At 69.7% G+C, this 54,225-nt stretch carries 56 protein-coding genes and 1 riboswitch (2 of these 57 only partly in view); of the genes, 25 read left to right on the top strand and 31 right to left on the bottom strand.

Going from position 1 to position 54,225, the window contains the following annotated elements:
- From E2F48_RS09850 to E2F48_RS09840, 3 genes are all read left to right on the top strand, one after another.
- On the top strand, window positions 1-538 hold the 3' portion of the coding sequence (locus E2F48_RS09850; RefSeq protein ID WP_133403806.1) for a transporter substrate-binding domain-containing protein. Its footprint begins 257 nt before the window's first position; 538 of the gene's 795 nt are visible here — the last part of the coding sequence; its start codon lies off the left edge, out of view; its stop codon occupies window positions 536-538.
- Between the two features lie 79 nt (window positions 539-617).
- On the top strand, window positions 618-1,403 hold the full coding sequence (locus tag E2F48_RS09845; RefSeq protein ID WP_133403805.1) for an amino acid ABC transporter permease: 786 nt from the start codon (window positions 618-620) through the stop codon (window positions 1,401-1,403).
- Between the two features lie 5 nt (window positions 1,404-1,408).
- Window positions 1,409-2,179, top strand: a complete 771-nt coding sequence (locus tag E2F48_RS09840; RefSeq protein WP_133403804.1) for an amino acid ABC transporter ATP-binding protein — start codon at window positions 1,409-1,411, stop codon at window positions 2,177-2,179.
- Between the two features lie 31 nt (window positions 2,180-2,210).
- Here E2F48_RS09840 and menD read toward each other — a convergent pair whose 3' ends face one another.
- Together menD and E2F48_RS09830 are read right to left on the bottom strand one after the other, a co-directional pair.
- Complete coding sequence (gene menD / locus E2F48_RS09835; protein ID WP_133403803.1) at window positions 2,211-3,926, bottom strand: 2-succinyl-5-enolpyruvyl-6-hydroxy-3-cyclohexene-1-carboxylic-acid synthase; 1,716 nt, start codon at window positions 3,924-3,926, stop codon at window positions 2,211-2,213.
- 96 nt (window positions 3,927-4,022) lie between these two features.
- Window positions 4,023-4,562, bottom strand: coding sequence for a DinB family protein (locus tag E2F48_RS09830; RefSeq protein WP_133403802.1), 540 nt, complete (start codon window positions 4,560-4,562; stop codon window positions 4,023-4,025).
- A 192-nt stretch (window positions 4,563-4,754) separates the two neighbouring features.
- Here E2F48_RS09830 and E2F48_RS09825 point away from each other — a divergent pair, with 192 nt between their 5' ends.
- Entirely contained in the window at window positions 4,755-5,012 is a 258-nt protein-coding gene (locus E2F48_RS09825) for a hypothetical protein (protein ID WP_133403801.1), read from the top strand.
- A 62-nt stretch (window positions 5,013-5,074) separates the two neighbouring features.
- On the opposite strand, the gene E2F48_RS09820 is transcribed toward E2F48_RS09825, so the two are convergent.
- The 3 genes from E2F48_RS09820 to E2F48_RS09810 all read right to left on the bottom strand — a co-directional run bounded on the left by E2F48_RS09820 (window position 5,075) and on the right by E2F48_RS09810 (window position 10,180).
- Complete coding sequence (locus E2F48_RS09820) at window positions 5,075-5,479, bottom strand: immune inhibitor A domain-containing protein (RefSeq protein ID WP_133403800.1); 405 nt, start codon at window positions 5,477-5,479, stop codon at window positions 5,075-5,077.
- Window positions 5,480-5,954: 475 nt separating this feature from the next.
- Entirely contained in the window at window positions 5,955-7,007 is a 1,053-nt protein-coding gene (locus E2F48_RS09815; RefSeq protein ID WP_133403799.1) for a class I SAM-dependent methyltransferase, read from the bottom strand.
- Window positions 7,008-7,165: 158 nt separating this feature from the next.
- Window positions 7,166-10,180, bottom strand: coding sequence for an AfsR/SARP family transcriptional regulator (locus tag E2F48_RS09810; protein ID WP_165968738.1), 3,015 nt, complete (start codon window positions 10,178-10,180; stop codon window positions 7,166-7,168).
- Window positions 10,181-10,444: 264 nt separating this feature from the next.
- Between E2F48_RS09810 and E2F48_RS09805 the strand changes: the two genes are divergently transcribed.
- The 4 genes from E2F48_RS09805 to E2F48_RS09790 all read left to right on the top strand — a co-directional run bounded on the left by E2F48_RS09805 (window position 10,445) and on the right by E2F48_RS09790 (window position 13,435).
- A complete protein-coding gene (locus E2F48_RS09805; RefSeq protein WP_133403797.1) occupies window positions 10,445-11,587 on the top strand; it encodes an S-(hydroxymethyl)mycothiol dehydrogenase in 1,143 nt (380 codons plus the stop codon).
- Complete coding sequence (locus E2F48_RS09800) at window positions 11,584-12,261, top strand: MBL fold metallo-hydrolase (RefSeq protein WP_133403796.1); 678 nt, start codon at window positions 11,584-11,586, stop codon at window positions 12,259-12,261. Before E2F48_RS09805 ends, E2F48_RS09800 begins: the two co-directional genes overlap by 4 nt.
- Before the next feature lie 203 nt (window positions 12,262-12,464).
- Window positions 12,465-12,863, top strand: coding sequence for a RidA family protein (locus E2F48_RS09795; RefSeq protein WP_221411663.1), 399 nt, complete (start codon window positions 12,465-12,467; stop codon window positions 12,861-12,863).
- 180 nt (window positions 12,864-13,043) lie between these two features.
- Window positions 13,044-13,110, top strand: a riboswitch (guanidine-III (ykkC-III) riboswitch).
- A 10-nt stretch (window positions 13,111-13,120) separates the two neighbouring features.
- Window positions 13,121-13,435, top strand: a complete 315-nt coding sequence (locus E2F48_RS09790) for a DMT family transporter (RefSeq protein WP_133403794.1) — start codon at window positions 13,121-13,123, stop codon at window positions 13,433-13,435.
- Window positions 13,436-13,500: 65 nt separating this feature from the next.
- Here E2F48_RS09790 and E2F48_RS09785 read toward each other — a convergent pair whose 3' ends face one another.
- Both E2F48_RS09785 and E2F48_RS09780 read right to left on the bottom strand, forming a co-directional pair.
- Window positions 13,501-13,914 (bottom strand): arsenate reductase ArsC, encoded by a 414-nt coding sequence (locus tag E2F48_RS09785; RefSeq protein ID WP_133403793.1) that lies wholly within the window; start codon window positions 13,912-13,914, stop codon window positions 13,501-13,503.
- 40 nt (window positions 13,915-13,954) lie between these two features.
- Window positions 13,955-14,872, bottom strand: coding sequence for a metalloregulator ArsR/SmtB family transcription factor (locus E2F48_RS09780; RefSeq protein WP_133403792.1), 918 nt, complete (start codon window positions 14,870-14,872; stop codon window positions 13,955-13,957).
- Between the two features lie 29 nt (window positions 14,873-14,901).
- On the opposite strand from E2F48_RS09780, the gene E2F48_RS09775 reads away from it, so the two are divergent.
- Both E2F48_RS09775 and E2F48_RS09770 read left to right on the top strand, forming a co-directional pair.
- Window positions 14,902-15,651 (top strand): aquaporin, encoded by a 750-nt coding sequence (locus E2F48_RS09775; protein ID WP_133403791.1) that lies wholly within the window; start codon window positions 14,902-14,904, stop codon window positions 15,649-15,651.
- Window positions 15,652-15,709: 58 nt separating this feature from the next.
- Window positions 15,710-16,048, top strand: a complete 339-nt coding sequence (locus E2F48_RS09770; RefSeq protein ID WP_133403790.1) for a YnfA family protein — start codon at window positions 15,710-15,712, stop codon at window positions 16,046-16,048.
- A gap of 105 nt (window positions 16,049-16,153) precedes the next feature.
- Here E2F48_RS09770 and E2F48_RS09765 read toward each other — a convergent pair whose 3' ends face one another.
- On the bottom strand, window positions 16,154-16,438 hold the full coding sequence (locus tag E2F48_RS09765) for a hypothetical protein (protein WP_133403789.1): 285 nt from the start codon (window positions 16,436-16,438) through the stop codon (window positions 16,154-16,156).
- A gap of 226 nt (window positions 16,439-16,664) precedes the next feature.
- On the opposite strand from E2F48_RS09765, the gene E2F48_RS09760 reads away from it, so the two are divergent.
- Together E2F48_RS09760 and E2F48_RS09755 are read left to right on the top strand one after the other, a co-directional pair.
- The gene (locus E2F48_RS09760; protein ID WP_133403788.1) at window positions 16,665-17,435 is read left to right on the top strand and encodes a hypothetical protein; all 771 of its coding nucleotides are present in this window, start codon (window positions 16,665-16,667) and stop codon (window positions 17,433-17,435) included.
- Between the two features lie 155 nt (window positions 17,436-17,590).
- On the top strand, window positions 17,591-18,199 hold the full coding sequence (locus tag E2F48_RS09755; RefSeq protein WP_133403787.1) for a flavodoxin family protein: 609 nt from the start codon (window positions 17,591-17,593) through the stop codon (window positions 18,197-18,199).
- 12 nt (window positions 18,200-18,211) lie between these two features.
- Here the strand turns inward: E2F48_RS09755 and E2F48_RS09750 are convergent, their stop codons facing one another.
- Window positions 18,212-20,269, bottom strand: a complete 2,058-nt coding sequence (locus E2F48_RS09750) for a PhoX family protein (protein WP_133403786.1) — start codon at window positions 20,267-20,269, stop codon at window positions 18,212-18,214.
- 206 nt (window positions 20,270-20,475) lie between these two features.
- Between E2F48_RS09750 and E2F48_RS09745 the strand changes: the two genes are divergently transcribed.
- Complete coding sequence (locus E2F48_RS09745; RefSeq protein WP_133403785.1) at window positions 20,476-21,168, top strand: aspartate/glutamate racemase family protein; 693 nt, start codon at window positions 20,476-20,478, stop codon at window positions 21,166-21,168.
- A gap of 12 nt (window positions 21,169-21,180) precedes the next feature.
- Here E2F48_RS09745 and E2F48_RS09740 read toward each other — a convergent pair whose 3' ends face one another.
- Window positions 21,181-22,200 carry an o-succinylbenzoate synthase gene (locus E2F48_RS09740; protein ID WP_133403784.1) on the bottom strand — a complete coding sequence of 340 codons (1,020 nt, stop codon included), beginning with the start codon at window positions 22,198-22,200 and terminating at the stop codon, window positions 21,181-21,183.
- 160 nt (window positions 22,201-22,360) lie between these two features.
- On the opposite strand from E2F48_RS09740, the gene E2F48_RS09735 reads away from it, so the two are divergent.
- Window positions 22,361-23,314 carry a phosphatase PAP2 family protein gene (locus E2F48_RS09735; protein WP_133403783.1) on the top strand — a complete coding sequence of 318 codons (954 nt, stop codon included), beginning with the start codon at window positions 22,361-22,363 and terminating at the stop codon, window positions 23,312-23,314.
- On the opposite strand, the gene E2F48_RS09730 is transcribed toward E2F48_RS09735, so the two are convergent.
- Entirely contained in the window at window positions 23,311-24,174 is an 864-nt protein-coding gene (locus E2F48_RS09730; RefSeq protein ID WP_246018758.1) for an MBL fold metallo-hydrolase, read from the bottom strand. The genes E2F48_RS09735 and E2F48_RS09730 overlap by 4 nt on opposite strands.
- 60 nt (window positions 24,175-24,234) lie before the next feature.
- Complete coding sequence (locus E2F48_RS09725; protein ID WP_133403782.1) at window positions 24,235-25,731, bottom strand: AAA family ATPase; 1,497 nt, start codon at window positions 25,729-25,731, stop codon at window positions 24,235-24,237.
- Between the two features lie 174 nt (window positions 25,732-25,905).
- Here E2F48_RS09725 and E2F48_RS09720 point away from each other — a divergent pair, with 174 nt between their 5' ends.
- Window positions 25,906-26,712 (top strand): NYN domain-containing protein, encoded by an 807-nt coding sequence (locus E2F48_RS09720; RefSeq protein WP_246018889.1) that lies wholly within the window; start codon window positions 25,906-25,908, stop codon window positions 26,710-26,712.
- A 71-nt stretch (window positions 26,713-26,783) separates the two neighbouring features.
- Here E2F48_RS09720 and E2F48_RS09715 read toward each other — a convergent pair whose 3' ends face one another.
- From E2F48_RS09715 to pdhA, 3 genes are read right to left on the bottom strand one after another with little or no spacing between them, the layout of a single operon-like run.
- Entirely contained in the window at window positions 26,784-28,349 is a 1,566-nt protein-coding gene (locus E2F48_RS09715) for a dihydrolipoamide acetyltransferase family protein (protein WP_133403780.1), read from the bottom strand.
- Entirely contained in the window at window positions 28,346-29,455 is a 1,110-nt protein-coding gene (locus tag E2F48_RS09710; RefSeq protein WP_133403779.1) for an alpha-ketoacid dehydrogenase subunit beta, read from the bottom strand. Before E2F48_RS09710 ends, E2F48_RS09715 begins: the two co-directional genes overlap by 4 nt.
- Window positions 29,452-30,582 (bottom strand): pyruvate dehydrogenase (acetyl-transferring) E1 component subunit alpha, encoded by a 1,131-nt coding sequence (gene pdhA, locus E2F48_RS09705; RefSeq protein ID WP_133403778.1) that lies wholly within the window; start codon window positions 30,580-30,582, stop codon window positions 29,452-29,454. Before pdhA ends, E2F48_RS09710 begins: the two co-directional genes overlap by 4 nt.
- 211 nt (window positions 30,583-30,793) lie before the next feature.
- Here pdhA and E2F48_RS09700 point away from each other — a divergent pair, with 211 nt between their 5' ends.
- Entirely contained in the window at window positions 30,794-31,237 is a 444-nt protein-coding gene (locus E2F48_RS09700) for an Lrp/AsnC family transcriptional regulator (RefSeq protein ID WP_120167838.1), read from the top strand.
- 56 nt (window positions 31,238-31,293) lie between these two features.
- On the opposite strand, the gene E2F48_RS09695 is transcribed toward E2F48_RS09700, so the two are convergent.
- Genes E2F48_RS09695 through paaA form a run of 6 tightly spaced genes read right to left on the bottom strand, consistent with a single transcriptional unit; the run spans window position 31,294 to window position 35,954 of the window.
- A complete protein-coding gene (locus tag E2F48_RS09695) occupies window positions 31,294-32,076 on the bottom strand; it encodes an enoyl-CoA hydratase/isomerase family protein (RefSeq protein WP_133404139.1) in 783 nt (260 codons plus the stop codon).
- 25 nt (window positions 32,077-32,101) lie between these two features.
- Window positions 32,102-33,262: a 1,2-phenylacetyl-CoA epoxidase subunit PaaE gene (gene paaE, locus E2F48_RS09690; protein WP_133403777.1), complete on the bottom strand. Its 1,161-nt coding sequence runs from the start codon at window positions 33,260-33,262 to the stop codon at window positions 32,102-32,104.
- A gap of 1 nt (window position 33,263) precedes the next feature.
- Window positions 33,264-33,794, bottom strand: a complete 531-nt coding sequence (gene paaD / locus E2F48_RS09685; RefSeq protein WP_133403776.1) for a 1,2-phenylacetyl-CoA epoxidase subunit PaaD — start codon at window positions 33,792-33,794, stop codon at window positions 33,264-33,266.
- A gap of 5 nt (window positions 33,795-33,799) precedes the next feature.
- Window positions 33,800-34,624, bottom strand: coding sequence for a 1,2-phenylacetyl-CoA epoxidase subunit PaaC (paaC, locus tag E2F48_RS09680; protein WP_133403775.1), 825 nt, complete (start codon window positions 34,622-34,624; stop codon window positions 33,800-33,802).
- The gene (gene paaB, locus E2F48_RS09675; RefSeq protein WP_120167830.1) at window positions 34,621-34,968 is read right to left on the bottom strand and encodes a 1,2-phenylacetyl-CoA epoxidase subunit PaaB; all 348 of its coding nucleotides are present in this window, start codon (window positions 34,966-34,968) and stop codon (window positions 34,621-34,623) included. Before paaB ends, paaC begins: the two co-directional genes overlap by 4 nt.
- Window positions 34,965-35,954 carry a 1,2-phenylacetyl-CoA epoxidase subunit PaaA gene (gene paaA, locus E2F48_RS09670; RefSeq protein ID WP_133403774.1) on the bottom strand — a complete coding sequence of 330 codons (990 nt, stop codon included), beginning with the start codon at window positions 35,952-35,954 and terminating at the stop codon, window positions 34,965-34,967. Before paaA ends, paaB begins: the two co-directional genes overlap by 4 nt.
- A gap of 199 nt (window positions 35,955-36,153) precedes the next feature.
- Here paaA and E2F48_RS09665 point away from each other — a divergent pair, with 199 nt between their 5' ends.
- Window positions 36,154-38,340, top strand: coding sequence for a S9 family peptidase (locus E2F48_RS09665; RefSeq protein WP_133403773.1), 2,187 nt, complete (start codon window positions 36,154-36,156; stop codon window positions 38,338-38,340).
- A 67-nt stretch (window positions 38,341-38,407) separates the two neighbouring features.
- On the opposite strand, the gene E2F48_RS09660 is transcribed toward E2F48_RS09665, so the two are convergent.
- From E2F48_RS09660 to E2F48_RS09645, 4 genes are all read right to left on the bottom strand, one after another.
- Entirely contained in the window at window positions 38,408-38,701 is a 294-nt protein-coding gene (locus tag E2F48_RS09660; protein WP_120168038.1) for a DUF1540 domain-containing protein, read from the bottom strand.
- A gap of 176 nt (window positions 38,702-38,877) precedes the next feature.
- Window positions 38,878-39,510 (bottom strand): dihydrofolate reductase family protein, encoded by a 633-nt coding sequence (locus tag E2F48_RS09655; protein WP_246018756.1) that lies wholly within the window; start codon window positions 39,508-39,510, stop codon window positions 38,878-38,880.
- Between the two features lie 135 nt (window positions 39,511-39,645).
- Window positions 39,646-40,101 carry a hypothetical protein gene (locus E2F48_RS09650; protein ID WP_133403772.1) on the bottom strand — a complete coding sequence of 152 codons (456 nt, stop codon included), beginning with the start codon at window positions 40,099-40,101 and terminating at the stop codon, window positions 39,646-39,648.
- Window positions 40,098-40,709, bottom strand: coding sequence for a PadR family transcriptional regulator (locus E2F48_RS09645; protein WP_133403771.1), 612 nt, complete (start codon window positions 40,707-40,709; stop codon window positions 40,098-40,100). The genes E2F48_RS09650 and E2F48_RS09645 overlap by 4 nt, the downstream gene beginning before the upstream one ends.
- 143 nt (window positions 40,710-40,852) lie before the next feature.
- Between E2F48_RS09645 and E2F48_RS09640 the strand changes: the two genes are divergently transcribed.
- The 3 genes from E2F48_RS09640 to E2F48_RS09630 are packed head-to-tail and all read left to right on the top strand — an operon-like array spanning window position 40,853 to window position 43,335.
- Window positions 40,853-41,353: a hotdog fold thioesterase gene (locus tag E2F48_RS09640; protein ID WP_133403770.1), complete on the top strand. Its 501-nt coding sequence runs from the start codon at window positions 40,853-40,855 to the stop codon at window positions 41,351-41,353.
- Complete coding sequence (gene paaK / locus E2F48_RS09635) at window positions 41,350-42,690, top strand: phenylacetate--CoA ligase PaaK (RefSeq protein ID WP_133403769.1); 1,341 nt, start codon at window positions 41,350-41,352, stop codon at window positions 42,688-42,690. The genes E2F48_RS09640 and paaK overlap by 4 nt, the downstream gene beginning before the upstream one ends.
- A 27-nt stretch (window positions 42,691-42,717) precedes the next feature.
- Window positions 42,718-43,335, top strand: a complete 618-nt coding sequence (locus E2F48_RS09630; protein WP_133403768.1) for a TetR/AcrR family transcriptional regulator — start codon at window positions 42,718-42,720, stop codon at window positions 43,333-43,335.
- A gap of 91 nt (window positions 43,336-43,426) precedes the next feature.
- Here E2F48_RS09630 and paaZ read toward each other — a convergent pair whose 3' ends face one another.
- On the bottom strand, window positions 43,427-45,514 hold the full coding sequence (paaZ, locus tag E2F48_RS09625) for a phenylacetic acid degradation bifunctional protein PaaZ (protein ID WP_133403767.1): 2,088 nt from the start codon (window positions 45,512-45,514) through the stop codon (window positions 43,427-43,429).
- 196 nt (window positions 45,515-45,710) lie between these two features.
- Between paaZ and E2F48_RS09620 the strand changes: the two genes are divergently transcribed.
- From E2F48_RS09620 to E2F48_RS09615, 3 genes are all read left to right on the top strand, one after another.
- Window positions 45,711-46,070, top strand: a complete 360-nt coding sequence (locus tag E2F48_RS09620) for a PaaI family thioesterase (protein WP_133404137.1) — start codon at window positions 45,711-45,713, stop codon at window positions 46,068-46,070.
- A gap of 411 nt (window positions 46,071-46,481) precedes the next feature.
- Window positions 46,482-47,222, top strand: a complete 741-nt coding sequence (locus E2F48_RS17320; protein ID WP_165968737.1) for a hypothetical protein — start codon at window positions 46,482-46,484, stop codon at window positions 47,220-47,222.
- A 32-nt stretch (window positions 47,223-47,254) separates the two neighbouring features.
- Entirely contained in the window at window positions 47,255-48,172 is a 918-nt protein-coding gene (locus E2F48_RS09615) for an SGNH/GDSL hydrolase family protein (protein ID WP_165968736.1), read from the top strand.
- 34 nt (window positions 48,173-48,206) lie between these two features.
- On the opposite strand, the gene E2F48_RS09610 is transcribed toward E2F48_RS09615, so the two are convergent.
- The 4 genes from E2F48_RS09610 to E2F48_RS09595 are packed head-to-tail and all read right to left on the bottom strand — an operon-like array spanning window position 48,207 to window position 51,811.
- Window positions 48,207-48,941, bottom strand: coding sequence for a tyrosine-protein phosphatase (locus tag E2F48_RS09610; RefSeq protein WP_133403765.1), 735 nt, complete (start codon window positions 48,939-48,941; stop codon window positions 48,207-48,209).
- 31 nt (window positions 48,942-48,972) lie between these two features.
- Window positions 48,973-49,824, bottom strand: coding sequence for a 3-hydroxyacyl-CoA dehydrogenase family protein (locus E2F48_RS09605; protein WP_133403764.1), 852 nt, complete (start codon window positions 49,822-49,824; stop codon window positions 48,973-48,975).
- Complete coding sequence (locus tag E2F48_RS09600; protein ID WP_133403763.1) at window positions 49,824-50,603, bottom strand: enoyl-CoA hydratase/isomerase family protein; 780 nt, start codon at window positions 50,601-50,603, stop codon at window positions 49,824-49,826. The genes E2F48_RS09605 and E2F48_RS09600 overlap by 1 nt, the downstream gene beginning before the upstream one ends.
- Window positions 50,603-51,811: a thiolase family protein gene (locus tag E2F48_RS09595; RefSeq protein WP_133403762.1), complete on the bottom strand. Its 1,209-nt coding sequence runs from the start codon at window positions 51,809-51,811 to the stop codon at window positions 50,603-50,605. The genes E2F48_RS09600 and E2F48_RS09595 overlap by 1 nt, the downstream gene beginning before the upstream one ends.
- Window positions 51,812-52,180: 369 nt before the next feature.
- On the opposite strand from E2F48_RS09595, the gene E2F48_RS09590 reads away from it, so the two are divergent.
- A complete protein-coding gene (locus E2F48_RS09590) occupies window positions 52,181-52,897 on the top strand; it encodes a hemerythrin domain-containing protein (RefSeq protein WP_133403761.1) in 717 nt (238 codons plus the stop codon).
- A 160-nt stretch (window positions 52,898-53,057) separates the two neighbouring features.
- Here E2F48_RS09590 and E2F48_RS09585 read toward each other — a convergent pair whose 3' ends face one another.
- The gene (locus E2F48_RS09585; protein WP_133403760.1) at window positions 53,058-53,624 is read right to left on the bottom strand and encodes a dihydrofolate reductase family protein; all 567 of its coding nucleotides are present in this window, start codon (window positions 53,622-53,624) and stop codon (window positions 53,058-53,060) included.
- Between the two features lie 196 nt (window positions 53,625-53,820).
- On the opposite strand from E2F48_RS09585, the gene E2F48_RS09580 reads away from it, so the two are divergent.
- Window positions 53,821-54,225 carry the 5' portion of a VOC family protein gene (locus tag E2F48_RS09580; protein ID WP_133403759.1) on the top strand. The gene runs 33 nt beyond the window's last position, so 405 of the gene's 438 nt are visible here — the first part of the coding sequence; its start codon is at window positions 53,821-53,823; the stop codon falls past the right edge of the window.

The following is a 54,225-nucleotide window of genomic DNA, read 5'->3' as shown; positions in this document are numbered from 1 at the left end:
CCAGGACGTTGGATTCGACGCCCTCCAGAGTGGCGCCGTCATCGCCGCCGGCCAGTGCGACGTCGCCGCCAGCGCCGTGACGATCACGCCTGACCGGGAGAAGAGCCTCACCTTCTCGGAGCCCTACTACGACTCCCTGCAGTCGCTGCTCGTCCCGGCCGACTCGGACGTCAAGAGCATCGAGGACCTCGCCGGCAAGTCCGTCGGCGTCCAGCAGGGCACCACCGGCGCCACGTACACCCGCGAGAACGTCCCCGAAGACACCAAGGTCGTCGACTTCCCGTCCGACGCCGAGATGTACGCCGCCATCCAGGCAGGCAACGTCGACGCCCTGCTCCAGGACCTGCCGGTGAACCTCGGGCACACCGAGGACGGCCAGTTCACCATCGCCGAGGAGTACAAGACCGACGAGCAGTACGGCTTCGCCTTCGCCAAGGAGGGCAGCGAGGAGCTGGTCTCCGCGGTCAATGAACAGCTCAAGACCCTGCGCGACAACGGCAAGTACCAGGAAATCTACGACACCTACTTCGCGGAGTAGAAAACACTGCCGGTGCCCCGGTGGCCGAGAGCCGCCGGGGCACCAGCGCGCCACCTCCTGAAGGAAGGTATTCCCCAGCGTGAAACCCTCTACACGCCGGCGCCTGTTCCAGGGCGTCCTCTACGCGGTCTTCGCGGTTCTCATCCTCGTCGTCATTTTCCTCGCCGACTGGGCCAGGATCCGCGTCTACTTCTTCAACCTCGATGTCGCCGCGCAGACCCTGCCCGAGATCGTCGTCATCGCAGCCAAGAACACGATCATCTACACCGTCATCGCGTTCGTCGGCGGTCTGATTCTCGGGCTGATCCTGGCCCTGATGAAGCTGTCCCCGGTCCTGCCCTACCGATGGCTGGCCACCGGCTATGTCGAGCTATTCCGCGGCCTGCCCGCGCTGCTGGTGATCTTCGGCTTCGCCTACGCCGTCCCCATCGCCTTTGAATGGCGCCCGCCGGGAGGCAGCGTGGGAGCGGGCCTGATCGGGCTCATCGTCGTCTCGTCCGCCTATATTGCCGAAACCATCCGTGCGGGCATCGAAGCGGTCCCCAAGGGGCAGGTCGAGGCGGCCCGGTCGCTGGGCATGAAGTCGAGCTGGACCATGGTCTCCGTGGTGCTGCCCCAGGCGTTCCGCATCATCACCCCGCCCCTGACGAACGAACTCGTTATCCTGATCAAGGACACCTCGCTGCTGTTCATCGTCGGCCTGGCCCTCGGTGAACGGGAGCTGACGACCTTCGCACGGGACACCCTGACCAGCCAGGCCAACGCCACCCCGCTGGTCGTTGCGTCCCTGCTGTACCTGGTGATCACCTTGCCGATGACGCAACTTGTCGCGAAGCTTGAACGACACAACAAGAGAGGCCGGTGATTGCCATGACCAGTTTGTCAAAGGGCTCCTCGGCAGTAAGCACCACCGAACCGGCGATCGAAGTCCGGGCGCTGTGCAAGAGCTTCGGCAGCAATGAAGTCCTCAAGGGCATCGACTTCCACGTCGATCAGGGTGAGGTGGTGTGTGTGATCGGGCCCTCCGGCTCCGGGAAATCCACGCTGCTGCGCTGCGTCAACCGGCTCGAGGAACCCACCACCGGAACGGTGATGGTCGAAGGGGTCGACATCACCGACCCGGAGACCGACCTGGACAAGATGCGCACCCGCATCGGCATGGTGTTCCAGCAGTTCAACCTGTTCCCGCACCTCAGCGTGCTCGGCAACCTCACGCTCGCCCAGCAGCGCGCCAAGAAGCGCGGCAAGGCCGAAGCGATCGAGGTGGCCCGGCGCAACCTGGCCAAGGTCGGACTCGCGGAGAAGGCAGACGCCTTCCCCTCCCAGCTCTCCGGCGGCCAGCAGCAGCGCGTGGCCATCGCGCGGGCGCTGTCGATGGATCCTGACATGATGCTCTTCGACGAGCCCACCAGTGCGCTGGACCCCGAGCTCGTCGGCGACGTGCTCGAGGTCATGAAGCAGTTGGCCCGGGAGGGCATGACCATGATGGTCGTCACCCACGAGATGGGCTTCGCCCGGGAGGTCGGCGACCGCGTGGTGTTCATGGACGGCGGCGTCGTGGTCGAACAGGGCAAGCCCGAGGACGTCCTGGGCAACCCGCAGCACGAGCGCACCCGGAGCTTCCTCTCCAAGGTGCTCTAGGGCGCGAAGGCGTGACCGTCCGCACCGCGCCTCAGGGCGCGAGCACCGCAGCGACCGCGTCCTGAATCCTTGAGTGCAGCGCACGCAGCGACTGCCGATCCGCCTGGACTTCAACAATGGAGCGGCCCCGGAGGGGCCGCTCCATTGCTGTTTCAAGGCCCTGCAGCGTGGTGACCCGCTCGAAGTCCACCCCGTACGCGGCGGCCAGCGCCGCCAGGTCCACCTGCTGCGGCGTCCCGAAGAGCCGCTCCACGGCGGGTCCGTAGCGTTCCATCGTGGCGGGCTCCCCGTGCTCGAGCAAGCCGAAGATTCCGCCGCCGTGATCGTTCAGCACCACCAGCTGCAGGTCGGGTTCGGTCTCCCCGGCGCCGATGAGCAGCCCGCCGGCGTCGTGGAGGAAGGTCAGGTCGCCCAGCAGCACCCGGGTAGGCACTCCCGTGGCCAGGGCAATGCCGGTGGCCGTGGACACCGTGCCGTCAATGCCGGCCAGCCCGCGGTTGGCGAACACCTCGAGCGGGTGCCAGCCCGGAGCGGCGGTGAGGTCGACGTCCCGGATGGGGTTCGATGAGCCGAGCACCAGGAACCCGTCCGTCTGCTCCCAGACGGCCTCGGCGACGGCGGGACCGGTGGGGCCCTCCTCGCCGGCGAGCAGGGTGGCGATGGCCGCATCGGCGGCCGCACCGGCGGAGCGCCAGGCCTCAAGCCAGCCCGGCGCCGCCGGGCCTGTGAACTCCAGGAGCTCGGGGAGGTTGCCGATGATGCGCTCGGGGCGGCGGCCCGGCTCGAACCACGCCGCCGGCTCCGGAAGGTAAAGTGCCCGTTCGATGTCGGTACGGGCCAGCAGCGCGGCGACCGGCCGGGACAGCGTGGGCCGGCCGAAGACGACCACCCGGGTGATGCCGGCGCCGAGGTGCCCGAGGAGCAGACGGTAGGGGGCGATGGCGCTGATGCCGAACCGGGCGTTAGAGGACGGCTCGGCCAGCAGCGGCAGCCCGAGGTGGGCGGCGAAGACCGCCGCCAGTTCACCGGCCCCGTGACCGGCCACGACGACCGGGCCGCCGGCCGCCGGCGCCGAGGGTGCCCGGCGCCCTCCCGCCCGGAGGGCCTCAGCGGAGCCGGCCGCCGCGCCGTCTCGCCTGGCCGATGCCAGCGTCGCACCGTCGTCGTGCCCGGAGGCCGGCACTTCGACCGGCGCGGCCCCGGCGTCCCCGGCCGGTACCAGAGGGTCCCGGAAGGCAAGGTTGAGCTGGACCGGCCCGGCCGGCGCTCCGCCGCCGCGGGCCTCGCGCACCGCCCGGGCCACGAAGGGCCCGGGGTCCTCCCCCGCCGGCACGTCGAGAGCGCACCGGACGTGGCTGCCGAACAGGCCCGGCTGCTGCGTCGTCTGGTTGGCGCCGGTTCCGCGCAGTTCCTCGGGCCGGTCCGCCGAAAGCACCACCAGCGGCACGGCCGCGTGGTTTGCCTCCATGACGGCCGGCAGCAGTTCCCCGACGGCCGTACCCGAGGTGGTCAAAACCGCCGCGGGCCGCTTCCCGCCCAGGGCAAGGCCCAGCGCCGTAAACCCGGCCGAGCGCTCGTCGATGCGCACGTGGAGCTTCAGCTGCCCGGCGGCTTCCGCCTCGGCCAGCGCGTAGGCCAGCGGCGCACTGCGGGATCCAGGGGCGACGACGACGTCGTGCACACCCCCGCCGGCCAGGGCCGCCACCGCACGCCGCGCCGCTTCGATGGATGGAAGGGAATCGCTCATCCCCCAATACTTCCACGCTCGTCCGGGGAGCCGCCTGCGGCCTGCCCCCTCGGATGACCGGCGCGGCGGAGGGGCCGGCCGGAGGAGGGGGCCGGGCTATTCTCCGGTGCTCCCGTCGACGGATTCGCGCAGCAGGTCGGCGTGGCCGTTGTGCCGGGCGTACTCCTCGATCATGTGGACGAGGATCCAGCGCAGGCTCGGCGCCTCACCAGTGGCCCAGGGGCGCAGGGCACACTGGTCCAGCCCTCCCGTGTCCAGCGCCTGGGCGGTCAACGAGCGGGACCGTCCTACCGTCCCCTCCCAGAGGGACAGGAGCTCTCCGGGGGTGTCCCCGGCGGCGGAATGCCACTCCCAGTCGGGGTCGCTCTTCCAGTCCACCGCGTCCCAGGGGGGCTGCCGGTCCTGGCCGTGCAGGGTGTAGGTGAACCAGTGGTCCTCGACGAAGCACATGTGTTTGAGCAGGCCTCCCAGCGTGAGGGCGGAGACGCCGACCGTGGCGGACAGCCCCGCCGCGTCGAGCCCGCCCGCTTTCCAGGCAAGGGTGGCGCGTTGGTAATCGAGGTAGCCGAGCAGGGTCTCGGCCTCAGTACCTGCGAGCGGAGGTTCAACCCGGCCCTGGTCATCAACGGTGGTCATGCGCGGGAACTCTACGCGCCGGAACGGGCGGGGGCAAAGTCGGCAGCGGAGCCGGGACCGGCGGGCGGACACCCGGAGGCCGCGGCGCCTCCTGGCGGCGGGGCAGATTCCCAGCGGCGGCTCAGGAGACGCTCATTTTCGCCTGTCAGGCTGGCACGGGTTTGCGTCGTATGTCCGTTGAAAGGGGCCGAATTGCTTTCCAGGAGTATCGAACGTGGCCGGCCCGAGGCCTGGTCGTCCGTGACCGGCGCCGCCGCCGCACGGGTCCGCTGGCAGGAGCTGAGCACCGGGGACGCCGTCGTCGTCGAACTCGCCAACGGTCATTCAATGCCCGGGGTCGTGGATGCGCTGGTCGAGGACGCCAGTGTGCTCTGGGTGGAGCTGGACGGGGGAAAGGGACGCCACCTCTTTCACTGGGAGGATTTCGTGGCCATCAGGCCGCTCAGCTAGCCGCCTGGTGACCCGGAAGGAGCCGGGAGAATCCTCCCGGCTCCTTCGTTGTGCCCGCCGGATCAGCGCACCTGGAGGGTGAGCATTCCGTTCCGGTTCGATTGGACGACTTCGATCCGGGTGCCCGTGCCGGCCACGATGACGGAGCCCTGCGGGTTCGCCGGGTCGTAGTAGGCATTGGGGTTGGTGTCATTGAAGACGGTGATGCCCGGCTGCGACGGCGCGGTGAGCGTCGTCATGCCGGTTGCCTGCTCGCGGTGAAGGCTGAGCGGATCGGTGGCCTGACGGCCGAAGGTGGCGTCATAGCTCTGGACGCGGTTGCGCACCACCGTTCCGTCGGACCACGTCAGCGGCTTCGGGTGGGCGTCGACGGGCAGGGCGAGGCCGTTGCGGTCCTCGACCTTGGCCTCGCCGGAGATGACCTTCTCCACCGCCTTCTGGTTGCGGTTGCGGCGGGCGTCGGCCACCGGGTTGGAGCGGTCGTCGGACCTGGGGGGTGCGCCGTCGGCGCCGGGTGAGGAGGTGGTTGACGGGGAGACCGAGCCGGTGGAAGGGGCGGCCTACGCACTCACGGGGGCGAGAACGACGGCGCCGGTGACGGCGAGCGCCATCGCGCGCCGCATCCTCCGGGTAGGGGTGGTGGAATTCAAGGGTTCTCCTTAGTGAAAATGTCCCAGCCGGGCGGAGCTCCGTGATGGGGACCGCCGTGGTGAACATGTTGCCTGAGCACACGTTCTGGGAGGACGCTAACACCGCGATTCACCGGTTTCCCGCCTTGTTTTCACTACGAGCCACTTTTTCGATGTCCCCTAGCCGAAATGCGGCCTGCTTTGTAAAGTGCGCGGCTGCGATCAGGGATAGGTGTCGTCCTGGGTGGTGCTGATCCGCGCCCCCTGACGGCCGCCGGCGGCAGCAATCAGGGGGCGCGGATTCCTTCGGACGTCAGCGGCGTGCTTCGAAGACGCGGTTGAAGGGCGTCTGCGCCACGCGCCGGAAGGATGTGAACCCGTTGCGGTGGAACAGGCGCGCCCACGTTTCGTCCGGGACCTGGTTCCCGAGGGCCGTCGTGCCGCCGGCCAGAGCCGAAGGGGTGCAGAGCATCGCCGAGCTGGGGTAGAACAGCCTCGCGGCGAACAGTCCCGCCGCGTCGTCGGGTCCCTCGGCGGTCATCGGTTCAACGATCATGACGGAGCCGTCCTCGGCCACCTGCCGGGCAGCGTGCGCGATCACCTGTTCCGGGTCCCCCATGTCGTGCAGGGAATCGAAGAACGTGATCAGGTCATAGGGTCCTCCCCCGTACTCGGCTCCGGAGGCGTTCTCCATCCGGATCCGGTCCGCCACTCCTTCCGCCGCCGCCTTCTTGGCGGCTGCATCAAGGGAACCCTGGTGCAGGTCGACGGCGACGAACCGCGAGGCCGGGTACTCGGCTGCCATGAGTGTGATCGCCGTCGCGTGCCCGGCACCGATATCAGCCACCCGGGCACCGGCGGTCAGTTTGGATTCGACTCCCGACAGCGCCGGAAGCCACTGGCTGAAGAGACACGCACGGTATACCGGGCCAAAGGAGCGGTCGAAGCCGTCGAACAGTCCCGGGTTTTGGTCTCCCCAGGCCAGGGCACCGTTGGAGCTGAACGCGGCGTCGATGCGTTGCTGCCCCTGGACGGTCGCGGTCAAGACCTCGGTGAGGCCGCCCAGGTAGGCGGGAGAATCGTCCACGGCGAGGACCATTGCCTGTTCTGGGGACAGGCGGTAGCGTCCGTCGGCGTTCTCGGTGATGTACCCGCCGAGGGACTGGCCGATCAGCCACTCCCGGACCAGCCGCTCGTTGGTGCCGGTCCGCTGGGCCAGCTCGCCCGGGCTCGCCGGACCGGTGAAAAGGGCCCGGTAGAGCCCGTGGCGCACACCAAGGTGGATCGAAACGACCCCCCACGCGCCGATGAGCTCGGTGGCCAGCTGAGTGGTCAGGGCTGTCAGTTCCGTTTCATTGATCTGCATGGCTCTCCTCCGTTGGAATGGGCCACCGTTTTGGTGGTGTGACCACGTTCCCAGGGGGCGCTTGCAGACCGCGCACAGGTCGCTGACATTCCGGTGCCTCGCCCTAAGGAGCCGCCGAACGATAGTTGTGGTGGTGCCGGGCCCCCGGTGCGAGCGCCTCAGGGGCGGGCGGCAACCGTGATCCCGGCCGCCTGGCGTGCGCGGGGCAGGGCGATGCCAAGCGCATAGACAATTACATCCGACCGGGCCATGGACGAGCCCATGGCCACACAGCGCGCGGTGTCCTCAGGGCCGAGACGGCGGACCAGCCGCTCCCAGCGCTCCTTGGCCCGGCCGGCCTCGGGGCCTCCAACCACCGACGCTTCGGCCGCGGAATCGGCTGCGGAGAGCAGGACGACGGCGGGCCGGGGCTGATCGAGGTCGGCGAGAAACTCAGCCAGCAGGCGCAGGGTGGTCCACTGTTGCACCCACATACCCGAGCGCTGCCAATGCTCGATGACGGCCGGAAACGCGTCCACGGCTCGTTGGTAATCCCGCCTCCGCATGGCGCCCGATAGGAGGGAGACCATGGCCACGCCCTCCACGTAACCCGCCTTGACGGACCGGGCGATCACCACGGCCTGCTCCAGGGCGGCCGCCGCCCGGTCCGGGTCGTCAACGAGTGCCACCTCACCGTCAACAAAGGCCGCGAAGGACCGGCCCGCAGGGCAACCGACGTCGGCGGCCCGGCGGGCGCAGGGAGCCACCGCCTCCCGCGCTCCTTCGATGTCACCGCGGTAAAGCCGGGACAGGGCGATGTCCGCCAGCAGGATGACCCGCCATAACGGGGATACTGACGGCGCATCGTAGGCTTCGCGGGCCAGCCTTTCCGCCTCGAGGTAGGAGCCCCTGAAGATCGCCACGATGTTCGCCGACGCCGCGCACGACCATGCCCGTTGTGAGACGTGCGGGTGCGCCTTAAGGGTCTGCTGCGCTGCGGCCAGGAGCCGCTCCGCTTCATCGAGATCACCCTGCAGGCAGGCGGCCTGCGCGGCCGCGCTCTGGACAGCTGCGGAAAGGGGATGTCCTGCCAGGGCGGGATGGACCCCCAGGGCCCGCGCCCAAGGCCACAGTTCGGACTGTTCGTGGATCTGCGCGTAGTTCGCGAGGGCGACCGTGATCCTCGCGGCCGCCGTGAGGTCGGACCGGCTGATACATCCGTGCCACGCAGTGCGGATATTGGGCAGCTCGGCTTCCAGGATTCCGACCCACTGCGCCTCATCGGGTCCCTCAAGAGCACCCTCGGCTTCTTCCACGAGGTCCACGACCCAGGCGGTGTGCGAGAGCACCGCACTGCCGGCCGCCGTGTCAGCCGCGAGCCGTTCCGCGGCGTAGGCGCGGAGGGTCTCGAGCAACGAGTAACGGAGGCGTCCACTCCTGTCCTGGCGGACCGAGACCATGGACGCCTCGACCAGACGGGTGAGGGCCTTAACCGTCGAGCTTCCGGTCAAGGCCCCGCCGGCGACCCGCTCGGCGGCCTCGAGGGTAAACCCACCGTCAAATACCGACAGTCCGGCGAACATGGCTCTTTCCGGAGCTGTGAGCAGCGCGTAGGACCTGTCGATGACGGTCCGCAGGGACGACTGCCGCGGGAGGGACAGCAGATCCAGCCGGTCGTCGAGCCGATCCCGCAGGCCCATCACACCGAGGGTCCGCACCTGACCGGCGGCGAGTTCGATCGCCAGGGGAAGGCCGTCGAGGCGGCGGCACAACTCATCGACGGCGGGAAGGGTCCGCTCGTCAAGCGTGAAGTCGTCCTGGACCCGCCGCGCGCTTTGTTCGAAAAGCCGCGTTGCCACCGATCGATGCCCCTGGGCCGGCGCCTCCGTGAAATCCTGTGCTCCGTTGTGGGTGGAAAGCGGTCCCAGCGGAACCACCTGTTCGGCCCGGAGCCCAAGCCGCTCCCGGCTGGTGGCCAGCACCGTCAGGGCAGGGCCATCACTGAGAACCCGCTCGAGGAGGTCCGCGACCTCGACGAGCAGGTGCTCACAGTTGTCGAGCACCAGGACCAGCCGCCGGGTCCTCAGGTAATCCACGAGGACTTCCCCGAGCGGCTCCTCCGGGCCCGGACGAACGCCGAGCATGCCGGCAAGAACCGGGTCAATGCTGTCACCAGGGCGCAGGGACGCAAGCTCTAGCACCACCACGGGGGACGCATCGGTTTCCCGTGCCAGAGCGGAGACAACTTCCATGGCCAACCGCGTCTTCCCCACCCCTCCCGTGCCGGTCACCGTCACCAGCGGTGACACGGCCATGGCGTCCCGCACCCGCTGCAAATCCGCGTCCCGGCCGAGCAGGGGGGCCGGAGGGCGCAGCCAGGCCAGCGGAGCCCGCGGGGCATTGGCGGTAAACCCACCGCGCTGCGGTTCCAGAGCGGGGTGCTGCGCAAGGATTTTGGCTTCCAGTGCGCCGAGCTCCGCCGACGGATCGAGTCCGGCCTCCTCAGCCAGGCGCGCCCGGTATCCGCGGAGCGTATTCAGCGCCTCGGAGGGTTTCCCGCTGCGGTACAACGCCAGGGCCAGCAGGCGGTGCGGCCTCTCGCTCAGAACGTCCTGCGCCGTCATCCGCCGCAGGTCCGGCAGCACCTCGGCATACAGCCCTGCCGCCAGGCGGGCTTCGACCAAATCCTCGGTGATCCTCCGGTGCAGTTCATCAAGCTGCAGCTGCTCTGCGGCCAGCGCGGAATCCGGCCAGCCGGGCAGACCGGCGAACTCCTGAAGCGGCCGTCCGCGCCAACAACCCAGTGCGTGGAGGAGCAACGAGACAGCGGAGGCCGGACGGGAATCCAGCGATTGTCCTGCGGCAGCCACGGAGGAGGTCACCTCGTCCACGTCGACGTCGACGTCTGTCATCGCCAGGCGGTAACCGCCCGGGGTGCGCAGCACCGGGCATTCCAGATCAGGGGCCGTCTGCACCCACGATGCACGCAGTCTTGAAATGTGGCTTTGAAGACCGTTGCGTACATCCCTCGGCGGATTATCCCCCCAGACGGCGTCGATGATCGCGTCCTCGCCCACGGATGCCCCCCGGGCGACGAGCAGGAGCGCCAATACGGCCCGGCGGCGGAGGCCCCCGAGGGGGAGCAGCCGCCCCCGAACTGTCACCGTCAGCGGTCCGAGCAACCGGTAAGCCACGCGGCCGTCATCGTGCGGGTGCTCCCTCACCTGACCAGTCCCGAAATCGTGCTCCATGATCTTTCCGACGCCGCGCCGTCTGGCTTCAATCGTCGGACCGCGACCCGGGGGCGTCAAGAGGGCGAGACGTCAAGACTCCTCAGGTCCTGGAGCCGAGATTCTGCTTGAGTCCGCTGGTCTTCAGTAGTGTGGAGGAGACAAGTTCCCCACGGGGAATGGCACCGCGGGCCCGGTGGGCTCTTCCCCCAGCCGAAAGGGATTTCCATGCACGAGGTTCAAGCCGTCGTCGTCCGGGCCAAGAACGAGCCCGCCACCGTTGAGACCATCCTGGTTCCCGATCCAGGGCCCGGTGAGGCGCTGGTCGACGTCCTCACCTGCGGGGTCTGCCAGACGGACCACCACTATCAGGTCGGCGCGGTGGGCGACGATTTCCCCTACCTGCTCGGGCACGAAGCCACCGGCGTCGTCTCCGCGGTCGGCGAGGGCGTCACCGAGGTGGCCCCCGGGGATCGGGTAATCCTGAACTGGCGTGCCGTGTGCGGGCAGTGCCGGGCCTGCCGCAAGGGCCAGCCCTGGTACTGCTTCAACACCCATAACGCCACACAGAAGATGACCCTGCTCGACGGCACCGAACTCTCCCCCGCCCTGGGCATCGGCGCGTTCGCGGAAAAGACCCTCGTCGCCGCGGGGCAGTGCACGAAGATCGAAGGCGACCTCGAGGAGCACCAGTACGCGGCCGTGGGCCTGCTCGGCTGCGGCGTGATGGCCGGCATCGGCGCGGTTCTCAATACCGGCGCAGTGCAGCGCGGCGAGTCCGTGGCCGTCATCGGCTGCGGCGGGGTCGGCACCGCCGCCGTCGCCGGGGCGCAGCTGGCCGGCGCCACGACGATCATCGCCGTGGACCTCGACGAGGACAAGCTCGCCACCGCCCGATCCTTTGGCGCCACGCACACCGTGAACTCCAGGGAACAGGACCCGGTCGAGGCGATCCAGGAGCTCACCGGCGGCTTCGGCGCCGACGTCGTGATCGACGCCGTCGGGATCGCCGCGACCTTCCGGCAGGCCTTCGAGGCGCGCGACCTCGCCGGGAGGCTGGTCCTCGTGGGCGTCCCCGCCCCCGGCACCACCTGGGAGATTCCGCTCGACCAGGTCTTCGGCCGCGGCGGCGCGATCAAGTCGGCCTGGTACGGCGACACCCTGCCCTCCCGGGACCTGCCCATGCTCGTGGACCAGTACCGGCTGGGCCGGCTGGACCTCGACGGCTTCGTCTCGGAGCGGATCGGACTCGGCGACGTGGAGCCCGCCTTCGAGAAGATGAAGGCCGGCAAGGTGCTCCGCTCCGTCGTGGAAATCACCGACAGCCGGGCTGCCTCCGCTGCCGCGGCCCGGACGGAAGCCGCCCGGTGAGCGCCGGGGCGGCATCCCCGCGCACCGACGCCACGGGCCGGGTCCGCGTCGAGCACCTGGTGACCTCCGGAACTTTCTCGCTCGACGGCGGCACGTGGGAGGTGGACAACAACGTGTGGATCGTCGGTGATGACAAGGAATGCGTGGTCATCGACCCCGCCCACGACGCGCAGGCCGTCGTGGACGCCGTCGACGGGCGCACCGTGAAGGCGGTCCTGCTCACCCACGGCCACGACGACCACATCCGGGCCGTCCGGGACGTTGCGGCGCGGCTGGGCGCGCCCGTCCACCTGCACCCGGCCGACACGATGCTGTGGGAGCAGGTCCACCCGGACACCGCCGCCGACGCCGCGATCACCGACGGCAACGTGTTTTCCGTGGGCGGGGTGGAACTCACCGCCATCCATACGCCGGGACACTCCCCGGGGTCGGTCTGCTTCCGGGCCCCCGGCCTGGGACCCGACGGGGTGGTCTTCTCCGGAGACACGCTCTTCTCGGGCGGACCGGGCGCCACCGGGCGGTCCTACAGCGACTTCGGCACGATCATCGAGTCGATCCGGACCCGGCTGCTCACCCTCCCGGAAGGCACCGAGGTGCTGACCGGCCACGGCGATTCAACGACCATCGGGGCGGAGGCCCCGCACCTGCAGGAGTGGATCGACCGGGGGCACTGACGCACCTCCCACCGCAGGGGCCCGGGCCGGGCCCCTGCCTTCACATTCCTCGAACTGAGTCACATTCCTTCTCCGACCCGGATGCCGTGCCTATCGTGAAGTTATCGGACGGAGCCTGACCTCCCGTCCGAGACCGGATGGGGTGCCGACGGAGGCAACCCATCGGCGCGCCCATTGACCTTCACGATCAGATGGGACACGAGATGGAAAATACGGATTCGGTCTTCAACTTCGGCCTCCCCTGGGAAGACGCGGTCGGGTACTGCCAGGGGCTGCGGGTCGGGACGACCCTGAGGATATCCGGGCAGCTCTCCCACGATCCGGAGGGCAATTTCCTCCACGTCGGGGACTTCGGGGCGCAGGTCCGGGCGACGTTCGAGAACATCGACCGCGTGCTGGCGCACTTTAATGCCAGGCGCGACCAGATCATCGAAACGAACATCTTCATGCGGGACTTCCGCGAAAACTTCGCCACTTTCGGGCCGATCCACAAGGAGTATTTCGGGAACCACCGGCCCGCCAGCAATGCCTGGGGAGTGACCGCCCTGGCCCTTCCCGACCAGCTGGTGGAGATCGCCGCCCACGTGGACCTCACGAAGTAGGGCTGAAGGATCGGGTCCGGATCCGCTCATGCGCCCGCGGGCGGCACCGGCCGCGCCCCAAGACTGGAGTGCCGGTGGGGGAGCCACCCGCGGCGCCCAAACACCTTCGACGATCAGGCCGGCCCCGGCGGCGACGCCGCGGGCCTTGGCGGTTGTGGCCCGGACATGACTAAATAGGAGGGAGCGGCCCAGCAGGGCGTTCCCGGACGATGGGTGCCGTACCCGGTGTGCGACAAGACGGCCCGGAGGAGTCTGTCATGGCGTGGATCGTGCTTGTAGTGTCCGGTGTCCTTGAGGCGGTCTGGGCGACGGCGCTGGGCAAGTCGGACGGCCTGAGCCGGATGGGCCCGACCATCGTCTTCGTCATCTCCATCCTTGCCAGCATGGCCGGCCTGGCCTATGCCATGCGCACGCTGCCGGTAGGCACGTCCTACGCCGTGTGGGTGGGGATCGGCGCGTCGCTCACGATCATCTACGCGATGGCCACCGGCACGGAACCGGCGTCACTGCTGAAGATCGTCTTCCTGGCGATGATCATCGGCGGCATCATCGGACTCAAGCTCATCCACTGACCACTTTTGGCGTTCGCTCCCTCTCTTCGGACCCCCGTGCGATGCCCAGGACAGGTGTGGAAGCGTCATGCCTCCTGGACGCCGGCCGGAACCAGACCGGCGAGCAGTTTCTCGACGCGGGACCGGATGTCATCGCGGATGGCACGGACTTCCTCAAGGGGCCGGCCCTTGGGATCGGCAAGCTCCCAGTCCTCGTAGCGCTTACCGGGAAAGACCGGGCACACGTCCCCGCAGCCCATGGTGATCACGACGTCGGAGGCCTGGACCTGCTCGGTGGTCATGAGCTGGGGAACGGCTTCAGAGATGTCGATTCCCTCTTCGGCCATCGCCTGGACGGCGATGGGGTTGATCGAATCGCCCGGTTCGGAGCCACCGGAACGGACCTCGACGGCTCCGCCGGAGAGCTCCCGCAGGTATCCGGCCGCCATCTGGGACCGGCCTGCGTTGTGGATGCAGACGAAGAGGACCGTGGGTTTCATGGGGTTCCTTACTGTGCGTTTTCAAAGCATAGATGATAATCTATTGGTTTGCGAGTGGATTCCCGGGATCCCCGACCAGGGAGGCGAGCAGTTCGCGCACGCGGGCCTCGATGTCGTTGCGGATACCCCTCACCTGGGGCAGCGGCAGCCCCACCGGGTCATCGAGGTCCCAGTCGAGGTAGCGGCGGCCCGGATACACCGGACAGGCGTCCCCGCAGCCCATGGTGACCACGACATCGGCAGCGCGCACCACCTCGTCGGTGAGCGGCTTTGGGAACTCTCCGCCGAGAGAAACACCGATCTCGTCAAGCGCGGTCACGATGACCGAGCGCACCGCATCGGCCGGTGCGGATCCGGCGGTCCGGACGCGTACGCGGTCCCCGGCGAGGTGCCGCAGGATCCCTGCGGCCAGCTGGGACCGTCCGGCGTTCTGCACGCAGACGAACAGCACTTCGGGCACCCGGCCTGCAGGCGGCAGCCCCTCCTTCGCCAGGGCGGACAGCCGCTCCGCGGCGAACTGCGCGGTGAGCGAGGGGAGGTGGCGGGCGGCTCCGGCCCTCTCCGCCAGCAGCGTGCGGCATTCCCGCACGTAGCGGTCGACGGTTTCAGGACCGAAGGTGCCGGCGAAGCGGGTGGTGAGGTCAGCCGCGATCCGACGCAGCACGGCGTCGGTCACCGGCACCGGCCGCTTCCCCTGAAGCATCTCTGCGATGCGGTCCACGTGATCGGGGGGAATCGAATACCAGACCTGCCGTCCCTCCGGATCCCGCCGCAGCAGGCCCTCGGCCAGCAGCGCCTTGACATGATAGCTCACGGTGGGCTGCCGCAGCCCCAGTTCCGCCGCCAGGCTGCCCACCAGGCGACGACCGCCGGAACTATCGAGAATCAGCGACAGGATCCGCGCACGGGTCGGATCGGCAAGCAGTTTCAGTTCGACCGTGGAGTCCGAAATACTCATAGATCAGAGTCTATGCGTATGCTGGGCCGGTGACCCCACGCCCCTCCGCCCTTTTCCGCCGCGCCTGCGCGGAGTTCATCGGATCGGCTGCGCTCACGGCAATGGTCGTGGGCTCCGGCATCGCCGCGGTAAACCTGTCCCAGGACGCCGGCCTGCAGTTGCTCATCAACGCGTTCGCCACCGCTTTGGGGCTGTTCGTGCTCATCAGCGTCCTGGCGCCAATCAGTGGGGCGCACTTCAACCCGCTCGTCACCACCGCCGATTACGCCTTCCGGCTTCGGCCCCGACGCGAGCTGGCCCCCTACATCGCGGCCCAGGTCACCGGATGCATCGCCGGCAGCGTGCTCGCGAACGTCCTGTTCGACCTGCCGCCCGCGGCGTGGAGCAGCACCGGGCGGATCACCCCCGGCCACCTGGCCGCCGAGGTCGTCGCCACGGCCGGCCTGGTCCTTGCCGTCTTCACCCTGGCCCGCACCGGACGGGCTCATCTGGCCCCTGCCGTCGCCGCCGCCTACATCGGCTCGGCATACTTCTTCACCAGCTCCACCAGCTTCGCGAATCCGGCCATCACCATCGGCCGGATGTTCACCGACACCTTTGCCGGAATCGCCCCGGGGTCGGTGCCGCTGTTCATCGCCGCGCAGGCCGCCGGCGCCCTCCTCGGCTACCTTGGGGTTAGGCTCCTCATCCCGGCACCGGAAGGCGCCGGGGATCACCGGACGTCCCTGGCACCGCCCCCCGCCCAGTCCTCTCCCCCGTCCGCCCGGGTGCAGCGCTAGCGGACACGTCCTGAGGGCCGGATCCGCCCAGGTCCACGGAATGGTCGAGACTGGGGAGATGATCCTGAAAGTGGTGGTGCTCTTCGCCCTGGCCGCGGTCGCCGAGATCGGCGGAGCCTGGCTGGTGTGGCAAGCGGTCCGTGAGGGCCGCCCCTGGTGGTGGGCCGGTCTCGGCCTGATCGCGCTGGGCGTCTACGGCTTCCTTGCGACCCTCCAGCCCGATCCCCATTTCGGGAGGATCCTGGCCGCCTACGGCGGGGTGTTCGTGGCGGGCTCGCTCGCCTGGGGCGTCGTGCTCGACGGCTTCCGGCCGGACCGGTGGGACATCCTGGGGGCCGGCGTGTGCCTAGCCGGCGTGGCCATCATTATGCTTGCACCGCGGGTTCCCGGCTCCTAGCGGCGGAGGGCGCTCGACTGGGCGGCGCCCGGGTGCGCCACGGGAAGGGCCGCTGCCGGGGGCACGGTCGGGTGCGCCCCGGCAGCGACGTCGTGGGCCGGCGGTCTAGCCGGCGAGCGGGGCCGAGCGATCAAGCCTGACACTGAACAACAGGTCGTCGACCTCCTCCAGCGCCCTCACCGCTTCGCACAAGCGGCTCTGGGCCGTACCCGGGCCGGCGTCCTTCCCGCTCGCCTCCGCCTGTTCGCAGGCGAAGCGCGCATCGAGGAGGATCTGTACCTGCCGCAGCCGCAGCGCCTCCAGTTCTTCAAGACCGCTCACCACCCGGCCCTGCTCCCGGCCTTCTGCGGCCTCCTGCAGGTCGATGACGTCGGCGCTCAGCAATTCCATAGGGATATGCTCCTGCACGCTGGGACCATGCGCAACAAACGAATCACCTGTAACAGCGAAAAGTTTTTCGCCGGAAAACAGCCGTCACATGCGGCACACGGTAAGGCTGCTGAATATTTCTTGGTTATTTCCCCGATCAACCAATCCGCGCCGAAGGGCCCGCCGAACACCCTATAAGCACATCCCAAGATGTGCGCTCACCGCACAGTGAAGGAAATTGATCTCCATGAACAAGAACATGCGGCTCCTCGCAGTACCCTCCCTCGCCCTCGGCATGCTGGCCCTCTCCGCCGCCCCTGCCCTGGCGGCGGACGGCTCCTACTCCTCCACTCTGGGCCAGCTCAACGGCAGCACCGGCGCGGGCACCATCACCGTCGACGTCAAGGGCGACCAGGCGACGGTCAACCTGCAGGTCTCCGGCCTCGCCGAGACCTTCATGGACGGACCCTACCCCCACGTCCAGCACATCCACGGCGGCGCCGAGGGCGTCTGCCCGACCCCCGCTGCCGACACCAACGGTGACGGCGTGGTCAACACCACTGAAGGCGCCCCCTCCTACGGCGGAATCGTGACCACGCTGTCCACCAGCGGCGGCACCGGTCCCGAAGAGGGCCTGAACGTCAAGCTCGGCGGCCAGGGCGGCAGCTACACCATCCAGCGCACCTTCGAGGTCAACGCCGACACCAAGGCCGCCCTCGAAGCCGGCACCGCTGTCGTCGTCGTGCACGGTCTTGACCCCGCAACCCTGAGCCCGGCCGCCCAGGAAGCCAAGAGCGACCTGACCCCGGACCTTCCGCTGGCAGCGACCTCACCGGCACTGTGTGGAACCCTTGTCGCCTCGCAGATGGGCGCCATGCCCAACGGTGGCGCTGACACGGGAGCCACCCAGGAGACCGGATCCAACGTCGGTGCCCTTGCCCTCGGCGGGGGCCTCGTCCTGGCCGCAGCAGCAGGTGGAACCTACATGGTCCGCCGCCGCAGCACCGATCAGGCGTAAGCAGCACCGCATCTGAGCATCACCAGTACGATCCGGCACGGGTCAGGTCTATCCTGATCCGAACCGGCACCACCGGCCACCGTCGGGGCTTCCCCGCCCCCGCGGTGGCCGGCCCGTTTCCCCACTTCTTGTTCCATAACCCGGGAAGGACCGCCATGACCGAGCTTTCCGCCGTCGCCCTGATATGTTCACTCACCCCGTCTCCGGAACCCTCAAGCAGTGACCTCATGGCACATCATGTTCTCCAGGAACTGGCCACCCAGGGTGTCGCCACCTCCTCGGTGCGGGTGGTGGACCACAATGTCATGCCCGGGGTGCAGACGGATATGGGCGCCGGCGACGACTGGCCCGCCATCCGGGCCCAGGTCCTCGCCGCGGACATCCTGGTACTGGCCACCCCCATCTGGATGGGCCACCCGTGCAGCATCGCCCAGCGGGTGGTGGAGCGCCTCGACGCCGAACTGTCCGAAACCGACGACACCGGCCGCCCGACCATGTACCAGAAGGTGGGCGTGGTCGCCGTAGTAGGCAACGAGGACGGCGCCCACAAGACCATCGCCGACATGCTGCAGGCCCTGAACGACGTCGGGTTCAGCGTCCCGGCCCAAGGCGGCACCTACTGGGTCGGGGAGGCAATGCAGACAGTCGACTACCAGGACCTCGACGCCGTTCCGGAGAAGGTGGCAGCCACCACGGCCGGTGTCGCCCGCAATGCCGCCCACCTCGCCCGCCTGCTCCGCGACCACCCCTACCCCGCCGGGTAACGCCCGGCGGGCTCAGCCCCGGTACACCTGCACCACCGAGGGCCGGGGCAGCGCGCCCTGGCCGGGGGCCGGTTGAACGCCGGCGGGCACGTAGTCCGGGAACCGGGACACCTGGGCCGCCCAGGTGCCGTCCTCCCCCGGGTGCTGGACGGCGACGAAGACCGAGCGCTCGTCGTCGTGGATGATGGGCCCGCAGGTCTCGGCGTCGCGCGGCACGGCGAGGAACTGCTCAACCCGCCCCCGCTCGGCGCCCTCGAGGGCCACCTTAAACAGGCCGTCGCAGTAGCCGATGGTGCCCGGCTGACCATCCGTGGAGATCCACAGGTTGCCCACCGAATCGAAGGCGAGGTTGTCGGGGCAGCTGATCGGGGAGACCTTATCGGCGGGATACCCGCTGAAGTACGCCGTGGAATTCTTCGCCGGGTCACCGCACACCAGCAGCAGGTTCCAGGTGAAGCGCGTGGCCGTAGCGTCGCCACCGGCCTCGGTCAGCTCCACCACGTGGCCGTCGCGGTTGGCGGTCCGCGGGTTCGCCTCGTCCGCCGCCGCGTTGGTGCCGGTTCCCCGGTTGGTGTTGTTGGTGCAGGCCACGTACACCTTGCCGGTCACCGGGTTCGGCTCGACGTCCTCGCACCGGTCCATCTTTGTGGGGCCCACCTTGTCGGCAGCGAGGCGCGTGAAGACCGCCACCTCGGCCGCGCTCATGCCGGGCACCGCCGATTCATTGTCCAGCAGCAGCGGCAGCCACTCCCCGACGCCGTCGAACGCGCCGTCGGTCGGCAGTGCCCCGGCGCCGTTGATCTCGGGCACGGAGTTGCCCTGGAACCTCGCCACGTACAGCGAGCCCTGGGAGAGCAGTGACATGTTCGCGCGCCGCGCCTCGGGGGTGTTCCCGGGCTGGACCGTATTCGTGGAGACGAACTTGTAGAGGTAATCGAACCGCTCGTCATCCCCGGAATAGGCAACCACGCGGCCGTCAGGGGCAATGGTCACGTTCGCACCCTCATGCTTAAAGCGCCCCAGCGCCGAATGCTTGCGGGGCGTGGAGGTGGGATCGAACGGGTCGACCTCCACGATGTAGCCAAAGCGGTGCTTCTCGTTTTCGTAGCCGGGTCGCCGGGTGTCGAAGCGGGCCTCATCGAGTTCCCAGCCGCGGACGGTGGGCGTGGAGCCCAGCCCGTACCGGCGGTCCCCGGCGCTGATTCCGGCGCTCACGAAGTACCCGTTGAAGTTCTCCTCGCCGGAGAGGATGGTGCCCCACGGGGTGGTGCCGCCCGCACAGTTCCCGAGCGTGCCCAGCACTGTGCGGCCGGCCGGGTCGTCGATGGTTTTCACCAGGTCGGACCCCGCGGCCGGACCCGTGAGTTCGTAAGGGGTCGTGGTGAGGAAGCGCCGGTTCCGGGGCGCGCCCTGGACGTAGCTCCACGGCTTCGCCGTGTTCTTACGTTTAAGCTCGACGACCGACAGCCCGTGGGCGGCCTTGCCGATCCCGCGCACCTCTGCGGGGGCCAGGCTTGGGGGCACCATGATGGCCTCGTTGGTGTACTCGTGGTTGGCGAACAGGACCGCACGGCGTCCCTTGCTGCCGGGCAGGGCGAGGATGTCGGTGTAGTCGCAGTTGTAGCCGAACTGGAGGGCCTGGGCCGCCGCGCTCTGGTTTCCTGCGTCGAACACAGGCGAGTTGGAGAACAACGGATCGCCCCACCGGATGACCGGTTTCCAGGTGAAGCCTGCAGGAACTGTCATGGCGTCCACGAGGGCGTCCACGGGTGCGATGGGTGTAAAGCTGAGCTTGCTCCGCGGCCCGCCCAGGGCAACCGCCTGCGGCAGTCCCTTCCCGGGCCCGACGGCCGAACTCACCAGCAGGGTAAGGGCTCCCGCGGCGCCGGCGCCCAGCAGGTTGCGCCGGGAAAACTCGGCCGAAACGACATCGCGGAAGTAGTTGTTCTCCGAGGTATTGCAGACCGCGGAGGAGCAGGCGTTGTCGCACTTCAGGGCACAGGTGACGGCGCTTCGCTTGCCTTTGGTGTGTCCGAGCATGGGGAGCAGCCGGCGGGTGGTTTCACTCATGGGGTGTGCCTTCCGAGGGGACGAACTGGCGTTGAACTCTCGTCCGACCTTGGCGGGGGAAACCGACATCCTGCGTTCCCGCCGGTGAACGGGCAGGAAACCCTGGCGGAACACTTGGCCGCCGGCGCCAGCTTCGACATCCGCATCCGGACTGTCCGCCGTCGCCGAACCTCCCGGATGCCCACCCGGTCCGCTACGGTGGGCGCATGAAACGCATTGGCCTGCTCGGCGGGATGAGCTGGGAAAGCTCGGCGCTCTACTACTCGCTCATCAATGAGGGGGTCCGCGACCGGCTCGGCGGCCTGCACTCGGCCTCCTGCGTTCTGATCTCCGTTGACTTCGCGCAGATCGAACGCCTCCAGGTCCGGGGTGATTGGCAGCGGGCGGGCGAGATCCTCGCCGGGGAAGCACGGCGGATCGAGGACGCGGGCGCCGACCTGCTGGTGCTGTGCACCAACACCATGCACAAGGTGGCGGCAGCCATCGAGGACGCCGTGTCCATCCCGTTGCTCCACCTGGGCGACGTCGCGGCCCGGGCGGTCCTTGCCGCGGGACTCCGGACGGTGGGGCTGCTCGGCACGAGATTCACCATGGAGCAGACCTTCTACATCGACCGCCTTACCGCCCATGGACTCGAGGTGCTGCTTCCCGGCCCGGAGGATCAGGCGGTGGTAAACGCCATCATCTACGACGAACTGGTGCTGGGTGACGTCCGGGAGGAGTCGAGGCGCCGGTATCAGGCGGTGATGAGGGACCTGGCCGCACGGGGCGCCGGGGGCATCATTCTGGGCTGCACGGAGATCGAGCTGCTGATCGGGCCGGACGACACCGACCTGCCGGTGTTCGCCACCACCCGCCTTCACGCGGAGGCGGCCGTGACGGCGGCCCTCGCCGGGTGACTCCGGGTCCCCCTAGCCAGCGGCCCCGGCCAGCACCCGGTGAACCCGCTCGAGCCGGTCGAGCCACCACTGCCGCCGGTCAGCCGGCGCGGCGAAGGTCTCCAGCAGAGCCGGGGACACGGTGACCCGGCGGACCGGAAGGAACCCGCCGTCGGGCACCAGCGGGTCATCGGTGACGTCGCCGTTCATGAGGGAGACGGTAGCGAGTCCGCAGGCGTAGGGAAGCTCGGGCAGCGCCGCGGCGAGGGCCACCCCGGCCCGGATGCCCACGGAGGTGTCGAGCGCCGAGCTGACGACGGCGGGCAGCCCGGCCCGGGCCACCAGGTCCAGCGCCCTGCGCACTCCCCCGAGCGGGGCCGCCTTGATCACGAGCAGGTCGGCCGCATCCTCCCGCGCGACCCGCAGCGGATCCTCCTCGCGCCGCACGCTCTCGTCGGCGGCAATGAGCACGGGCACCTCCCGCCGGCGCAGCTCATTGCGCACCGCCCGCAGCCCCGGAATGTCGGCCACGGGCTGTTCGGCGTATTCGAGCCGGTAGTCGGCGAGCTCCGTCAGTGCGGCAAGCGCCTCGCCTTCGGTCCATCCACCGTTGGCGTCGACGCGGATCGCCGCCAAGGGCAGCAGCCGGCGCACCTCGGCTAGCCGGGCATGGTCCTGGGCGAGGTCCTGTCCCTGCTCGGCCACCTTGACCTTCACCGCGCCGACGCCGCCGAAGCGGGCCAGGACCTCCTCGACACGAGCGGCGGGCACCGCCGGGACCGTGGCGTTCACCGGCACCTGCTGCCGCACCGGCTCCGGGAATCCTTGCCACCCCGCTTCCAGCGCCGAGCGCAGCCAGCTCGCCGCTTCACTGTCTCCGTACTCGGGGAACGGGGAGAACTCGCTCCAGCCCTCGGGTCCCTCGATCAGAAGCGCTTCCCGGACCATAACGCCCCGGAACCGGACCCGCATGGGCACTGCGACGACGCGCGCACGCTCCCGAAGCTCTGCCAGCGGGGGGAGGAACGGGGCGCGGGGGTCGGGTGTGCTCACGCGTCTAGGCTACGTGGCGCTGGAGTGCGCGCCGCGCCTCCCCCGCCGCCGAAACCGCAGCTCACCACGCTTCCAGCCCGTGAGAACGTGGTTTCCTGCTGACTCGACGGGATGGGGAGCCAATTCAGGAACTTCCAGCCGGATATGGAACAGTTGGTGAATGACCTTGCAACGAGGACCTCTTCGGTGGACCCGTCGGCGGGCCAGGGCGGCACGCAGCCCCCAGCTGTTCGTTCTGGGAGCAGCGGTGTGCTTCACGGCCCTGGGCTGGACCTATTGGTTGTTCGTTCGAACCACCACCGGACAGTTCGCCGATGAATCGGCGTGGGCGGAGGCCGACACCGCCGCCCCGGACGGCGCCCTGCCGTTTCTGCGCTTCCTCGACAACCTGCCGCTGATCTCCGTGGTCATCGCCGCGGGAACCCTCCTGTTTGTCACGCTGGTCCGGCGGCGCTGGGCTGCGGCGCTTCTAGCACTCGGTGTCGTGGCCGGGGCGAACCTCACCACCCAGGTCCTCAAAAACATGGTCCTTGACCGCCCGGACCGCGGCGTCCCGACCTTGGACTTCAATTCATTACCGTCGGGGCATACGACGATGGCGGCGTCGGCGGTGGCTGCGGTCTTCCTGGTGTCCTCGCCGCGCTGGCGCCCGCTCGTGGCGGCCGGTGGCGGAACCTATTCGGTGCTGGCGGGTGCCGCGACCTTCGTCAACCTGTGGCACCGCCCGGCCGACGTGATCGCCGCCCTCCTCGTCGTGGGGGCGTGGACGCTCCTGGGCGGTCTGCTGGTGATGCGCACCGGCAATGAGTGGAACGTCTGGCCCGGCTTCGGCCGCCACTGGGCGTCGTCGCGGTGGTGGCTCGCGCTCTGCTGGGTGGCCGGCCTGGCGGGCCTTGTGTGTTCCGCGCTGCTCTATGTCCTGGTGCAGCAGATCGGGCCGGCGCCTGTCCCCGGGACGGCGCGCGTGCCGTTGTTCTTCTGGGCCGGCCTTGCCTCGATTGTGGGCACCGGATTCACCCTGGCCGGAGCCGCCGGCTGGCTCTTCACCTCGCAGGCCCGGATCACCGGGGACCGCCCGCATCCGAACCAAGCCGCCGCGCGGCCCTGCACTTAGGGCTGACGGGAGAGCCACTTCCAGTGGGCGAGCGTCCGAAGCCTGTCCAGCAGCACCCGTGAACGTTCCGGGCTGTAGGGCAGGAGCGGGACCGCCTTGGTCATGTCGATAGAGGCCTCGTCCATGGCGATCTTGGTGACCCGGATGGCCGCGCGCATCTTTTCCATCTGCGTGCTGACGAACCGCACATCCACGGGAGCGCCATGCCCGGGAACGAAGACGTCGTAGAGGTCCTCGAGCGCCGTGATCTTTCCGAGCGTCCGGATCCAGTCGGTGGGGAACGAGTCCTCGAAGGCCGGATCGGCGCCCTCCTCGACGAGGTCACCGGTGAAGAGGACGTTGCCGGCGCCCACCAGGAGGTCGTGGTCGGTGTGGCCTCGGCCGAGATGGAACAGGGTGACCTGGATGCCGCCCAGATTGAGGTCCACCGGCTTGCCGTCGACCAGGCGGGTCGCAGCCACGAGTTCGGTGTGCGGGCCTTCTCCGGCGGCCATCTCGGGTTCCACCCCGCCGACGAGTGCACGCTGCTGCGCGCCGCCGGCGAGCATCACCTCGCTGCAGCGCGAGGTGGCCCAGATCTGCTCGACCCCGTGCGCGGCCAGGTAGCTGTTTCCGAAGTAGTGATCGCCGTGTGCATGGGTGATGACGGCGGCCAGCGGCAGGTCCGTCACTTCCCGGACGCTGCGGAGAATCTGCTCCGCCTGCCGGGGCCCCGCCCCGGTGTCAATGATCAGCCCGCGCTCGGAACCGAGGACGAAGCCGATGTTCGCGGCGAAGCCGGGAAGCGCAAGGACGCGGATGCCGGGCGCGAGCTCCTGCCACGACGCTTCCTGCCCCGGGGCATCGGGTATAGCAGACACGAAGGATCCCTCTCCATAGGCGATGACTTCCAGTCTAGGAGTCCCGGGCTCCGACGGGACTCATCCCATCGGGCCGTGGTGGGACCAGTCTCCCGGCGGATACTCCTGGCCCGGGAAGAACCCGGGGCCGGGCGCGACGCCGGGCTCAGCAGAATGGCCCTGCCCCACCGGGGAGCCCGGGGAGTGCTGGCTCCCGAGCAGGCTGCGGGTCAGGGTGGCGCCGTCGGCCATCAGTTCCGCCACCGCCGCCTCAAGATGGACATCGGAGAGCTCGGCGCCGGCCAGCTGGGCCCCGAGCACGGCCCGGCGCACGAGTTCCCGGACGAAGGACGCGGTGGTTCCTTCGATGCGTGCGGCGGCCGCGGCCAGCGCCTCCTCGCTGAAGCGGATCCTGCGTGAGTAAAGGCGGAGCAGCTCGATGCGCTCGCGCTCGGAGGGAAGCGGAATGTTCACCGCGAGATCGACCCGGCCCGGACGTTCGGCCAGCGCCCGTTCGAGCATATCCACCCGGTTCGTCGTCAGGACGAAAGTGACGTCGGCGTCATCGTCAAGCCCGTCCATGGCGTCGAGCACCTCGAACAACAGGGGCTGGGGGCCGTGGCCGTAGCTGCGGTCCTCGGCAATCAGGTCGCAGTCCTCAAGGACCACCACCGAGGGCTGAAGGGCGCGGGCCATCCGGGCGGCCTCGCTCACGAAGGCAAGGGTGCCGCCCGAGAGCAGGATCGCCGTCGTCCCCTCGGTCCGGCCGAGCAGGTAGCGCACGGTGTGGGTCTTTCCCGTGCCCGGCGGCCCGTACAGCAGGATTCCGCGCTTGAGGTGCTGACCCAGGGCCTTCAACGCCGCGCGGTGGGCCGCGATGCCCACCGCATGGTCGGAAATCCTTTGCAGGAGGCCCTCGGGCAGGATCACGTCCGCCTCTCCGAGCGCCGGGCGGTGGTGGAAGGTGACACCGGCGCTTCCCTGCCCGAAGTCGTCCATCCTCAGGGAGATCACCTGGCCCTTGAGCACGCTGTCGCTCTCCAGCTGCCGGCGCAGCTCGGCGAGGAATGCGGCCGTTGCGCCCGGGTCCGGCGCGAGGACCTCGAGCGATGCGGTCATCCGGCCGTACTGCGGGCTCGCGGTGCGCTGGAGAACCACCAGCGGGACTCCGTCCCGGGTGAACAGCCAGACGCCCAGCGCGACGGCCTGCCGCTGGGCGTCGGGGCCTACGGCCACGTTCGTATAGTCGGGCTGGGAGAGCGGAAGCCGCGGGAAGAACTGCTGCTGCTGGAGCATGTCGCTCAGGGATAGATGGTGGCGCTGGTCTCCCCCGCCGATGCCGACGAGCCGGGCGGCCGGGTCCTTTCCGGCCTCTCCGGCCAGGAAGATGTCGAGGTCCACGAAGCGGTGGGACGGAACCTGTTCGAGGACCACCGGAACCTCGTGTGCCGGGCGCCCGAGGTGTGCGCTCAGGATCGGGACAAGCTGTTCGCCCTGGGGACCGCGCGGTCCCTGCGCCTGCGCCAGCTCGACCAGGGCAGCGAAGTCGGACAAAAATTTCCCCATTGACTCATCCATGGGCAGAGACTACCAGCGGCATTCCATCCCCGAACGGCAGCGCTTCGGCACCGGGAAGGTAATTTCATTCCTAATTAGCTCTAGTCACATCTGAAACAGATGCGCTACTTTCATCAAATACCCATATTCGGGGTATGAGGTAATTCCTTTCCGTTCCAAGCAGGACAGGTGACTATGGAACCCGCCGGAACACCACCCCGGCGGAACGTTGCGGTTTTTCTGGATATGGAAAATCTGTACGGCGGGGTTGCCGGGCACCCCACCTCCGTTCCCGTGGGATCGATCATGAAAGACATCGGCCGGCTCGTCCGCGACAGCGGGGTCGGGGCGCTGACGGCGGTGGCCCGCGCCTACGCGAACTGGGGGCGGGCGGAGATGGGCACCTACCGCCGCCAGCTGCTCGGGCACGGCGTCGAACCGGTCCAGATCTTCTCCTTCAACCAGGACATTAAGAATGCGGCCGACATCGAACTCGTCGTCGATGCACTCCGGATCGCCGCCGACGCGCCGTGGATTGAGGTTTTCGTAATCGTCAGCGGAGACGGCGGGTATGTTCCGCTGGTGCGGCGGCTGCATGCGCTGGGCAAGTACGTGATCGTGGTGACAACCTCGGGTCCCGATGTCGGGGCCGTCAATAGCATGCTCCGGTCGTCCGCGGATCAGTTCCACGTCGTTGCGGTTCCGGAGCCGCCCGCATCGGCGCCGGCGGTGCAGGCGGCGGCCGCACAGCCCGCACCACCGCCGACCCTGGCCGAATACCGCCAGGCCATCCTCTCGCTGGTCGGCGCGGACCCCGAACTGCTCATCGACGGGCGAGTCAATGGAGCCCGCCTGGGCATGCTGCTACGGAAGCGGTGGCCCGGGACCACGAGCAAGAGCTTCCAGTACCGGAACCTTGGGGCCTTGGTCGAGGAAAACTGCGGGCTGCGCATGATCCGTCATATCGAGCCCAAGCCCGTCCCGGAGATGGTTCCCGCCTGAGCCCGCCGCGGGGCCGGCTCCACGGATTCCGCGAAGCCGGCATCTTCACAGGGAACCGCTCCGACGCTTTGCTACAGGTCGGCCAGCAGCCGGGCGGGGTTCTCCATCGCGTCAGCCACGAACCGCAGGAACCCGCCGGCCGTCCCGCCGTCGCAGACCCGGTGGTCGAAGGTCAGGGTCAGCTCGGTCACCTTCCGCACCGCCAGCGCCCCGTCGACAACCCAGGGCCGGTCGATGATCCGCCCGACGCCGAGGATCGCCGACTCCGGGTGGTTGATGATCGCGGCGCTGCCGTCCACCCCGAAGACGCCGTAGTTGTTCAGCGTGAAGGTTCCCGAGGTCAGCTCCGCCGGGGTGGCTTTCCCGGCACGGGCGGCCTCGGTCAGACGGCGGATTTCGGCGTCCAGCGCCCGGGCGTTGAGCAGGTCGGCCCTGCGGATGCTGGGCACCACCAGGCCGCGCTCGGTCTGGGCCGCCACCCCGAGGTTGATGCCCTCGACGGTCAGGAGCTCCTGGGAGCCGTCCTTACCGGTGAGGACGCGGGTATTGAGTTCGGGATACTTCGCCAGCCCGGCGACGACGAACCGCGCGATGAACGCGAGCAGGCCCGGGGCGCCGCCATCGGACTTCAGCGAGGCCCGCAGGTCCAGCAGGGCGGTGGCGTCCACGTCGACCCACACGGTCGCCTCGGGGATCTCCCGGCGGCTGCGCGAGAGGGTGTCGGCGATCGTCCGGCGCATCCCGCGCAGGGGGAGGCGCTCGAGGACGGCGAGCCCGGACCGCTGGTCGATGCCGGACGCCGGCCGCTTCACTGTGGACGACTCCACCGTGGACGCCTCCACCGCCGGCTGTTCCATCGCCGGCCGTTCCCCGCCCGGGGCGGCGGGCGCGCCGGTTCCGCGGCCGGCGAGGGCCGCCTCGACATCCCGGCGCAGGATCAGCCCGTCGGGGCCGCTTCCGCTGAGCTCCCGCAGCACCAGCCCGCCCTCGACCGCCATCCGGCGGACCAGGGGCGAGATGCAGCGCACGGCCTGCACGCCAATCCCGCCGTCGGGGGCGGCCGGGGCCACGGCCCCCGGGGTGACGGGGGCGGGGGTGGCAGCGGCCTGCCGCTGTGGTGATCCGGCGGTCCGGCGCGCACGGGTCCGCTTCCCCGTGGTGCCGCCGGGGGTGCCGTAGCCGATCAGCACGTTGCCCGAGCCCTGCTCCGGTTCCGGTGCTGCGGCGGCCGCGGCGGCGGTCGAGATGCCGGCCCGCTCCTCGTTCCGGTAGGTTTCGGCCTCCGGCCCGGCCGTGGTCCCGCCGACGGGTCCCACGCGCGGTGCGGCCCCGGCGGCGGGCGGCTGGACGGCGGGCGCTTCGGCGGCCGGCGCGCCGGCGGCGCGGACGGAGATCAGGGGGGCGCCGACGTCGAGGGTCTCCCCCGCCGCCCCGTGCAGCACCGCGACGGTGCCGGCGTAGGGGCAGGGAACCTCGACGACGGCCTTGGCCGTCTCGACCTCGGCGACCGGCTGGTCGACGCGGACCTCATCACCCTCCTTGACCAGCCAGTTGACGAGTTCGGCCTCGGTCAGGCCCTCGCCGAGATCGGGCAGCCGGAACACCTGCAGGGTCGCAGGCAGCGCTTCGGTGCTCATTGCCCGTCCTCCCACTGCAGCTCATCGACAGTGTCGAGTATCCGGTCGACGCTGGGAAGGAAGTGATGCTCCAGCTTGGGTGCCGGATAGGGGATATCGAATCCGGTGACGCGCCGCACGGGCGCGGCCAGGGAATGGAAACACCGCTCCTGAACCCGGGCCACGATCTCCGCGGCGACCGAGGCGAACCCCGGGGTTTCGGCGATCACCACGGCCCGCCCGGTCCTGCGCACGCTCGCGCACACCGTCTCGTCGTCAAAGGGCACGAGGGAGCGGACGTCGATGACCTCAAGCGACCGGCCCTCCTCGGAGGCGGCCGCCGCGGCGGCCATGGCGGTGGGCACCGAGGGGCCGTAGGCGATCAGGGTCGCGTCGGTGCCGGATCGGGCGACGACGGCGCTGCCGATGGTCCGCGGCGCGGAGCCCTCCTCGAAGGTGCGGCGCAGCTCCCCGAGGTCAACGACCTCCTTGGACCAGTACAGCTTCTTCGGTTCGAGGAAGACGACGGGATCCGGCAGGGCGATCGCTTCGCGCAGCATGAGGTAGGCGTCGCGGACCGTGGCCGGGGCGAGGACCGTAAGGCCGGGGGTGTGCGCGTAGTAGGACTCGGAGGAATCGCAGTGGTGTTCCACCCCGCCGATGCCGCCGGCATAGGGGATGCGGATGACCATCGGCAGCAGCACCCGGCCCTTGGTGCGGTTGGGCAGCTTGGCGACGTGGCTGACCACCTGCTCGAAGGCCGGGTAGGCAAAGGCGTCGAACTGCATCTCCACGACCGGGCGCATGCCGTTCATCGCCATCCCGACGGCCATGCCCATGATCCCGGCCTCGGCCAGCGGGGTGTCGAAGCAACGCCCGGGCCCGAAGCGGGCGGTCAACCCGTCGGTGATCCGGAAGACTCCACCGAGGGGCCCGACGTCCTCGCCGAACATCAGCACCGAGCTGTCCGCCTCCATGGCGTCGGCCAGGGCGGTGTTGAGGGCCTTGGCGAAGGTCACGGCCGTCGCCGCGGACTGGGTTGTCGCCGCCGGCTGGGCCGCCGACGGGACGGCGGGCAGGTTGGGCGCCGTCGCCGGCGCCGCCGCGCGTTCTGAGATCTGGGTCATGACTGGACCGCCTCGCGTGAGAGCTCGTCGCGCAGCAGGTCGGCCTGCTCCCGGAGCTGCGCTGTTTTCTGGGTGTAGACGTGGGCGAACAACTCCTGCGGATCGACCTCGACGTCGGCGTTGAGGCCGGCGCGGATCGAGGCCGCGAGGGCTTCAGCATCGGCGGCGAACTGCTCCTCCACGGCGTCATCGAGCAGGGACAGCCCGCGCAGGTAGGTGCGCAGCCTGCTGATCGGGTCCTTCGGGATCCACTTGTCGACGTCCTCGGCGGACCGGTACCGCGTGGCGTCGTCGGCGTTGGTATGGGCCTGCATGCGGTAGGTGTGGGCCTCAATCAGGGCCGGCCCGCCGCCGCTGCGGGCGGAGTCGACGGCCGCGCCGAGCACCGACAGGAGCGCGGCGAGGTCATTGCCATCCACCCGCTCCCCCGGCATGCCGTAGCCGATCGCCTTGTGGGCCAGGGACGGCGCCACGGACTGGTTCTTCAGCGGCACCGAGATGGCGTATTCGTTGTTCTGCACGAAGAACACCACCGGTACGTGGAACACGGCGGCGAAGTTCAGCGCTTCGTGGAAGTCGCCCTCGCTGGTTGCCCCGTCACCGCACAGGGCCAGGACCACGGTGTCCTCGCCGCGGAGCTTGGCCGCGTGGGCGACGCCGACGGCGTGGAGCAGCTGCGTCGCCAGCGGGGTGGCCTGCGGGGCGACGTGCAGTTCGTAGGGGTCGTAGCCCGAGTGCCAGTCGCCGCGCAGGAGGGTGAAGACTTCCAGCGGATCCACGCCCCGGGTAATGACTGCAACGGTGTCGCGGTAGGTGGGGAACAGCCAGTCCTGGGACTGCAGGACGAGCGCCGCGGACACCTGGCAGGCCTCCTGCCCGTGGGAGGAGGGGTAGACGGCAAGGCGCCCCTGGCGTACCAGGGCATTGGCCTGGTCGTTAATGCGCCGGCCCGAGATCAGCCGTGCGTATCCCGTCAGGAGGGCCTGGGGGTCCGGTAGCGCGTACCGGGCGTCGGCGCGGGCCTCCCCGTGCTGGTCGATCAGCTGCACCGGAACCGGCGAGGGCAGCAATTGCTTGCCGACCCCGCCCTCCGTTCCGGTGGAGTCGCTGTTCGTTGGAATCGTCATGTCCGCCTCCATTGGCCGTGTCCTCGACAGCGTCAGCGCCGCCGTCCACGGACCGCGGAGGGCAGCATTGGATGCTGTGTCACCTTAGTATCGCTTCGGTGTGCATTTCGTATCCATCAAATGCAGAAAGTCTGGAAGGATTGACTCGTGGAGGGCCCGATCGAAGACAAACGGTCGGTGTGAGCTGGATAACAGAAGGACGGAGAGACAGATGGCCGATGGCCTGTTGGACGAGGTTGACCGCAGGATCCTGGCCGAGCTCACCCGGGACGGACGGCAGTCGGTCACCTCACTCGCCGAGAACGTCCACATCTCACGGGCCCACGCCTACTCGCGGATCTCCCGTCTCACCGAAGAGGGGGTGCTGACGAAGTTCACGGCCCTGGTGGACCCCGTGAAAGCCGGGTTGAAATCCTCGGCCTATGTAACCCTCAAGGTGCGCCAGCATTCCTGGCGGGAGCTCCGCGAGAAGCTGCGGGAGATCCCCGAGATCCACCACATCGCCCTGGTCGGCGGGGACTTCGACGTGATCCTGCTGGTGCGCGCAGAGGACAACCTTGACCTGCGACGGGTGATCTTCGACCGGCTTCAGTCGATGCCGGGCGTCCTGGATACCCAGACCTTCCTGGTGTTCGAGGACCTCGACACCCGGTAGAGCGGAAGTGCCCGCGTGCCCGGGCGCCGCGGGCTGCCGCGCCCCGGCCGGTGCCCCTAGCGTCCGGCGAAACGCGGCGCGCGCTTCTCCTGGAAGGCGGTGAACCCCTCGGCGTAGTCCGGCGTCCGGCAGAGGGCGGCCTGGGCCGCGTTCTCCTGATCCACCGCAGCCCACAACCCCAGCCGCCGGTCCCGGATCTCGGCCACCAGCTGCTTGGAGGCGCGGAAGGCCCCGGTGGCGCCCGTGGCGACCCGGGCGGCGGTCGCGCGGGTGGTTTCGAGGAGTTCGCCGGCGGGAAGCGAGCGGCTGAACAGGCCCGACCGCACGGCCTCGGCACCGCTCATCAGCTCGGCGGTGTAGATCAGGTCGAGGGTGCGGTGGGCGCCGAGGCGCTCGGTGAACAGCCAGTGGCCGCCCGAGTCGAGGGTGGCCCCGAGGTTGGCGAAGGGCGACCCGATCTTGGCGTTGTCGGCGGCGTAGACGACGTCGGTGGCGATGAGCAGGCCCAGCCCGACGCCGAGGCAGGCGCCCTGGGCCGCCGCGAAGGTCGGTGCCGGGAAGGCGGACATCTTCTTCAGCAGCGGGGTGACCAGCCCGGCGAGGTAGGCCTCGGCGTCGTCGGTGTCCGGGGAGACCCCGGAGATGTCGCGGCCGGCGCAGAAGGCGCGGCCCTCCCCGCGCAGCAGCAGGGCGCGGACGGACCCGTCGGCGGCGGCCGCTTCGGCCTCGTCGTACGCCCGCGACAGGTCTTCGAGTGCCTGCTCGTCGAGGGCGTTGAGCTTGTAGGGGGCGTTGAGGGTGATCTCGGCGACGCCGTCGTGGAGCTCCAGCGAAATCATGGTGTCCTGCAGTGTCATGCCTCTCCTAGGCGTCGTAGTCCACCGACACGGCGTCGCTGGTGGGCCGGGCCTGACAGGTCAGGACGTACCCCTTGGCGAGCTCGTCGGGCTCCAGGGCGTAGTTCTCTTCCATCTCCACCGTGCCCGAGACGATCTTTGCACGGCAGGTTCCGCAGACCCCGCCGGCGCACGCGAAGGGCACGTCCGGACGCACCCGCAGCGCGGCGTTGAGCAGGGATTCCCGCGCGTGGGTGGGGCTTTCGACGGTGCCCTGCAGCCCGTCGAGGCGGAAGGAAATGGTGTAGTTCTCGCCGTTGTCGGCCGGCCGGACGGGCCGCCCGGTCTGGCCTTCCGGGCGGGTCGGCTCGCCGGTGCTGAACAGTTCGAAGCGGATCTTCTCGGCCGGCACGCCCCGCTCGGCGAGGGTGTCCCGGCACAGCTGCACCAGTTCGAAGGGTCCGCAGAGGAACCACTCGTCGACGTCCTCGGTCCGCAGCACGCCCCCCAGCAGGGTCTGCAGTTTCTCGGCGTCGATCCGGCCCGAGAGCAGCGGCGAGATGCGCTGTTCGCGGGAGAGCACGTGGTGGACGGCGAACCGGGCCGGGTAGCGGTCCTTGAGGTCGGCGAGGTCCTCGAGGAACATCACGTCCATGGCCGCCTTGTTGGCATAGATGAGGTCGAAGCGGACGTTCTCCCCCGCGGCGAGGACCGAGCGGGCGATGGCGATGACGGGGGTGATGCCGGAGCCTGCCGCCACGGCGACGAAGGTGTTCTGGGTCGCCGTGTCGATCTTCTCGGGGTGGTTCAGCTCGGTCATTTCGTGCTTGGAGATGAACTGGCCCATGGGGCTCATCACATCGAGCCGGTCCCCCGCCTTGAGGGACTCGTTGGCCCAGCTGGAGAACACCCCGCCGAGGTCCCGCTTGATCGCCACCCGGATCTCCCCCGGACGCGGTTCGGCGCAGATGGAGTAGCTGCGGCGCACTTCCTTCGGCTCGCCGTCGATGTCGAGCGTGGTCCGCAGTGCCACGTACTGGCCGGGAACGTAGTCGTATTTTCCGGCCAGGTCCGCCGGGACGGCGAAGGTGACCTCGACGGCGTCCTCGGTCAGCCGGCGCACCTCGGCCACGGTGAGTTCGTGGAAGGCGGTGCGCCGCTTGTTGGTTGGGGCAAAGGTAACGGCCATGTCAGAGCACCTTGAAGTAGTCGAAGGGTTCCCGGCAGTCCTGGCAGACGTAGAGCGCCTTGCAGGAGGTGGAGCCGAAGCGGGTGAGCTCGCGCGTGTTCAGGGAGGAGCACTGGGGACATTTGACGCTCAGGCCCACCCGCACGGGCCCTGCGGCGGCCTTCCCGGTGGGCGGGGCGATGCCGTACCGGTTCAGTTTGGCCTTGCCGTCCTCGGTCATCCAGTCGGTGGTCCAGGCCGGGGCGAGGACCAGTTCCACCCGGGCGTCGGTGTAGCCGTGGGCGCTGAGGGCGGCGAGCACGTCGTCGCGGATGGCGTCCATGGCGGGGCAACCGGAGTAGGTAGGCGTGATGACCACGGTGGTTCCGGTGCCGTCCGGACCGACGCGGGCGTCCCGGAGGACGCCCAGGTCCTCGATGGTGAGCACGGGGATCTCCGGGTCGCAGACGGTGGCGGCGATATCCCAGACGGCGGCGGCGGCCGGAGCGGCGGGCCGGTGAGCCGCGGTGGAGGTGCGGGTGTCGGTGCTCATGAGGGCTACCAGGAGGCGCCGGGGTGTTCGCGGGCGAGGACCTGGAGTTCGGCGAGGATGTAACCGAGGTGCTCGCTGTGGACACCGCGGCGGCCGCCGCCCGTGGCGCCGGGCACGGCCGGGACCTCGAGGTCGGCCTCGGCGAGCACCGCGGCGACCGCGGCGTCGAAGGGCTCCCGCAGGCTGCTGGGCCGGACGGCCGCACCGCCCAGGGCATCGATCAGGGGTTCGTCCGCGAACAGTTCCTCGACGTAGGGCCAGGTCAGCTTCAGCCCGGCGGTCATGCGGCGGCGGGACTCCTCGGTGCCCTGGGCCAGGCGCAGCACCCACTGGAGGCTGTGGTCGCGGTGGTAGTCGACCTCCTTGACGGCCTTGGCGGCGATCCCGGCGAGGGTGGCGTCGGTTGAGTGCTGAAGGCGCGAGTACAGCTCCCACTGGTAATGGGAGACCACGAACTGGCGGGCGATGGTGCGGGCGAAGTCGCCGTTGGGCTGCTCGAACAGGTGCGCGGAGCGGAACTCCGGCTCGCGGCGGAAGTAGGCGAGGTCGTCCTCGGTGCGGCCGGAGGCGTGGCCGGCGTAGGTGAGGAAGGAGCGGGCGTGTCCGATGAGGTCGAGGGCGATATTGGCCAGCGCCACGTCCTCCTCGAGCTCGGGGGCGCGGGAGATCCACCAGCCGAGGCGCTGGGCGAGGATGAGGGAGTCGTCGCCGAGCCACAGCGCGTACTCCGCGGCCTCCGGGGGCGGCACGGCGTGCGAGGCGGCAATGTCCTCGGGGCGCAGCGCGTTGCCCGGGGTGATGCGGGTGGCGCTGGCGTTGGCCTCGCTCACAGGTGCTTCACCCCTTCGCTCTTGGTGTAGTAGGTGGCGTGCCGGTAATCCTTGCCCTGCGGGGATTCGAAGAACTGCTCCTTCGCGGACGGGTCACTGGTGATGATGGCCGACGACGGCACCACCCACAGGCTCACGCCCTCATTCCGCCGGGTGTAGAGGTCGCGGGCGTTGCGCAGCGCCATGTCGGCGTCGGGCGCGTGGAGGGAGCCGGCGTGGACGTGGGAGAGCCCGCGCGAGGACCGCACGAACACCTCCCACAGCGGCCACGGCTGCCGCTTTTCCGCGGGGCCTGCGGCGGGCGCCGTCGAGCCGTCGTCGCCGGTTGTGGATCCGCCGGTCATGCTGCCTCCGTCGCTGTAGCGGCCCTGCGGGCCTGCTTGTCGGCGTAGGCGGCCGCGGCCTCGCGCACCCAGGCGCCGTCTTCGTGGGCCTCGCGGCGGCGCTCCATGCGCTGGGCGTTGCAGGGACCGCGGCCGGCGAGGACCTCCTTGAACTCCTCCCAGTCAAGCGGGCCGTGCTCCCACCTGCCGGTGTCCTCGTTGAAGCGCACGTCCGGGTCGGGAAGCGTGAGCCCGAGGGCCCGAACCTGCTCGGCGATCATGCCGACGAAGCGCGAGCGCAGCTCATCGTTGGAGAAGCGCTTGATGTTCCAGGCCATCGACTGCTTGGAGTTCGGCGAGTCGTCGTCCGGCGGACCGAACATCATGAGCGAGGGCGCGTACCAGCGGTTGATGGCGTCCTGGGCCATGTCGCGCTGGGCCTGCGTGCCGTTGGCGAGTTCGAGCAGGATCTCGAAGCCCTGCCGCTGGTGGAAGGACTCCTCCTTGCAGATGCGCACCATGGCCCGGCCGTACGGCCCGTAGGAGGCCCGGCACAGGGGCACCTGGTTGCAGATGGCTGCGCCGTCGACGAGCCAGCCGATCGCGCCGATGTCGGCCCAGGTCAGCACGGGATAGTTGAAGATGCTCGAGTACCGGGCCTTGCCGGCGATCAGGTCCTCGGTCATCTTGTCCCGCGCGGTGCCGAGGGTTTCGGCGGCGGAGTAGAGGTAGAGCCCGTGGCCGGCCTCGTCCTGGACCTTGGCCATGAGGATGGCCTTGCGCTTCAGGGACGGCGCGCGGGTAATCCAGTTCGCCTCGGGCTGCATGCCGATGATCTCGGAGTGGGCGTGCTGGGAAATCTGCCGGGTGAGGGACTTCCGGTACGCCTCCGGCATCCAGTCCCGCGGTTCGATGCGGGAGTCCTGGGCTATCAGCTCATCGAACAGCTGCTGGCCGGCGGCGTCGACGTCCGGGCTGCCGTGCTGGGTCGCTGCTGGTGCTGCCATGGGGTCACCTCACTGTGCGGAACATGCCAAAAATAATTACCGACCGTTCGTTCAGGATATGCGGCGTGCCGGGAGGGCGTCAACACCGAATCCCCCGCCGAACCCCGGCGGACACCCGCGGGCGGCCCGGGCTCCGGGCCCGTCCGGCGGGCAAGCAAAGCACCCGGGCCCCTTCCCGCGCTTCTGGCAAGATGGACCCATGACTGCCGAGACCCCCGTGGATGCCGTCCCCCGCCCGCCCGCCGCGAAGAAAATGCCGGTGGAGCGCACGCACCACGGCGACACCTTCACCGACTCCTACGAGTGGCTGCGGGAAAAGGACAATCCGGAGGTGACCGCCCACCTCACCGCGGAGAACGCCTACACGGAGGCCGTCACCCGCGGCCAGGAGCAGCTGCGGGAGCGGATTTTCAGCGAGATCAAGAACCGCACCCAGGAGACAGACCTTTCTGTGCCGGCCCGCAAGAAGGGCTGGTGGTACTACTCGCGCACCGAGGAGGGTAAGCAGTACGGCATCCAGTGCCGCGTTGCCGCCGTCGACACCGGTGACCTCGCCGCCGACTGGACTCCCCCCGAGGTGGTGCCCGGCCGGCCGGTCGAGGGCGAACAGGTCCTCCTCGACGGGAACCTCCTGGCCGAGGGCAAGCCCTTCTTCTCCCTCGGCGGGCTCGCCGTGAGCGAGGACGGCTCCCTCCTTGCCTACTGCGAGGACAACGCCGGTGACGAGCGGTTCACCCTGCGCGTCAAGGACCTCGAGTCGGGTGAGCTGCTGCCCGACGAGGTGGCCAACGTCTTCTACGGCCTCGGCTTCTCCCCCGACGGGACCCGGGTCTTCTACACCGTCGTCGATGACTCCTGGCGCCCCTTCCAGGTCAAGGTCCACACCCTGGGCACCCCGGTGGAGGAGGACGAGGTCCTCTACCAGGAGGATGACGTCGCCATGTGGACCGGCTTCGAGCTCTCCGCCAACCGCACGCAGCTGCTGATCAGCGTCGGCTCCTCCGAGTACAGCGAATACCGGGTCCTCGACCTGACGACCCCGGGCGCCGAGCTGACCACGCTGATCTCCCGGGACGAGAGGATCCTGTACGAGGCGGAGCCGGTGCGGCTGGGCGGGGTGCTCCACTACGTCCTGACGCACAACCGCGAGGCGAAGAATTCAATGGTGAGCCTGGTGGCCGCCTCCGAGTTCGCCCGCCCGCTCAAGGACCAGCAGTGGACGACGGTGGTCCCGCACGACGACGCCGTCCGGGTCAACGGGGCCGCGGTCACGCGCACCCACCTCGTGCTCTCGGTCCGCCGGGACACCACCGAACGCGTTCAGGTCCTCCACCTCGAGGGCCTGGGGACACCGGCCCAGGCCGCCCCCGCGGAGCCCGCCTTCGAGGAGGCGCTGATCACGAGCAACCTCGCCAACGCCGAGTTCGACTCCCCGATCATCCGCCTGTCCTACACCTCATTCCTGACTCCGCCGCGGATCTACGATTACGTGCTGGCCACCGGGGAGCTGGCGCTGCGCAAGGAGACCGAGGTACTCGGCGGCTACCGGCCGGAGCGTTATGTGGCCGAACGTCAGTGGGCGAAGGCCGCCGACGGCACGCTGCTTCCGCTCTCGGTCCTGCGGCGGGCGGACCTGCGGCAGGACGGCTCCAACCCCGCCCTCGTCTACGCGTACGGCAGCTACGAGGTCAGCATGGACCCAGGGTTCTCCGTGGCGCGGCTGTCCCTGCTCGACCGCGGCATCGTCTACGTCGTCGCGCACGTCCGCGGCGGCGGTGAGATGGGCCGCACCTGGTACGAGCAGGGCAAGAAGCTGAACAAGAAGAACACTTTCACGGACTTCGTCGACGCCACGGACCACCTGGTGGGCTCCGGCTGGGTGGACCCGCGGCGCATCGCCGCGATGGGAGGCTCCGCGGGCGGGCTGCTCATGGGTGCCGTGGCGAACCTCGCGCCCGAGAAGTACCGGGCCATCGTGGCCCAGGTGCCGTTCGTCGACGCCCTCACCACCATCCTCGACCCGGAACTGCCGCTGTCGGCGCTGGAGTGGGAGGAGTGGGGCAATCCGATCACCGACCCCGAGGTGTACCGGTACATGAAGGAGTACACGCCCTACGAGAACGTCCGCGCCGCGGAGTACCCGCGCATTGCCGCCGTGACGAGCTTCAACGACACGCGGGTGCTGTACGTGGAGCCGGCGAAGTGGGTTGCGGAACTTCGGGAGAAGACCACCGGGAGCGAGCCGATCGTGCTCAAGACGGAGATGGACGGCGGCCATGGCGGTGCCAGCGGCCGGTACGCCCGGTGGAAGGACGTGGCGTGGGACTATGCCTTCGCCGCCGACGCCCTGGGCGCCACCGAGGTCCAGCCCTTCACCGACGCGTAGGGACCGCCGCCCGGCGCAGCCCCCTCCGCCGTCGAGGACGCACCAATGACCGGGTCAGCGCGGGCCGCTACCGCGGCTGGTACGTCAGGCAGTCAGCGGCCTCAGCGCCCGGGCCGACGCGGACGTTCTCCGCATCGCACAGCAGGTGGTCGTTGAACTGGCACTCGGAGCGCTGGCAGGCGCCGACGTGCGCCAGTACTTTCGGCAGCCCGCCGCTGGCCGACGTGTCGATGAACGTCGAGCAGCTGGCGTGCTCGGGACTGCCGCCGACGGTGATGGCGAAGGCCGTGCAGTCGTGGTGGTGGTTGAAGGAGCAGGTTTCCACATCGCACGCGGAAACGTTGGCTACATGGTCCGTCATGACTTCCTCCTGGGTAGGCACAATCCGGGAACTTCGGGTGCCGTCGGCGCCGGGGCTCCGGCGTTCATCGGGCACCCTCCTTCTCAAAAAACCTAGCACTGCGGGAGGGCTTTGAACCCGGAGAATATGCGCATTTTTACCTGACCTATTGGCCTGCCCGCCGGTCGGGGCGAGCCCTAGCGGACCACCCGGTAGGTGGTGGAGGTGACATGGGGCGTGCTCCGCGTCCGCACAATCCCGAGTTCAAGGTCCCCGACGCCGGCGAAGAGCCGTTCGCCGGCGGACAGCAGGACCGGCGGCACATGCAGGGTCAGCTCGTCGATCAGGCCCGCGGCCAGGCACTGGTTGATGGTTGAGGCGCCTCCGCCAACGCCGACGGAGCCGCTCCCGGCAGCCGCCTTCGCCTGCTCCACCGCGGCCGTCACGCCGTCGGTGATGAAGATGAACGTCGTCCCTCCCTCCATCACCACCGGGTCCCGCGGGTAGTGGGTCAGGACGAAGACCGGCGCGTGGTACGGCGGATCCTCACCCCACCAGCCCCGCCAGGGTTCGTCCCAGGCACCCCGCACAGGCCCGAACATGTTCCGCCCCATCACGTACGCGCCATGCGAGAGCAGCTCCTCCCGCTGGACGGCGTGCGCCTCGGGATGGTCGAACATCCAGGTGTGGAGGCTCTCACCACCCTCCCCCAACGGATTCTCAAGACTCTGGTGCGGACCGGCGACGAACCCGTCGAGGGACACCGCCACACCGCAGCTCACAATGCCCACCGGACCGCCCTCCTCAGGTTTGAACTCCGTCTCGGACACGGTGCCCGGACCTGTTGTGCTCCGCTTCCGGAAGGATTCGGCACCCTTGTCTCCGCAGTGAACCACAGCCGCTACGTTCCCAACAGGGGATGACGGACTTTGGGTGAAGGCTGTGGTTCCTTCGGCGCCGCCCGCTCAGGCGGCTGGGCCGGCCGGGCTCCCGTCCGCTGCGCGGTGACGGTCAAGGCGCAGGCACAGAAGCAGCAGGACGAGCGCGAGCGGCGCCCAGAGGAACCGCTCCCACGGACTCGATGAGGCTGCGTTCAGAAGGGTTCCCACCGCAAGCAGGACGATGAATCCGCGGACTCCCCAGCGGACCGCCCTGCCGGCCGGAGCCGGCACCGAACGGCCCCGGGCCAGGACCATCAAGGCGGCCAGCAGCCACACCACCATGGAAACGGCGCTGGCCGCACGCAGCCCCGGGGGCAGTTGACCGCTGTTGGAGCCGCCGAATGCGGCCTCGCCGAAGGGGGCTCCGAGTGCGAGGGATGCCTGGAAGGCCGCGATGACCGAGAATCCCGCCGCGGCAGCCGCGGCCGTCCTTTCGGGTGTTGCGGCGCAGCGGAGGCGTGGGAAGAGGACGGCGTTCATGGGTGCTCCCTGGCAGGATGGACGGTCTCGGAAACTGCGGGTGCTTCTGCGGCAGCATGGGGCGGTGCGTGGTCGGGCAGGGACGCGAGGGATTCGAGGGCCTCGTCGGCCCAGGCGATGGCCGCCCGGGCCGCATGTTCGCCGGCGGAGATGGTGAGGAGCCAGTAAGGGCGGTCCTCGGCGTGCGGCCCCTCCCGGGATTCACTGCGCGCCACGGCAAGCTCGGCCAACCGCGCCTCCGCTTCCGCCCGGGCCTCCCGGATGAGGTTCCGGCAGGCCTCCGGCCCCAGCTGGCGCCCAAAGAAGAGGCGGAGCATCAGCCCGTTCCGCGGCCGCACCGGCTGCACTGGTTCCCCGAGGAGCTCCCGGAGCCGCGCCGTCCCGGCCGGAGTGATGGCAAAGACCGAAGACCGCGCCCGATCGGCACCCCTGCGCTCGACCAGGCCCTGCCGCTGAAGTTCGGCGAGCGCCGGGTAGATCTGGCCGAAACTCTCGCTCCAGAAATGCCCGAGCACTGAGCGGATTTCCTCCCGAAGGGCATACCCGGTCATGGACATGACGCTGAGGGCACCGAGCACTGCGGTCTGGGTCTGCTCCGAACGCGACATCGATAACCTTTCCCTGGGATGGTTATATCTAATAGATATAACCATCCCGGCGCAAGGCCTTGCGGTTCCGACCTTCTTGACACCGGTCCTCCCCGCGGTATTACCTAATGAACATTCGGTAAATAATTCGAAAGGCGGCTCGAATGGACAGCGACGTCCGGACGGCGGGGCCCGCGGCACCGCGGCACCAGATCCTCGCGGAGGACCACGCCTCGGCCTGGCTGGGCATCGAACTGCTCGAGGTGGGCGAGGGTTCGGCCCGGATCGCCATGACGGTGCGCCCGGAAATGCTCAACGGCTTCGGCATCGCCCACGGCGGAATGATCTTCGCCTTCGCGGATTCCGCCTTCGCCCTCGCCTGCAACCCCGCCTCCCCCGACTCGAACTCCGCGTCCGGAGCACAGGACGCCGGGACGGTGACGGTCGCCTCAGGCGCCGACATCACCTTCCTCAGCCCGGTGCGTGCCGGCGAGGTCCTGACCGCGGTCGCCGAACGGCGGGCCGCCGCGGGCCGCAGCGGGCTCTACGACATCACCATCACCGCGCACGACGGCGCCGCGGGGCGGCCCGTCGCTGAATTCCGCGGGCGCTCCCGCACCGTCCCCGCACCCGCCCGTTCCTCCAAGGCGAAGGACCCCTCATGACCGGTACAGCCCTCAAGGCCTCTGCGGCCGCTCCCGGAACCCTCGACCCCGAGGAGGAGTACAGCCGTGACCGCATCGAATCGCTCCAGCTCGAGCGCCTGCAGCGCACCGTGGCGCTCGCGTACGAGAAGGTGGAACTGTACCGGCGGAAGTTCGACGACGCAGGGGTGCATCCAGGCGACCTGCGCGAACTGTCGGACCTGGCGAAGTTTCCCTTCACCACCAAGGAGGACCTGCGGCGGTCCTACCCCTTCGGGATGTTCGCCGTCCCGCAGGACCGGGTGGTCCGCATCCACGCGTCCTCGGGCACCACGGGCAAGCCCACCGTCGTCGGGTACACCGCCGGGGACATCGACCGCTGGGCCACCCTGGTGGCCCGTTCACTGCGCGCCTCAGGCGTCAAGACCGGGTGGAAGGTCCACAACGCCTACGGGTACGGGCTCTTTACCGGCGGCCTCGGCGCCCACTACGGCGCCGAAAAGCTCGGGTGCACCGTCATCCCGATGTCCGGCGGCCAGACCGAGCGGCAGGTCCAGCTCATCCGCGACTTCGAGCCCGACGCCATCCTCGCCACCCCCACCTACCTGCTCACCATCCTCGATGCCATGACCGCCGCCGGCATCGACCGGCGCTCCACCTCGCTGAAGACCGCCGTGCTCGGCGCCGAGCCGTGGACCGAGGAGATGCGCCACGAGCTCGAGGAGCGCATGGGCTTCGACGCCTGCGACATCTACGGGCTCTCCGAGGTGATGGGCCCGGGCGTGGCCGGGGAATGTGTGGAGAGCAAGGACGGCTCGCACATCTGGGAGGACCATTTCCGGCCCGAGATCGTCGACCCGTTCACCGATGAGGTCCTGCCCGACGGCGAAGCCGGTGAACTCGTCTTCACCTCCCTGACCAAGGAGGCCCTGCCGATCATCCGGTACCGCACCCACGACCTGACCCGGCTGCTGCCCGGCACCGCCCGGCCCGGGATGCGCCGGATGGGGCGGATCACCGGCCGCAGCGACGACATGATCATCCTGCGGGGAGTCAACCTGTTCCCCACCCAGGTCGAGGAGCTCGCCCTGCGGATTCCGGCGCTGAGCCCGCACTTCCAGCTTGAACTCACCCGGCCCGAGGGCCAGCGGATGGACCAGCTGAATGTGAAGGTGGAGCCGCGGGAGGGCGTGTCCGCTGAGGCGGCCCGCGACGCCGCGGCCACGCTGCGCGAGCAGATTAAAATCCACATCGGCTCGAGCTGCACCGTGAGCGTCGTCGAGCAGGGCTCCCTGGTGCGCTCCAGCGGGAAGCTCAAGAGGGTCTACGACCTCCGCCCCCGCTCCGGCGCGGAGTGACCGAACGTTCATGCGAAAATGACGGATATGGCGAGCACTCAAGTACCGGCCACCACGCCCGGACGCCGCGGGCGTCCCGGCTACGACCAGCAGGCGGTCCTCACCATCGCCGTGGACGTCTTCAACCGGCACGGCTACGAGGCGACCTCGATGGGAGTGCTCGCCGAGAACCTGGGCATCAGCAAGTCCGCGATCTACCACCACGTCCCCTCGAAGGGCGACCTGCTCCGGCTGGCCCTCGAACACGCCCTCGGCGGGCTTGAGGCGGTCCTCGCCGACCCGCGGGCGACGTCGGGGCGGGCCGATGCGCGGCTCGAATTCGTGCTCCGAGGAACCATCGCCGTCCTGACCGAGCGCCTGCCGTTCGTGACCCTGCTGCTGCGCCTGCGCGGCAATACGGAGGTCGAGCGCGGCGCCCTTGAGCGCCGGCGCTCCTTCGACCGGCAGGTCGCTGCCCTTGTCGACGCGGCCCGGTCGGAGGGATCGCTGCGCAGCGACATCGACCCGCGGACCACCACCCGGCTGCTGTTCGGCACGATCAACTCGATCGTTGAATGGTACAAACCCGGCGGGCAGCTCACCGCCGGCAAGCTGGCCGACGACGTCATCACCATGGTCTTCGACGGGCTGCACCACCGGCCCTGAGCCCGGCATCCGGCGCGGGCCGGCGCCGGCAGCCGCCCGCACCGGCGTCAGCTCCGGCGGGCCGCCCACGCGGCCCGCCGGCGGTCACGCCTTACTTCTCCACGAGGGTAAGCACGTCGTAGGTGGCCACGATCTCGTCGGACTGGTTGGTCAGCACCGCATCCCAGGCCACCTCGCCGTATTCGTCGGTCTCGCGCGGGGTGATGCGCTTGGCCGTCAGGGTCACCCGGATCGAATCCCCGGCGGCCACCGGGGTGAGGAAGCGCAGGTTCTCGAGCCCGTAGTTGGCCAGCACCGGCCCCGGCGCCGGATCGACGAAGAGACCGGCCGCCCAGGACAGCAGCAGGTACCCGTGCGCCACGATGCCCGGGAAGAACGGGTTGGCCGCGGCGGCTTCCTCATTGGTGTGGGCGTAGAACTTATCCCCCGTGGTCTCAGCGAACGCCGTGATGTCCTCAAGGGTCACCTGCCGGAGATCCGAGCGCACGGCGTCGCCGATGCGCAGTTCGGCAAGGTTCTTGCGGAACGGGTGGACGCCGTCAAAGTTGCGGTCGGCCCCGGTGTGCCAGATGCCGGTGACGGCTGTGAGCATGTTCGGTGAGCCCTGGAGCGCTGTGCGCTGCATGTGGTGGAGCACCGAGCGCATCCCGCCGAGCTCCTCGCCGCCGCCGGCCCGGCCGGGGCCGCCGTGGGTGAGGTGGGGCACGGGAGACCCGTGCCCCGTGGAGGAGCGGGCGTCCTCCCTGTTGAGCATCAGCACGCGTCCGTGGTGGGCCGCGATGCCGATGACGAGCTCGCGGGCCACCGCCGGGTCGTTGGTGCACACGGTGGCGACCAGGGAGCCGGAGCCGAGCGCGGCGAGGTGGACCGCGTGGGCGGGGTTGTCGTAGCCGATCACCGAGGCGACGGGCCCGAAGGCCTCCACCGAGTGCAGGGCTCCGGCTTCGACGTCGTCCCAGGTGAGGAGCACCGGCGCCATGAACGCTCCGCCGTCGGCGGGGCCGACCGTGCCGTCGGCGCGGGTCACGGGCGGCGCCTCGAGCGAGCCGAGGGCCAGTTCACCGCCGGAGGACATCAGTTCCCGCACCGCGTCCCGCACGCCTTCGAGCTGCTCGAGGGACGCCAGCGCGCCCATGGTGACGCCCTCCGCCCGCGGGTCGCCGAGGGTGACGCGCTCCTCGATGCGGGCGCGGGCGGCGTCGACCACGTCCTGGACGAGGGCCTTGGGCACGATGGTGCGCCGGATGCCCGTGCACTTCTGCCCGGCCTTCACGGTGACCTCGGTGACGAGGGAGCGGATGAAGGCCTCGAATTCCGGGGTGCCCGGCACTGCGTCGGGTCCGAGGATCGCGGCGTTGAGGGAGTCCGTCTCGGAGCTGAAGCGCACCCCGCCGTGCATCACGTTGGAGTGGGAGCGGAGGTGGTTCGCGGTGGAGGCGGACCCGGTGAAGGCGACGAGGTCGCGGTAGTCGAGGTGGTCCAGCAGGTCCCGGGCCGGTCCGGAGATGAGCTGGAGCGATCCCTTGGGCAGGATGTTCGACTGCACGATCAGCTTCACGACGGCCGCCGTGAGGTAGCCGGTCGGAGTCGCGGGCTTGACGATGGTGGGGACGCCGGAGAGGAAGGCGGGGGCGAGCTTTTCGAGCATGCCCCAGACGGGGAAGTTGAAGGCGTTGATCTGCACCGCGGCGCCGGGGATGCGGGTGTAGATGTGGGTGCCGAGGAACGAGCCGTCCTTGGAGAGGTTTTCGGCCGGGCCGTCGACGATGACCTGCGAGTTGGGAAGCTCGCGCCGCCCCTTCGAGCCGAAGGTGAACAGGACGCCGATGCCGCCGTCGATGTCGACCATCGAGTCGCCGCGGGTGGCCCCGGTCCGGGCCGACAGCTCGTAGAGCGGCTCCCGGTGCCCGTTGAGGAACTGTGCAAGCTCCTTGAGTTTCAGGGCCCGCTCGTGGAAGGTGAGCTTCCCGAGTTCGGCCTGGCCGGTCGAGCGCGCGAACCGTACCGCAGCGCCGATATCAAGGCCTGCGGTGCAGACGACGGCGAGGACCTCGCCGGTGCTTGCGTCGCGGACCCGGGTGGAGTTCCCACTGTCCAGGACCTGCTGGTCCGGCGCCCACCAGGAGTCCTCGATGAAGCTGGGGACAATGTCCGTGCTTACAGCGGTAGCAGTCGTCATCGACTCGCCTTTCAGCTTGATCTCAACGCGTCCGCCGCCCCGGAGGATAAACTGAACGGACGTTCGGTAATATTTTCCCAGCGTACAGGATCTGCCTTTTTCAGTGCACCCCCAAGGAGCCCCAGTGAGCGAAACTTCAGCACCCGACGCGGCCCGGACCCCGTGGCGCATTGTCCCCGGTGAACTGGACGTCACCATGGGCGTCGAGATCCTTGAGCAGTCCGTCGAGAGGGTCGTCGCAACAATGCCCGTTGAGGGCAACCGGCAGTCCTTCGGACTGCTTCACGGCGGGGCCTCGCTGGCCGTCGGCGAGGCGGTCGGATCCTGGGCTGCGGTGATCCACGCGAGCACCCTGGGCAAGACGGCGGTCGGGGTCGACGTCTCGGCCACCCACCACCGCTCGGCCCGCTCGGGCCGGGTCACCGTCACGGCCACGCCGATCCACCTTGGACGGACCCTGACCACCCACGAGGTGCTCATCGAGAACGAGGACGGCCAGCGGCTGTGCACGATGCGGATCACCAACCTGCTGCTGGATAGGCCCATCCCCGGCTGAGCGGGCTCGCCGCCCTTCGGGGTGCGCCGGCCGACGGGTCGACCCCTGCCCCGTCGGCCCGCCAACCGGGCCCATGTCACAGTACGTAACGTTTGCCCCTCCTCCCTCCGCACACCACCCGGAGAAGGTGACGGGAGGAACCCCGTGGGACAGGGGTGATAGTTGAGCCGGAATATTCTCGACCCTCGTAATACTCCTCCGTCGAAACCCTTGCGGCAGGGGGTGGTGCCTCTTGTACAGTCCATTCGTAGAGGTCCTGACCGGGCCCCGGCAATGTCCCCCATCAGTGCCGTACCGGTCAGGACCTCCATTCGTTCCCGGCAGGATCCTCGGCTGCTGACGCCGGATCGGCGGGGCCGCCCGGCCCGCCTTCCCGCCCACGGGGCCTGCCCCGGCCCGGAAGGACCGCCCATGCCAGACCGCGACCTCCTTCGGCAGTGCGCCGTGGCAGCAGCCGTGGCGGGAGGGATCCTCAGTGGCGCGACCGGCGACTACGGAGACGCCAGGAAGAGCACCAGCCGGGTCCTTCCCGCCAACTACGCGTTCACCATCTGGTTCCCCATCTACGCCGGCGTCCTCGGGTACGCCGGTTACCAGGCGCTTCCCGCCCAACGCGGCAGGCAGCTGTTCCGCCGGACCGGCGGCCCGGTGGCCGCCGCCGTGGGCCTCTCCGGGCTCTGGGTGAGGACGTCCTCCCCCGCGGTTCAGCTGCCGCTCATCGCGGCGACGACCACCGCGGCGCTCCTCGGCTATGCGCGGGCCACGCCGACGGATGAGGCGGAACGGACATCGGCCTCCGCACGCTGGCTGGTGAGGGTGCCACTCGGGCTGTTCAGCGGCTGGATCACCCTGGCGGCAGGCGCGGCGGTCACCGAACTCCTCATCGATCGCGGCGTCCGCGCACCCCGCCCGGGGGCCGATTTCTGGGGAGCGGCCCTGCTGGCGTCCCTGACAGGAGCCTCCGTCGTCGTCACCCGGCGGGTCCCGGTCTCCGCGGCCTATCCCGCGGCCGTGGCATGGGGCCTCACCGGGACCGCGGTGCGCACCCTGCCCCGCTACCGGACCCCCGGAACCGCCGCGGCCCTCGGGGCCGCCGCCGTCGCGTTCGCGGGGCTGCTGGCGGCCCTCCGGAACACCGCGGAGAACGGCTGAGCGGACCTGTCGGCCTTGATAGCGTGGAAGATATGACCGCACGCCGCCCCTTCGCAGCGCGGCCCCTCCGGCCGGCGCGGAAGCCGGCGGCCCGCTGGAGCGTTCTGCCGGCGGCATTGCTCGCAGCGTCGCTGGCCGCGTCAGTTGCCGCCTGCACCCCGGCAGAGCCGGCTCCGCCCGCGCCGCCGGAGCCCCTGTCCTACGTCGCCGTCGGTGATTCCTACGCCTCCGGCCTGGGCGCCGGCTCCTACTCCGGGGAATGCGGGCGTTCGCCGCTCGGCCTGCCCGGCCTGCTTGATGCCGAGGACGCGGTCGAACTGGCAGCGGACGGCACGTGCGCCGGCGCGGTCGCCGCCCCCGGCACTGCGCCGTCCAGCGTCCCCGCCCAGGTCTCCCAACTGGTGGAGGAAGGTTCACTCGGGCCGCAGACCGACCTTGTCACAGTGTCGGCCGGAGGCAACGACGCCGGATTCGGCCAGGTGGCGGGCACGTGCGCAACAGCGCCCCTTGAGTCCTGCCGCCGCCTGATCGAGGAGACGACGGCGCTGGTCCTGCCCGCCTTGGCCCGGGACCTCGACGCCCTCTACGGGCAGCTTCGGCGGGCGGCCCCGGAGGCGGTGGTCGTCGTGACCGGATACCCCCACCTGTTCTCCCCCGAATTCGGCACGGCGGACGCCCTGAGCCTTCCGGCGCAGGAGGCGTTCAATGCAGGAACCGACTCGCTCAACGCCGTCCTCAAGGAGACCGCCGCCGCTCACGGCTTCCTGTGGGTCCCGACGACCGAAGGCTTCCGGTCCCACGGGCTGGGGGCACCCGAACCGTGGATCACCGGCGCGGGCGAACCGGACGGCCTTCACCCCAGCGCCGAGGGCTACCGTTCCGGCTACCTCCCGGCCGTGCGGGACGGCGCGGACCTGGCCGCCCTGCAGCGGGAGCAGCCTGCGCGGTAGACCGCCCCGGCGGCCGGTCAGGCGCCGCCCCGGCTCAGAGGGTCAACCTCGCCCTCAGTGCGGCGAGCTCTCCCGAGCTGAGGCCTGCCCCCCGGAGGTACGCCTCAGCGTCGAGCGTCGCGAGCAACTCCAGCAGGTGCCCCCGCGCCTCGTGCAGCCAGGCCGACAGCTCCTGGGCGCTCCGGGGCTTCTCCCGCGGTGCCGCCTGGGTCCGGTAGCGCTCGTTCATGGTCCGAACGGCCACCTCGTAGTCGTCGGCGACGTCCCCGGCCGGCACCCCGCACGCGGCGAGCAGCAGGGAGGTCACCATGCCGGTGCGGTCGCGTCCGGCCGCGCAGTGGACGATCACGCCTCCGGCCGGCGCCGCGACGACGGCCCGGGCCACCGCGGCGAACTTCCCGGGCCACCGCTCCAGGTTGTCCCGGTAGTGAAGCGGAGTGTTCAGGTAGGGCCCGCACAGGGCCCGAAACCCGGCGTCGGAGGGGTCCTCGGTCGGCAGGTTGCGGATGAGGAACCGCCCGGCCGCCGTTCCGGCCAGAACCGGGTCGGTGCTGCGGCGGCCCACCTCTTCGGGGTTGCGGAGGTCGATGACGGTGCGCACGCCGTCGTCCCAGGCCTGCTGCCAACCGCGGTCGGTCAGCCATTCCCGGCGCCCCATCCGGTAGATCCGGCCCGGCCGGACGCGGCCGGCCACGCCGCCGAGGTCGCGCGCGTTCACGGCGCCCTCCCACTCGACGTCCGCGCGCGGAGCGCCTTCCGGCAGGTTCATGCCCCGGGCATCCCCGATGGGTGCCGCGCGGTCAGTCGTTCCACTCGAAGAAGCCCTTGCCTGACTTGCGTCCAAGCTCCCCGCGGGCCACCTTGTCACGAAGGATCTGCGGCGGGGAGAACCGCCCGCCCAGCGTGGATTCGAGGTATTCGGCGATGCCGAGCCGCACGTCGAGGCCCACGATGTCGGTGGTCCGCAGCGGACCCACCGGGTGTTTGTAGCCGAGGACCATCGCGGTGTCGATGTCGTCCGGGGAGGCCACCCCCTCCTCCACCATGCGCATCGCCTCGAGGGCGAGAGCCACCCCGAGCCGGGAACTGGCAAACCCGGGGGCATCACGCACCACCACCGGGGTCTTCCCCAGGGCCTCGACCCAGCCGCGGGCGGCTGCGGCGGTGGCCTCCGAGGTGTCGGGGCCGAGCACCACCTCGATCAGCGTGGAGGCGGGCACCGGGTTGAAGAAGTGAAGCCCGCAGAACTCCGAGGGCCGTTTCAGCACCCGGGCAAGGCCGGCGACCGACAGCGAGGAGGTGTTCGTCGCGAGCCAGGCGCCGTCGGCGAGGCGCTCCTCCACCGCGGCGAGGGCCGCCTCCTTCAGGCCGGGGTCCTCGGGCACGGCCTCGACCACGAGGGAGCAGCCAGCGAACGCGGCGTAGTCGGTGGAGATTCGAACCCGGTCGAGCAGTGCCTGCAGCGGCTCCGTCGTCGATCCGCGTTCCACGCTCTTGTGCAGGGCGCCGGACACCCGCCCGTGGGCGGCGAGCGCGGCGGGATCGTCACGCTCCACGACGACGACGTCGGCCCCGGCGACGACGAACGCGTGGGCGATGCCCGCGCCCATCCGTCCTCCGCCGAGCACCCCGACCCGGGCCGGAACGCTCATCACTCGCCGCCCTCTGCGGCCGTGGGAGCCGGCTGGGAACCGTTCCTGCGGTCAAGGAAGCGCTGCATCCGCTCGAACTTCGCCTCGGACTCGAACAGAATGCCCTGGGCGAGCTGGTCGATCAGCGGGTGCGCCTCCGCCGGTGCCGAAAAGACGCTCTTGGTGAGCCGGACCGCCAGCGGGTCCTGGCGGGCGATGCGGTCCGCGAGTGCGTGCGCGCCCTCAAGCAGCGCGTCGGGTTCGTGAATTTCGGTGATGAGGCGTGCGGCGAGCGCCTCGGAGGCGTCGAGGACGCGCCCTGCGAGCAGAATTTCCTTGGCGAGGGGCTCCCCGACGAGCTCCCGAAGGCGCCAGCTCGCTCCGGCCGCCGCGAGGATCCCCAGCCCGGTCTCCGGGTTGCCGATCTTCAGGGCGGGGGTGCCGATGCGGAAGTCGGCGGCATAGGCCAGCTCGGCGCCGCCGCCGAGGGCATACCCGTCGAGGGCGGCAATCACCGGCATCGGCAGGCGGGCGATCCGGGTGAACAGGGTGGAGTTGATGCCGGCGAGGGCGTCGTCGCGGCGGCGTTCCCGGAGTTCGCCGATGTCGGCTCCCGAGGCAAAGACGCCCCCGGTCCCGGTCAGGATCAGCACCCGTGGGTGCGCCTCAAGGCCCGAGCAAAGCTGGTGCAGCTCCTCGACCATCCGGCGGTCGATCGCGTTGCGTACGGCGGGCCGGTTGAGCCGCACGAGCAGCCGGTCGGGGCCTTCCTCGACGATCAGCGCTTCGAAGGACCCCATCACACGGCCTCGATGAGCATCGCGGTGCCCTGGCCCACGCCGACGCACATGGTGGCAAGGCCGAGCCGCCGTTCCCCCGGGCCGAGCTCGCGCTCCATCCGGCCCATGAGTGTGATGGCGATCCGCGCCCCGGAGGACCCCAGCGGGTGTCCGAGGGCGATCGCCCCGCCGTCGCGGTTGACGATGTCCTCGTCGAGCTTGAGCCGGCGGATGCAGGCGAGGGCCTGCGTGGCGAAGGCCTCGTTCAGCTCGACGGCGCCGAGGTCACCGATGGAGAGGCCGGTGCGTTCGAGGACCTTCCGGGTGGCCGGGACCGGGCCGATGCCCATGATGTGCGGGGGCACCCCGGCCGAGGCGCCGTCGAGGATCCGGGCCCGCGGGGTGAGGGAGAACCTCTCGAGCGCGGCCTCGGAGGCGACGATCACGGCGGAGGCGCCGTCGTTGAGGGCGCTTGAGTTGCCGGCGGTGACCACCCCGCCCTTCTTGACCACCGGGCGGAGCCCGGCGAGCGCTTCGAGGCTGGTGTCGGCGCGGGGGCCCTCGTCGGCGTCGAAGTTGTAGGACCGCTTGCCCTCGTTGACCTGGACCGATACCAGTTCGGCGTCGAACCGTCCGGCCTTCGTGGCCGCCACCGCACGCTGGTGGGAGCGCAGCGCGAACGCGTCGGCGTCATCGCGGGTGATCCCGTCAAGCTCGGCCAGCTCCTCGGCCGTTTCCGGCATGGAGTAGGTCACCTTGTCCATGGCGGTGAACTCCGGGTTCGTGAACCGCCACCCGATGGAGGTGTCGAAGACGGCCCCCGGTCGAGCGTAGGCCTTGGCCGGCTTCTCCATCACCCAGGGCGCGCGGCTCATTGACTCGACCCCGCCCGCGACGACGACGTCGGCCGCCCCCGACTTGATTATTTGGGACGCCTGGATGATCGCCGAGAGCCCGGAGGCGCAGAGCCGGTTCACCGTGATGCCGGGCGTGGTGTCCGGGAAGCCGGCAAGGAGCGCGGCCATCCGGGCGACGTTGCGGTTCTCTTCTCCGGCGCCGTTGGCGTTGCCCAGGATCACCTCGTCGATGCCTCCGGGGTCCATGCCCGTCCGCCCCACCACTTCGCGGAGGACCAGCGCCGCCAGGTCGTCCGGCCGGACCGGGGAAAGCGCTCCGCCGTACCGGCCGACCGGAGTGCGCACTCCGCCCACGAGAAATGCTTCGGTCATGACTGCCTCCATGTCGCAGGGCCGGGTGGCCGGTGCACGGGTGGGCGGATCCGGAATTACCGACCGCTCGTTCTGTAAAGCTGTATCAAGAATTGCACGGCGGTTTTCCCCGGTCAACCGACGCGCCCCACCCCGGGGCCGGTACCGACGCGCCGAGCGCTGCCGGGGCACTGCCATGCAGGAATGGCCACCCCTGCCGCCGCCCGTCTTTTCCTTGTGCACCCGGCTCCGGACTTCCTACGCTGAGGGAAGTCGAGCAGCCGGCGCCTCCATCCTCCCGCCGGAGCGGAAACCAGAAGCCGGTGACCGGCGGCCCCCGGGCCGACCGGCGCCGCGGACCCGCCGCAAGGCGCAACCAAGGAAGTCCTGATGCACGTATCGGTAGCCGAGCAGAGCACCGCCCAGCTGGGCGGTCCCCTGAGCGTCCTGGTCCGCCAGAAGCGGGACCACGTGAAGCTCAATGCCCTCCTACAGGAGCTGGAGGGCACCCACGACCGGCAGCAGGGTGAGGTGCTCCGCCGCATCTACCGGCTGGTCTTCCCCCATGCCTTCGCTGAGGAGGCCGTACTGTGGCCCGTGATGCGGCGGGTTCTCCCGGACGGCGGCGACCTGACGCTTGAAGTGGAGCAGGAGCATCAGGAGGTCAACGAACTGGTCACCCGGCTCGAATCGCTTGAGGAGGGTGACCCAGAGCGCGGGCCCCTCCTGAACCGGCTGGTCGAAGTGCTCCGTGAGGATGTCCGGGATGAGGAGGACACGCTCCTTCCCCGCCTGCAGGAGCGGGTGGCGGTGAGCCGGCTCCGGCTGCTCGGGGTTGCCTGGGAGATCGTCCGCGGGACCGCTCCGACCCGGGCACACCCGGTCGTGGCCCGCCGGCCGCCGGGCAACGCCCTCGCCGCTGTCCCGCTGTCAGTGCTCGACCGGCTGCGGGACGCCGCCGACTTCGCCCTCCTGCGTGGGCCCCAGCCGCCCGCCGGCGCGCTCCAAAGGGCAAGCAGCGCCCTGCGGCGTGCCTCACACGCCGTCGAGCGGCTGCCCCTGTTCACGCGCGGCGAGGATCCCTCGACGTCCACCGCCCGCCGGTGACCATCGGCGCCGCGCGGGGGGTGCCTCCGCCTGGTCAGCGCCTGCGGGCCAGAAGGAACGCCTGGGCTGTCTTCTCGCCTTCCTGCGGCTCCCGCCGGGTTGAGGAAACCAGCGCAAACCCGTGCCGGGAAAACAGTCCGGTGAGGACCGCGGACCGAGGCTAGCCGGTGGAGCCTCGGACGCCGTAGCGCAGGAACACGACCCCGTTGCGGAACCGGCGTTCGTCGAGCAGCTCGAGATCAAGGCGCACCCCTGCGGGCAGGAACCGGGTGCCGCCGCCCACGACCACCGGGGAGATGAATTGGTGGATCTCGTCGACGAGCCCTTCGCTGACCGCTGCGGCTGCGAGGCCCGGTCCGCCCACCGCCAGATCCCGGGACGCCGCGGCCTTGAGGCGCCTCACGGACGCCGCGTCGAAGGTGCGCTCCAGCCGGGTCCGGGCACCGGCCACGGCAGGCAGCGTCCTGGAGTAGACGATCTTGTCCGTGCCCCGCCAGATGTCAGCGAAGTCGGCGACGGCGGCCGGGTGGCCGGCGGTCTCAAGGGTTTCCCAGGCGAGCATCACTTCATAGAGCCGCCGACCGTACAGGTGGGTTCCCACCCCCCGCTGGAGGTCGTTGATGAACGCGTGCACCTCCTCGTCGGGGACGCTCCAGTCGAAAGAGCCCGCCTCGTCGGCGACATACCCGTCAAGGGAGGTGATTCCCGTGAAAACCAGACGCGCCATGATCCCTCCGAGGCCGAGCACCGGTTGCCGTCATCCAGGACTCTACGGGCTCCTGCGGGCCCTGGCGAGGGCGGCGGCCACCGGCAGGCCACACCCATTGCGGGGCGATACGGACATGCAGACCGCCGGCATTTGAGGACGCGGGCTGTCCGCGGTTTCCTTCCGCCGGAGCCGGACCCGGCGCTACCGTGTCGGCATGGAACACAGTATTCAGATTTCTATCGACTGCGCGGACCCCCATACCCAGGCGGACTGGTGGGCCGAGACCCTGGGCTGGATCGTCGAACCGGTCGACGAGGGCTTTATCGACAAGATGCTCGCGGCCGGCTACGCCAAGGAGTCCGATGTCACTTCCCACAACGGCGCCCGCGTGTGGACGGGCGGGGCGGCGGTCTGCAGGGCCAGCGAACTGGAGCGCAAAGACCGGATGCGCCTGGTCTTCCAACCCGTTCCCGAACCGAAAAGCGTCAAAAACCGGGTGCACCTCGACATCCACCTGACCGGAACGGACAAGGACGACGCCCGGGAGGCCCTGGTGGCCCGCGGCGCCCGGTACCTCTACGAGGCAAGCCAGGGGCCCCTCGTCTGGTACACCATGACC

Origin of the sequence: Arthrobacter crusticola, from assembly GCF_004357995.1 — a bacterium.
GTDB classification, from domain to species: Bacteria; Actinomycetota; Actinomycetes; order Actinomycetales; family Micrococcaceae; genus Arthrobacter_D; species Arthrobacter_D crusticola.
Note: the sequence above shows the minus strand (reverse complement) of the source record. Positions and strands in the feature narration are given on the sequence as shown.

Coding starts and splice junctions, on each gene's coding strand:
- E2F48_RS09840 (WP_133403804.1), top strand. CDS start 1,409: ATGACCAGTTTGTCAAAGGGCTCCTCGGCAGTAAGCACCACCGAACCG.
- menD (WP_133403803.1), bottom strand. CDS start 3,926: ATGAGCGATTCCCTTCCATCCATCGAAGCGGCGCGGCGTGCGGTGGCG.
- E2F48_RS09830 (WP_133403802.1), bottom strand. CDS start 4,562: ATGACCACCGTTGATGACCAGGGCCGGGTTGAACCTCCGCTCGCAGGT.
- E2F48_RS09815 (WP_133403799.1), bottom strand. CDS start 7,007: ATGCAGATCAATGAAACGGAACTGACAGCCCTGACCACTCAGCTGGCC.
- E2F48_RS09805 (WP_133403797.1), top strand. CDS start 10,445: ATGCACGAGGTTCAAGCCGTCGTCGTCCGGGCCAAGAACGAGCCCGCC.
- E2F48_RS09795 (WP_221411663.1), top strand. CDS start 12,465: ATGGAAAATACGGATTCGGTCTTCAACTTCGGCCTCCCCTGGGAAGAC.
- E2F48_RS09790 (WP_133403794.1), top strand. CDS start 13,121: ATGGCGTGGATCGTGCTTGTAGTGTCCGGTGTCCTTGAGGCGGTCTGG.
- E2F48_RS09785 (WP_133403793.1), bottom strand. CDS start 13,914: ATGAAACCCACGGTCCTCTTCGTCTGCATCCACAACGCAGGCCGGTCC.
- E2F48_RS09780 (WP_133403792.1), bottom strand. CDS start 14,872: ATGAGTATTTCGGACTCCACGGTCGAACTGAAACTGCTTGCCGATCCG.
- E2F48_RS09770 (WP_133403790.1), top strand. CDS start 15,710: ATGATCCTGAAAGTGGTGGTGCTCTTCGCCCTGGCCGCGGTCGCCGAG.
- E2F48_RS09765 (WP_133403789.1), bottom strand. CDS start 16,438: ATGGAATTGCTGAGCGCCGACGTCATCGACCTGCAGGAGGCCGCAGAA.
- E2F48_RS09760 (WP_133403788.1), top strand. CDS start 16,665: ATGAACAAGAACATGCGGCTCCTCGCAGTACCCTCCCTCGCCCTCGGC.
- E2F48_RS09755 (WP_133403787.1), top strand. CDS start 17,591: ATGACCGAGCTTTCCGCCGTCGCCCTGATATGTTCACTCACCCCGTCT.
- E2F48_RS09750 (WP_133403786.1), bottom strand. CDS start 20,269: ATGAGTGAAACCACCCGCCGGCTGCTCCCCATGCTCGGACACACCAAA.
- E2F48_RS09745 (WP_133403785.1), top strand. CDS start 20,476: ATGAAACGCATTGGCCTGCTCGGCGGGATGAGCTGGGAAAGCTCGGCG.
- E2F48_RS09735 (WP_133403783.1), top strand. CDS start 22,361: ATGACCTTGCAACGAGGACCTCTTCGGTGGACCCGTCGGCGGGCCAGG.
- E2F48_RS09725 (WP_133403782.1), bottom strand. CDS start 25,731: ATGGATGAGTCAATGGGGAAATTTTTGTCCGACTTCGCTGCCCTGGTC.
- E2F48_RS09720 (WP_246018889.1), top strand. CDS start 25,906: ATGGAACCCGCCGGAACACCACCCCGGCGGAACGTTGCGGTTTTTCTG.
- E2F48_RS09715 (WP_133403780.1), bottom strand. CDS start 28,349: ATGAGCACCGAAGCGCTGCCTGCGACCCTGCAGGTGTTCCGGCTGCCC.
- E2F48_RS09710 (WP_133403779.1), bottom strand. CDS start 29,455: ATGACCCAGATCTCAGAACGCGCGGCGGCGCCGGCGACGGCGCCCAAC.
- pdhA (WP_133403778.1), bottom strand. CDS start 30,582: ATGACGATTCCAACGAACAGCGACTCCACCGGAACGGAGGGCGGGGTC.
- E2F48_RS09700 (WP_120167838.1), top strand. CDS start 30,794: ATGGCCGATGGCCTGTTGGACGAGGTTGACCGCAGGATCCTGGCCGAG.
- E2F48_RS09695 (WP_133404139.1), bottom strand. CDS start 32,076: ATGATTTCGCTGGAGCTCCACGACGGCGTCGCCGAGATCACCCTCAAC.
- paaE (WP_133403777.1), bottom strand. CDS start 33,262: ATGGCCGTTACCTTTGCCCCAACCAACAAGCGGCGCACCGCCTTCCAC.
- paaD (WP_133403776.1), bottom strand. CDS start 33,794: ATGAGCACCGACACCCGCACCTCCACCGCGGCTCACCGGCCCGCCGCT.
- paaB (WP_120167830.1), bottom strand. CDS start 34,968: ATGACCGGCGGATCCACAACCGGCGACGACGGCTCGACGGCGCCCGCC.
- paaA (WP_133403774.1), bottom strand. CDS start 35,954: ATGGCAGCACCAGCAGCGACCCAGCACGGCAGCCCGGACGTCGACGCC.
- E2F48_RS09665 (WP_133403773.1), top strand. CDS start 36,154: ATGACTGCCGAGACCCCCGTGGATGCCGTCCCCCGCCCGCCCGCCGCG.
- E2F48_RS09660 (WP_120168038.1), bottom strand. CDS start 38,701: ATGACGGACCATGTAGCCAACGTTTCCGCGTGCGATGTGGAAACCTGC.
- E2F48_RS09650 (WP_133403772.1), bottom strand. CDS start 40,101: ATGAACGCCGTCCTCTTCCCACGCCTCCGCTGCGCCGCAACACCCGAA.
- E2F48_RS09645 (WP_133403771.1), bottom strand. CDS start 40,709: ATGTCGCGTTCGGAGCAGACCCAGACCGCAGTGCTCGGTGCCCTCAGC.
- E2F48_RS09640 (WP_133403770.1), top strand. CDS start 40,853: ATGGACAGCGACGTCCGGACGGCGGGGCCCGCGGCACCGCGGCACCAG.
- paaK (WP_133403769.1), top strand. CDS start 41,350: ATGACCGGTACAGCCCTCAAGGCCTCTGCGGCCGCTCCCGGAACCCTC.
- E2F48_RS09630 (WP_133403768.1), top strand. CDS start 42,718: ATGGCGAGCACTCAAGTACCGGCCACCACGCCCGGACGCCGCGGGCGT.
- paaZ (WP_133403767.1), bottom strand. CDS start 45,514: ATGACGACTGCTACCGCTGTAAGCACGGACATTGTCCCCAGCTTCATC.
- E2F48_RS09620 (WP_133404137.1), top strand. CDS start 45,711: ATGGGCGTCGAGATCCTTGAGCAGTCCGTCGAGAGGGTCGTCGCAACA.
- E2F48_RS17320 (WP_165968737.1), top strand. CDS start 46,482: ATGCCAGACCGCGACCTCCTTCGGCAGTGCGCCGTGGCAGCAGCCGTG.
- E2F48_RS09615 (WP_165968736.1), top strand. CDS start 47,255: ATGACCGCACGCCGCCCCTTCGCAGCGCGGCCCCTCCGGCCGGCGCGG.
- E2F48_RS09610 (WP_133403765.1), bottom strand. CDS start 48,941: ATGAACCTGCCGGAAGGCGCTCCGCGCGCGGACGTCGAGTGGGAGGGC.
- E2F48_RS09605 (WP_133403764.1), bottom strand. CDS start 49,824: ATGAGCGTTCCGGCCCGGGTCGGGGTGCTCGGCGGAGGACGGATGGGC.
- E2F48_RS09600 (WP_133403763.1), bottom strand. CDS start 50,603: ATGGGGTCCTTCGAAGCGCTGATCGTCGAGGAAGGCCCCGACCGGCTG.
- E2F48_RS09595 (WP_133403762.1), bottom strand. CDS start 51,811: ATGACCGAAGCATTTCTCGTGGGCGGAGTGCGCACTCCGGTCGGCCGG.
- E2F48_RS09590 (WP_133403761.1), top strand. CDS start 52,181: ATGCACGTATCGGTAGCCGAGCAGAGCACCGCCCAGCTGGGCGGTCCC.
- E2F48_RS09585 (WP_133403760.1), bottom strand. CDS start 53,624: ATGGCGCGTCTGGTTTTCACGGGAATCACCTCCCTTGACGGGTATGTC.